General features: G+C 67.7%; 42 protein-coding genes and 2 tRNA genes (1 of these 44 running past the window's edge). 31 read left to right on the forward strand and 13 right to left on the reverse strand.

All coding sequences use genetic code 11. The features are described 5' to 3' along the window. Positions 1-424, reverse strand: partial view of a leucyl aminopeptidase gene (locus W5W_RS0109155; protein WP_008734276.1) — the 5' end (the start) only. The gene continues 1130 nt to the left of window position 1, outside the view; the window shows 424 of its 1554 coding nt (coding positions 1-424); its start codon is at positions 422-424; its stop codon lies beyond the left edge, outside the window. Between the two features lie 101 nt (positions 425-525). Between W5W_RS0109155 and W5W_RS0109160 the strand changes: the two genes are divergently transcribed. Further along, a complete protein-coding gene (locus tag W5W_RS0109160) occupies positions 526-1047 on the forward strand; it encodes a hypothetical protein (RefSeq protein ID WP_008734278.1) in 522 nt (173 codons plus the stop codon). A gap of 64 nt (positions 1048-1111) precedes the next feature. Here the strand turns inward: W5W_RS0109160 and W5W_RS0109165 are convergent, their stop codons facing one another. Continuing rightward, positions 1112-2617, reverse strand: a complete 1506-nt coding sequence (locus W5W_RS0109165; protein WP_008734271.1) for a chloride channel protein — start codon at positions 2615-2617, stop codon at positions 1112-1114. 111 nt (positions 2618-2728) lie between these two features. Beyond that, a complete protein-coding gene (locus tag W5W_RS0109170; RefSeq protein WP_008734274.1) occupies positions 2729-4723 on the reverse strand; it encodes an alpha/beta hydrolase family protein in 1995 nt (664 codons plus the stop codon). A 262-nt stretch (positions 4724-4985) separates the two neighbouring features. Between W5W_RS0109170 and dxs the strand changes: the two genes are divergently transcribed. The 4 genes from dxs to pflA all read left to right on the forward strand — a co-directional run bounded on the left by dxs (position 4986) and on the right by pflA (position 10626). Continuing rightward, a complete protein-coding gene (gene dxs, locus W5W_RS0109175; protein ID WP_232611901.1) occupies positions 4986-6962 on the forward strand; it encodes a 1-deoxy-D-xylulose-5-phosphate synthase in 1977 nt (658 codons plus the stop codon). A gap of 330 nt (positions 6963-7292) precedes the next feature. Continuing rightward, complete coding sequence (locus tag W5W_RS0109180; protein WP_008734275.1) at positions 7293-9419, forward strand: pyruvate formate lyase family protein; 2127 nt, start codon at positions 7293-7295, stop codon at positions 9417-9419. 61 nt (positions 9420-9480) lie between these two features. Beyond that, a complete protein-coding gene (gene grcA2 / locus W5W_RS0109185; protein ID WP_008734270.1) occupies positions 9481-9726 on the forward strand; it encodes an autonomous glycyl radical cofactor GrcA2 in 246 nt (81 codons plus the stop codon). Between the two features lie 21 nt (positions 9727-9747). Then, positions 9748-10626, forward strand: coding sequence for a pyruvate formate-lyase-activating protein (pflA, locus tag W5W_RS0109190; protein WP_017195196.1), 879 nt, complete (start codon positions 9748-9750; stop codon positions 10624-10626). Positions 10627-10787: 161 nt separating this feature from the next. Here pflA and W5W_RS0109195 read toward each other — a convergent pair whose 3' ends face one another. The 5 genes from W5W_RS0109195 to glgX form a co-directional block, all read right to left on the reverse strand. Continuing rightward, a complete protein-coding gene (locus W5W_RS0109195; protein ID WP_269771067.1) occupies positions 10788-12014 on the reverse strand; it encodes an HRDC domain-containing protein in 1227 nt (408 codons plus the stop codon). Positions 12015-12090: 76 nt separating this feature from the next. Next, complete coding sequence (locus W5W_RS0109200) at positions 12091-12693, reverse strand: DUF3000 domain-containing protein (protein ID WP_008729986.1); 603 nt, start codon at positions 12691-12693, stop codon at positions 12091-12093. Between the two features lie 193 nt (positions 12694-12886). Then, positions 12887-14746, reverse strand: coding sequence for a malto-oligosyltrehalose trehalohydrolase (gene treZ / locus W5W_RS0109205; protein ID WP_008730042.1), 1860 nt, complete (start codon positions 14744-14746; stop codon positions 12887-12889). Continuing rightward, positions 14743-17394 carry a malto-oligosyltrehalose synthase gene (gene treY / locus W5W_RS0109210; protein ID WP_008730034.1) on the reverse strand — a complete coding sequence of 884 codons (2652 nt, stop codon included), beginning with the start codon at positions 17392-17394 and terminating at the stop codon, positions 14743-14745. The genes treZ and treY overlap by 4 nt, the downstream gene beginning before the upstream one ends. An 18-nt stretch (positions 17395-17412) precedes the next feature. Then, positions 17413-19779 carry a glycogen debranching protein GlgX gene (glgX, locus tag W5W_RS0109215; protein ID WP_008730050.1) on the reverse strand — a complete coding sequence of 789 codons (2367 nt, stop codon included), beginning with the start codon at positions 19777-19779 and terminating at the stop codon, positions 17413-17415. 156 nt (positions 19780-19935) lie between these two features. Between glgX and W5W_RS0109220 the strand changes: the two genes are divergently transcribed. The 21 genes from W5W_RS0109220 (at position 19936) to W5W_RS0109320 (ending at position 41256) form a co-directional block, all read left to right on the forward strand. Continuing rightward, positions 19936-20008, forward strand: a tRNA-Gly gene (locus W5W_RS0109220). A gap of 1 nt (position 20009) precedes the next feature. Beyond that, a tRNA-Val gene (locus W5W_RS0109225) sits at positions 20010-20081 on the forward strand. A 238-nt stretch (positions 20082-20319) separates the two neighbouring features. Then, on the forward strand, positions 20320-21567 hold the full coding sequence (locus tag W5W_RS0109230; RefSeq protein ID WP_008730066.1) for a carboxylate--amine ligase: 1248 nt from the start codon (positions 20320-20322) through the stop codon (positions 21565-21567). 185 nt (positions 21568-21752) lie between these two features. Next, positions 21753-22799 (forward strand): lipid II:glycine glycyltransferase FemX, encoded by a 1047-nt coding sequence (locus tag W5W_RS0109235; RefSeq protein ID WP_017195197.1) that lies wholly within the window; start codon positions 21753-21755, stop codon positions 22797-22799. 85 nt (positions 22800-22884) lie between these two features. Next, positions 22885-24927 carry a threonine--tRNA ligase gene (thrS, locus tag W5W_RS0109240; protein ID WP_017195198.1) on the forward strand — a complete coding sequence of 681 codons (2043 nt, stop codon included), beginning with the start codon at positions 22885-22887 and terminating at the stop codon, positions 24925-24927. A 64-nt stretch (positions 24928-24991) separates the two neighbouring features. After that, positions 24992-25576, forward strand: a complete 585-nt coding sequence (locus W5W_RS0109245; RefSeq protein WP_193760088.1) for an HIT family protein — start codon at positions 24992-24994, stop codon at positions 25574-25576. A 7-nt stretch (positions 25577-25583) separates the two neighbouring features. Next, positions 25584-26249, forward strand: coding sequence for a phosphatidylinositol phosphate synthase (pgsA, locus tag W5W_RS0109250; protein WP_017195199.1), 666 nt, complete (start codon positions 25584-25586; stop codon positions 26247-26249). Then, entirely contained in the window at positions 26246-27241 is a 996-nt protein-coding gene (locus W5W_RS0109255; RefSeq protein WP_017195200.1) for a phosphatidylinositol mannoside acyltransferase, read from the forward strand. The genes pgsA and W5W_RS0109255 overlap by 4 nt, the downstream gene beginning before the upstream one ends. Then, positions 27238-28419: a glycosyltransferase family 4 protein gene (locus W5W_RS0109260; protein WP_017195201.1), complete on the forward strand. Its 1182-nt coding sequence runs from the start codon at positions 27238-27240 to the stop codon at positions 28417-28419. Before W5W_RS0109255 ends, W5W_RS0109260 begins: the two co-directional genes overlap by 4 nt. Before the next feature lie 3 nt (positions 28420-28422). Beyond that, positions 28423-29055: a hypothetical protein gene (locus tag W5W_RS0109265; protein WP_017195202.1), complete on the forward strand. Its 633-nt coding sequence runs from the start codon at positions 28423-28425 to the stop codon at positions 29053-29055. Between the two features lie 83 nt (positions 29056-29138). Then, entirely contained in the window at positions 29139-30299 is a 1161-nt protein-coding gene (locus W5W_RS0109270) for a PrsW family intramembrane metalloprotease (protein ID WP_017195203.1), read from the forward strand. A 34-nt stretch (positions 30300-30333) separates the two neighbouring features. Next, positions 30334-30975 carry an NUDIX hydrolase gene (locus W5W_RS0109275; RefSeq protein ID WP_017195204.1) on the forward strand — a complete coding sequence of 214 codons (642 nt, stop codon included), beginning with the start codon at positions 30334-30336 and terminating at the stop codon, positions 30973-30975. A 114-nt stretch (positions 30976-31089) separates the two neighbouring features. Continuing rightward, positions 31090-31848, forward strand: a complete 759-nt coding sequence (locus W5W_RS0109280) for a YebC/PmpR family DNA-binding transcriptional regulator (protein ID WP_008729993.1) — start codon at positions 31090-31092, stop codon at positions 31846-31848. Positions 31849-31924: 76 nt separating this feature from the next. After that, positions 31925-32536 carry a crossover junction endodeoxyribonuclease RuvC gene (gene ruvC, locus W5W_RS0109285; protein WP_029574219.1) on the forward strand — a complete coding sequence of 204 codons (612 nt, stop codon included), beginning with the start codon at positions 31925-31927 and terminating at the stop codon, positions 32534-32536. A gap of 109 nt (positions 32537-32645) precedes the next feature. Beyond that, positions 32646-33266: a Holliday junction branch migration protein RuvA gene (gene ruvA, locus W5W_RS0109290; RefSeq protein ID WP_017195206.1), complete on the forward strand. Its 621-nt coding sequence runs from the start codon at positions 32646-32648 to the stop codon at positions 33264-33266. Then, positions 33259-34308, forward strand: coding sequence for a Holliday junction branch migration DNA helicase RuvB (gene ruvB / locus W5W_RS0109295; protein WP_017195207.1), 1050 nt, complete (start codon positions 33259-33261; stop codon positions 34306-34308). The genes ruvA and ruvB overlap by 8 nt, the downstream gene beginning before the upstream one ends. A 218-nt stretch (positions 34309-34526) precedes the next feature. Further along, the gene (locus W5W_RS14885; RefSeq protein WP_017195208.1) at positions 34527-35012 is read left to right on the forward strand and encodes a preprotein translocase subunit YajC; all 486 of its coding nucleotides are present in this window, start codon (positions 34527-34529) and stop codon (positions 35010-35012) included. A gap of 58 nt (positions 35013-35070) precedes the next feature. After that, positions 35071-37125 carry a protein translocase subunit SecD gene (gene secD, locus W5W_RS0109305; protein ID WP_017195209.1) on the forward strand — a complete coding sequence of 685 codons (2055 nt, stop codon included), beginning with the start codon at positions 35071-35073 and terminating at the stop codon, positions 37123-37125. Then, positions 37122-38225 (forward strand): protein translocase subunit SecF, encoded by a 1104-nt coding sequence (secF, locus tag W5W_RS0109310; protein WP_008730024.1) that lies wholly within the window; start codon positions 37122-37124, stop codon positions 38223-38225. The genes secD and secF overlap by 4 nt, the downstream gene beginning before the upstream one ends. Then, positions 38222-38776, forward strand: coding sequence for an adenine phosphoribosyltransferase (locus W5W_RS0109315; RefSeq protein WP_008730059.1), 555 nt, complete (start codon positions 38222-38224; stop codon positions 38774-38776). Before secF ends, W5W_RS0109315 begins: the two co-directional genes overlap by 4 nt. A 146-nt stretch (positions 38777-38922) precedes the next feature. Continuing rightward, on the forward strand, positions 38923-41256 hold the full coding sequence (locus tag W5W_RS0109320) for a RelA/SpoT family protein (RefSeq protein WP_008729996.1): 2334 nt from the start codon (positions 38923-38925) through the stop codon (positions 41254-41256). Here W5W_RS0109320 and W5W_RS0109325 read toward each other — a convergent pair. Together W5W_RS0109325 and W5W_RS0109330 are read right to left on the reverse strand one after the other, a co-directional pair. After that, positions 41247-41876, reverse strand: a complete 630-nt coding sequence (locus W5W_RS0109325) for a hypothetical protein (RefSeq protein ID WP_154650315.1) — start codon at positions 41874-41876, stop codon at positions 41247-41249. The two genes, W5W_RS0109320 and W5W_RS0109325, sit on opposite strands and share 10 nt — an antisense overlap. Before the next feature lie 417 nt (positions 41877-42293). After that, positions 42294-43949, reverse strand: coding sequence for a DUF349 domain-containing protein (locus W5W_RS0109330; RefSeq protein WP_008730028.1), 1656 nt, complete (start codon positions 43947-43949; stop codon positions 42294-42296). 359 nt (positions 43950-44308) lie between these two features. On the opposite strand from W5W_RS0109330, the gene W5W_RS0109335 reads away from it, so the two are divergent. The 5 genes from W5W_RS0109335 to W5W_RS0109355 are packed head-to-tail and all read left to right on the forward strand — an operon-like array spanning position 44309 to position 51835. Continuing rightward, positions 44309-45991: an ATP-binding cassette domain-containing protein gene (locus tag W5W_RS0109335; RefSeq protein ID WP_008730000.1), complete on the forward strand. Its 1683-nt coding sequence runs from the start codon at positions 44309-44311 to the stop codon at positions 45989-45991. Positions 45992-46000: 9 nt separating this feature from the next. Continuing rightward, entirely contained in the window at positions 46001-46828 is an 828-nt protein-coding gene (locus tag W5W_RS0109340) for an MBL fold metallo-hydrolase (protein ID WP_008730045.1), read from the forward strand. 52 nt (positions 46829-46880) lie between these two features. Further along, positions 46881-48293: a histidine--tRNA ligase gene (gene hisS, locus W5W_RS0109345; protein ID WP_017195211.1), complete on the forward strand. Its 1413-nt coding sequence runs from the start codon at positions 46881-46883 to the stop codon at positions 48291-48293. 3 nt (positions 48294-48296) lie between these two features. Next, positions 48297-50102 carry a GTPase domain-containing protein gene (locus W5W_RS0109350; protein WP_008730016.1) on the forward strand — a complete coding sequence of 602 codons (1806 nt, stop codon included), beginning with the start codon at positions 48297-48299 and terminating at the stop codon, positions 50100-50102. After that, positions 50099-51835: a GTPase gene (locus tag W5W_RS0109355; protein WP_008730018.1), complete on the forward strand. Its 1737-nt coding sequence runs from the start codon at positions 50099-50101 to the stop codon at positions 51833-51835. The genes W5W_RS0109350 and W5W_RS0109355 overlap by 4 nt, the downstream gene beginning before the upstream one ends. A 104-nt stretch (positions 51836-51939) precedes the next feature. Here W5W_RS0109355 and W5W_RS0109360 read toward each other — a convergent pair whose 3' ends face one another. The 3 genes from W5W_RS0109360 to W5W_RS16140 form a co-directional block, all read right to left on the reverse strand. Beyond that, entirely contained in the window at positions 51940-53583 is a 1644-nt protein-coding gene (locus tag W5W_RS0109360) for a cation:proton antiporter family protein (protein ID WP_008730061.1), read from the reverse strand. Positions 53584-53862: 279 nt separating this feature from the next. Further along, complete coding sequence (locus W5W_RS0109365; protein ID WP_020477399.1) at positions 53863-56355, reverse strand: DEAD/DEAH box helicase; 2493 nt, start codon at positions 56353-56355, stop codon at positions 53863-53865. A gap of 791 nt (positions 56356-57146) precedes the next feature. After that, on the reverse strand, positions 57147-57311 hold the full coding sequence (locus W5W_RS16140) for a hypothetical protein (RefSeq protein ID WP_154650316.1): 165 nt from the start codon (positions 57309-57311) through the stop codon (positions 57147-57149). Between the last annotated feature and the right edge of the window lie 360 nt (positions 57312-57671).

Here is a 57671-nt window from a genome sequence, read left to right on the forward strand (position 1 = left end):
CCGCGCGAAGATCATCGAGATCGTCAGCCGGGAGGAGGAAAGCGGCCGAGTCCATTCCGGCCAGCTCGCGCGCAGCGCATCCGGCAGCCCTTCTGAGCACCCCCGCTCGATCGGCCCCCAGCGCGGTCTCGTCGCCCGATCCGGCAGCGAGGCCGGGGCCGGTACCCACGATGAGGAGACTGTCCGCCCTCACTGCCCTCACATCGGAGCCCAGAACGCTGGAGGGCACTCTGATGACCGCATCAAGTTCTCCGGTGAAGCCGGTGGTGGGCAGGGCCGTGGCGAGGGCCGTGAAGTCGAGCCCCTGATTCACGACGCCGTCAGTCAGCAGGACAGGGGTCTGGTCGATGTGCGCAGCCGCCAGAACGAGTACATCGACATTCAGCCGGGGATCACAGGAGGTCGTCAGTTCAAGGATGGTCACAGCCTCCGATGGTAGTGTGCCCGCAGCTGTCCAGGGTCATTGCGCTCGGACTGTGCCGTAAGAACCGTGTTTCCGTGTTGTTTCCATAAGGAGATTCCGCGATGTCTGCACCAGCGGACGACCGTCTCCAGGTCCGTGGCGTTGAGGACCGGCGTCGTCCCGCGCACGGGTGGGGGCGTCTTCTCGTGGTCGTCTTCGCGGTCTTCGGCCTGGTCATCCTGATCCCCGCTACGATCTCATTGGTGCGCGCACCGCATGTTGCCCCGGTCGTTGGATCCATCAACGTCGCCGCCGGCCTCCTGTTCGTCCTGCTGGCGATCTGCGTGGCGCATAACGGACGCCGTATGCGGCTCATCGGGTGGATGAGCCTGAGCGCGCTGCTGACCGGCGCGGTGCTCATCGGCGTGCTGACGTGGACGGATGCCGCGGAGGGCCTGGAGGCCAGCGTATGGGCGGATGGCGGTCGTCGTCACGGTTACCTGCCGCTCCTGCTCCCCATCCTGGCCACGGGCTGGATGTGGCTGAGCAATCCGCGCCGCATCGTCATCAATGCCGAGCGGATGGATGAGCTGGGGGCCACGCTGGCTGAGCGGACCAGGACGGCGCAGTCGGGTCGCGACTGACGATGGCTTTGGGCGACCTTCACCGAGGTCTCGAGCCGTCTTCAGTATTTTCAGTATTTCAATTTCAGTGTTTGTCAGCGCCGTCGGGATTGTCAGCGTTCGATGCCGATGATCGATCGGACGCGCTGCCCCGTGAAGTCGCATCGTCTTCCCGGTTCGAGGAACGGTGCGACTGTCGCCAATGCTCCTGGAAGCGGGCGCCGACGGAGGTCGGCGCCTGGGGATCCTCGATGCTCAGGCCGCGGCGCCGCAGCTCCTCGGTGTAGATGGTCGAGCGGGTCAGGAAGCGCCCCGTGACGGTGGACAGGGCAACGGCGAGCATGAGGGGAATCAGCAGGTTGTACTGCTCCGTCATCTCGATGATGAGGACAACGCTGGTAATCGGCGCACGGGCGGCGCCGGAGAACACGGCCCCCATCCCCACGACCCCGAAGACCGCGGCGGCCTCGGGGCGGTCAGGCGCCACGATCATGCCGAAGCATGCTCCCAGCATGCCGCCGATGAACAATGACGGGGCGAAGACGCCCCCGGGCATGCCCACAGCGAGGGTTACCGCCGTCGCGATGATCTTGGCCAGGAGCAGGCCGGCCAGGGCCAGTGCGGTGTAGCGCCCGTCCAAGGCGCGGCCGAGTATTGCCGAGGATTCGCCGTACGTCTCGGGCACCACCAGAAGGACGCCTCCGACAAGCAGTCCCCCCAGCGCCGGCCGGGCCCAATGAGGGAGCCGGAGTCGATCGGCCCCGGCGGTAGCGGCATCGGCGCTCAGGTACCGAGCGCGGGAGAAGCCCACGCCGATGAGGCCTCCCAGTATCCCCAGCAGAGCCACCCAGCCGAGCTGGGTATCGCCGGTGAGGTTCAGGGACGGCAGGGACAGCGACAGCGATACCCCCAGCAGATGGTGGGAGAGCACCGTCGAGGACACGCAGGCGAGCACCACGAAGGCGAAGGCGTCGACGGTGAAATCGATCAGCACCACTTCCATCGCGAAGAAGGCCCCTGCGAGCGGAGCGTTGAAGGCCGCCGCGATGCCGGCGGCGGTCCCGGCCGCCGCCAGCAGGCGCACCGCCCGCCGCGGAAGGCCGAGGCGCCTGCTGAACAGGCTCGTGGCGCTGGCTCCGAGTTCGGCGATCGGCCCCTCGGGTCCCACCGAGCCCCCGCCGCCTATGGTCAGCGCCGCCGAGACCACAGTCGCCGCAGCCGGGCCCGGGGCCATGGCGCCGTCGGAGAGTCGGGACGACCACAGGACCCCCGACACTCCATGCCCCGTCGGGGCGCGGCCCCAGCGCATCATGAGGGGGCCGATCATGATGCCCGACAGAACCGGCGCAACCACGAGGAACCACCTGCCCAACCCGGACAGCGCGCCGGTACTGGGCCCCAGGGACAATGTGTAGTCCTGCGCCCCGGTCAGGAACCTGGTCCAGGCGTCAATTCCCAGGCGGAACAGGACGGCGCCCGCTCCCGAGGCGAGGCCGACTGCGATTGCCAGCATGAACAGGCCGCTGCGGTGGTCGCGCAGCAGTCCCAGAAGAGCGCTGCGAAGGCGCGCGCAGGCGGGCCGTGTGGTCATGGATGTGGTTGGTGTGCTTGTGCGGTGGTCGGGAATTCTTGAAGACGCCTGTCGCAGCGGGGATCTACAGCGGCGGGGAGGGCGAGGGAGAAGCCGGACGGGAATGAGGGCTCACAGGTTCTCCACATGCATCGCGATCGAGTCCTCCTCCGGGAGCTCCAGGCCCCATACCTGGCTGTAGAAGTTCAGCTCGGCGCGCAGAGCACGGTGAATATTCGACGCCAGGCGCAGCCCGTGCCCCTCGCCGTGGAAGACCTCGAGCGCCACTGGCAGGCCCTTGGCCCTGACGGCGTTGTACATGGTCGTCGCCTGGTCGGCCGGCACGATCGGATCCTCGCTGCCCTGCAGGAGCAGCAGCGGGGCGTGGATGTCGTCGATGTGGTGCAGCGGTGAGCGCTCCGCGAGCACTGGCGCGTCGGCGCCCTCCGCGCCCACGAGCGTGCCGATGTAGCGGCGCTCGAACTTGTGCGTGGTACGAGTCAGCAGGGCCAGGTCCGCCACACCGTACAAGGAGGTGCCGGCGCTGAACACGGTGGAACGGGTGAGCGCCACCAGACCTGTGAAACCGCCGGCGGAGGCGCCGCGCACGGCGATGCGAGCAGGGTCGACCTCGCCGGAGGCGGCGAGGAACTCGGCGCCCGCGATGACGTCATCGGCGTCGTAGACGCCCCAGTGGCCGTCGAGCGCGTGCCGGTAGTGGGTGCCGTAGCCGGTCGAGCCCCGGTAGTTGACGTCCAGGTAGGCGAAACCGCGGCTCGTCCAGTACTGGATGTTCAGGTCGTAACCGGGACGGGCCGCCGCCGTCGGGCCGCCATGGACGTTGACGATCAGCGGGGGCAGCTCGTCGTCGGGGCCGGTGTGGGATGCCGACGATGGCGGGTAGAAGAAGCCGTGCGCGGTAGCGTCCGCGCTGGTCGGCCACTCCACGGGCGTGGGCAGAGAGATTCCAATGGCCTCCGCCGCGAACTCGCCAGAGTTTCGCAGCACGTCGATGCCGCCGTCGCGCACCTCGATGATCGCGGGCAGCTCCATCTCATTGTTGGCCAGCATGACGACCCGCCCCGCGGATGAGGCGACGTTGCCCAACGGCTGCCAGCCGATGTTCCACTCCTCCAGCTCGCCGTTCGAGAGCCTGATCGTGCCGAGGTGCCATATGCCGTTGCGCGCCCAGGAGGCGATGAGGTGCTCGCCGTCGAGGATGTCGTAGTGGTGGGGGCCCAGCTCCCAGGCGGGCGAGGTGAAGGTGGCCTCGACGGGGTGCAGCGGGCGCGTGCGCAGCCCGGTCGTCCAGCCCTCGCGAGTGGTGCCGCGGCGCGGGAAACCCTCAGTGCGGTACAGATTGGAGAAGCCCGAGGCGTTGGAGATATGCACCAATTCGCATTCCTCGGTCCAGCGGGGCTCGGAGACGGCACCGCTGTCGGCGATGACCGTCTGCTCGCCGATACGGCCGTCGGGCAGAAGATCCCCCACGTGCAGGGTCGTGCTCTCCCACGGCATGCTCGGGTGGTCCCAGGTGATCCAGGCCAGGTGCTCGCCGTCGGGGGACAGGGTCGGGGAGGTGACGAAGTCCGTCCCGGACATGATTGTGATCACCGGGGCGTCCTCGCGCGCTGCTGAGCCGTCGAGCGGGATGGCCACCAGCGAGTTCACGGCCTCGCCGTCACCGCGGTGGTCCTCGCGCACTGCGTAGACCAGGCCGCGCGCGGTGTCGATCTCGAGGTCGCCGTGGCGCACGTCGCCGTAGATCGTCAAGGGCACCAGGCCGCGCATGCGATGGGCGACGTCATAGCGGTACAGGCGCCCGTCACCGGCGTGGGACACGACGATGATTCCGGAGTCCACGGCGTAGGCCCGGCCGCCGTACTCGTGCACACGGGTGTGCACATCGACGAGCTCGTCGGAGGGGGTCAGGGGGAGGATCTCCCCGACTGAGCCGTCCCCGCCCCGGCGCAGCAGGACGTTGCGGCCGGCCTGCGAGGCGCGCTGCTCCACCCAGTAGGTGTCCGCACCGTCCACGCGCACCTGTGACAGGCGCACCGTCCGAGTGGTGATGGTGCCGGGCGTGATGGGGGACGGCCAGGTCCCGAACGGAGCCGTGGTGCTCATGGTTCCTCCTGAGTGCGGTACGGCGGGGCGCGGCGCGCAGCGCCACACCGCCCAACCCTACGTGCTTGCGATCGGCCACAGCGAGGCCTCCGCGAAGGCGTCCAGCGCCTATGCTGAAGTGCTGCGTCACATGCTGCCCGCGGCCTCGTGCAGGCTTGGGTCGAGAGGGCCGAGCAGGCCAAGTGGGCCGAGTAGGCCGAGTAGGCCGAGACAGGGGCGGGCATGAGCGCGCAGCAGGACCAGGATCGGGAGGAAAGCGCTGATGAGTAGAGAGACAGTGCCCGCGGGCGCCGGTGAGGCCGGCGTGGCGCTGCCCCACACGCCGTTGCTCAACTCGATTGCACGGCCCACTGACTTGGACCGGCTCACCAGTGAGGATCTGGTCACTCTGGCGGGAGAGATCCGCCGTTACCTCGTCGCCACGGTCGCCCGCACCGGGGGCCACCTCGGCCCCAATCTCGGTGTCGTCGAGCTGACCCTGGCGCTGCACCGCACCTTCCGCTCCCCGCGCGACACCATCGTCTTCGACACCGGTCACCAGGCCTATGTCCACAAACTGCTCACCGGAAGGCAGGATTTCACCCACCTGCGCGAGCGCGATGGCCTGTCCGGGTATCCGGCTCGCAGCGAGTCGGTGCACGACGTCGTGGAGAACTCCCACGCATCCACATCCTTGTCGTGGGCCGATGGCATCGCCCGCGCCAACCATCTTCAGGGGCACGAGGACTGCCATGTGGTGGCTGTGATCGGGGACGGTGCCCTGACCGGCGGGATGGCCTGGGAGGCCCTGGACAACATCGCCGATTCCTCCGACAAGCACCTGGTCGTTGTCGTCAACGACAACGGGCGCTCCTACGCCCCCACCATCGGAGGACTGGCCCACCACCTCGATGCACTGCGCACCAACCCCGGCTACGAGCGGATGCTGGCCGGGGTCAAGCGCACGCTGCTCACCCAGGGGGCGCCCGGGCGCGCCGCCTTCGATGCGCTGCACGGACTCAAGCGGGGGCTCAAGGACGTCCTGGTCCCCTCGGCCTTCTTCGAGGACCTCGGCATCAAGTACACCGGACCGGTTGACGGGCACGACGAGACGGCCCTGGAGTTCGCCCTCACGCGGGCGCGGGAGTATGCGGATCCGGTCATCGTCCATGTCATCACGGAGAAGGGGAGGGGCTACACCCCCGCTGAGGAGGACGTCGTCGATCGTTTCCACGCCGTCGGGCGCATCCACCCCGAGACGGGACTGCCGATCGTGCCCTCGCGCTTCGGGTGGACCTCTGTCTTCGCCGAGGAGATCCTGGAACTGGCTCGAGCGGATGAGCGCATCGTCGCAGTGACCGCCGCCATGCAGCAGCCGGTCGGCCTGCAGCCGATGGCGGATGCTCTGCCCGACAGGGTCATCGACGTCGGTATCGCCGAGCAGCACGCGCTGACCGCCAGTGCCGGCATGGCCTTCGCCGGCCTCCATCCCGTGGTGGCCCTGTACGCAACCTTCCTCAATCGGGCCTTCGACCAGGTTCTCATGGACGTCGGCCTGCACCACGCGGGAGTCACGATCGTGCTCGACCGAGCCGGGCTGACCGGGACCGATGGCGCCAGCCATAACGGCATGTGGGACATGGCGCTGCTGTCCCACGTGCCCGGGCTGCGTCTGGCCGCGCCGCGCGACGAGACGACCCTGCGCGAGGATCTGCGCACTGCTGCGGCCACCTCCGATGGGCCCACCGTGCTGCGCTATCCCAAAGGCGCACTGCCCGAGCGCGCCCCCGCTCTGCGGGTGATGGGGCCGCCGAATGACCCCTTCGAGGCGGTCGATGTGCTGATGGAGGCCGATGACGACGGGCCGGGGGAGCGGCGCCTGCTTCTGGTGGCCGTCGGCGCCATGACGCCTGCCGTTCTGGCGGCCGGACGCGATCTGGCCGACGAGGGGCGAGCGGTCGCGGTGGTGGCTCCGCGCTGGGTCGTGCCGATTCCGAGGGCCTTGGTGGAGACGGCGCGGTCCTTCGACGGAGTCGTCGTCGTGGAGGACGGACTGGTCGACGGCGGCATCGGCTCGCAGCTGCGAGATGCGCTCGAGGACAATGCGGCTGAGACCGGTCGGCGCTGCCCGGTCGTGGCGCGCGTGGGTGTGCCGCGCCGGTTCCTGGGCACCGCGAGCCGCAAGCAGCTTCTGGCCGATTTCGGCATGGATACCGAGGGAATCGCCGCCACTGCTCGGCGCCTTCTGAGCGCTGTCTGAGAGGGGTGCACCGTGGGACGCCTGTCCTATTGATGCGATAACCAGCAGTTCTGTGTGAGTGGGGAAATCTTGTGTGCGGGCCGGTAAGTCCCGTGTTCGATATGCGGGATCGCCCGACATTCAAGTAGGACCAAGGTCCTCATTGTTTGATGTGCGGCCTATGCGTGTGAGTGATCCCACCGGTCTTGTGAACGAGGGGCTCCCACTGCTGTCGAGGACCGCCTACTCTGGTCGGGACGGCGCAATGATGTACCGCCACGCCTCACAAGGGCGCTGAACAACCGGGTGGCTCCGGCCACCCACCTATAGGCCACCTACAGGAGGGCACGGATGACCACTGAGGTCACAGCATCCGCCACAGCGACAGCGGAGGACAGCACCAGCCGCGATGCGTGGGAGGGCTTCGTCACCGGGCCGTGGACCGAGGACATCGACGTCCGCGACTTCATCCAGCGCAACTACACCCCTTACGACGGAGACGCGTCGTTCCTCGCGGACGCGACGGACAAGACCCTGCGCCTGTGGGACGTCCTGGAGAAGGACTACCTCTCCGAGGAGCGCAAGGTCCGCATTCTCGACGTCGATACCCACACCCCTGCCGACATCGACGCCTTCCCCGCCGGATACATCAGCGAGGATGACGACGTCATCGTCGGCCTGCAGACCGACTCCCCGCTGCGTCGAGCCATGATGCCCAACGGTGGCTGGCGCATGGTGGAGACCGCGATCAAGGAAGCGGGCAAGGAGGTCGAACCCGAGGTCAAGAAGATCTTCACCCGCTACCGCAAGACTCACAACGATGCCGTCTTCGACATCTACACGCCGCGCATCCGCGCGGCGCGCTCCAGCCACATCATCACCGGTCTGCCCGACGCCTATGGCCGCGGCCGCATTATCGGCGATTACCGCCGCGTGGCCCTCTACGGCGTCGACCTCCTCATCGAGGAGAAGCAGCGGGCCAAGGACTCGGTGGCGGACAAGCCCTTCTCCGAGCACTGGGCGCGCTTCCGCGAGGAGCACTCCGAGCAGATCAAGGCCCTCAAGAAGCTCAAGGCCATGGCCGCCTCCTACGGCTACGACATCTCCGGCCCCGCCAGGAACGCCCACGAAGCCGTGCAGTGGACCTACTTCGCCTACCTGGCCTCGGTGAAGTCCCAGGACGGTGCCGCCATGAGCATCGGGCGCCTGTCCGGCTTCCTCGACATCTACTTCGAGCGCGATCTGCGAGACGGCGTCATCGACGAGACCCGTGCTCAGGAGCTCATCGACAACATCGTCATGAAGCTGCGCATCACGCGCTTCCTTCGCACGATCGACTACGACCAGATCTTCTCCGGAGACCCCTACTGGGCCACCTGGTCGGACGCCGGATTCGGCGAGGACGGCCGCGCTCTGGTCACCAAGACCTCCTTCCGCCTCCTGCAGACCCTGCGCAACCTCGGCCCCGCTCCGGAGCCGAACATCACGATCTTCTGGGACGAGAACCTGCCGCAGGGATACAAGGACTTCTGCGCCCTGATCTCGATCACGACCTCCTCCATCCAGTACGAGGCCGACGAGCAGATCCGTGAGCACTGGGGCGATGACGCGGCCATCGCCTGCTGCGTATCCCCGATGCGGGTGGGCAAGCAGATGCAGTTCTTCGGCGCCCGCGTCAACTCCGCCAAGGCCCTGCTCTACGCCATCAACGGCGGCCGCGACGAGATGAGCGGCAAGCAGGTCGTCACCGGCCTGCCCGGCATCGAGGGCGACGGGCCCCTGGACTTCGACGAGGTCTGGGACAAGTACGAGAAGATGCTCGACTGGGTGGTGGCCACCTACGTCGAGGCCCTCAACATCATCCACTACTGCCACGACCGCTATGCGTATGAGGCGATCGAGATGGCGCTGCACGACTCGGAGATCGTGCGCACCATGGGCTGCGGCATCGCCGGGCTGTCCATCGTGGCCGACTCCCTGAGCGCCATCAAGTACGCCAAGGTGACTCCCGTGCGCGACGAGACCGGCCTGGTGGTCGATTACATCACCGAGGGCGACTTCCCGATCTACGGCAACGACGACGACCGCGCCGACGACATCGCCGCCACCGTGGTTCACACGGTCATGTCGAAGATCAAGGAGCAGCCCTTCTACCGCGACGCGATCCCGACTCAGTCCGTTCTCACGATCACCTCCAACGTCGTCTACGGCAAGGCCACCGGCTCCTTCCCCTCCGGCCACCAGAAGGGCACGCCCTTCTCCCCGGGCGCCAACCCGGAGAACGGCATGGACACTCACGGCATGGTCGCCTCCATGCTCTCCGTCGGCAAGCTCGACTACAACGACGCCCTCGACGGCATCTCGCTGACCAACACGATCACCCCGCAGGGCCTGGGGCGCACGCTCGATGAGCGCGTGGCCAACCTCGTGGGCGTTCTCGACGCCGGCTTCGTGCCGGATGACTGCGCCGAGATCTGATCGACGGTCTCCCAACGACTCTCTGTCGAACACATCTCTCATCACTAGAAAGGGGCCGATCATGGCCACATACGAAGAGCGCCTCGCCTCGATGAAGGCGCAGCGTCAGGACAACGGGGGCGTCAAGGGCCTGTACCACGCCAACATCAACGTCCTGGACCGCAACACTCTTGAGGACGCGATGGAGCACCCGGAGAACTACCCGAACCTGACGGTTCGCGTCTCCGGCTACGCCGTCAACTTCGTCAAGCTCACGCGCGAGCAGCAGCTGGACGTCCTCAACCGCACCTTCCACGCCGGCGCCTGAGCCGATCGGTGCTGGACTCAGATGACTGAGACCATCACCCCCGTGGCGCTGGGCGGCCGGGACCAGGACTTCCTGGCCCCGGCCGCCCGCCTGCGCGGGGCCGGAATCGGTGGACTCGAGGAGCTGAACGACTTACAGCGCTCGGAGCGGCTCGCCCGGATGCGCGACGGGTCGCTCGGTTCCATCCACTCCTGGGAGCTGGTCACCGCGGTGGACGGACCGGGTACGAGGATGACGGTCTTCCTCAACGGCTGCCCACTGCGATGCCTCTACTGCCACAATCCCGACACCTTCCTCATGAGGGACGGGGAGCCGGTGGAGGCCTCCGAGCTCCTGCGCCGTATGAGGCGGTACCGGGGGGTGTTCCGCGCCTCCAAGGGCGGCATCACGCTCTCAGGCGGGGAAGTGCTCATGCAGCCCGCCTTCGCGGGCAGGCTCCTGGCCGGGGCGAAGAAGATGGGGATCCACACCTGCATCGACACCTCCGGCTACCTGGGCGCCAACTGCACCGATGACATGCTCGACAACATCGACTTGGTTCTTCTTGACGTCAAGAGCGGGAACGAAGAGACCTATAAGAAGGTGACGGGGCGCGAGCTCGCCCCCACGATCGCCTTCGGGGATCGACTGGCGGCCAGAGGCATCGAGATCTGGGTGCGTTTCGTTCTGGTCCCGGGACTGACCGACGACCCCGTTAACGTGGAGAACGTTGCCGGTATTATCGAGCAGTGGGGCAGCAGCGTCACCCGTGTGGAAGTCCTGCCCTTCCACCAGATGGGTGCCGACAAATGGACATCCCTGGGCCTGAACTACCGCTTGCGCGAGACCTCCCCTCCCGATCCCGAGCTCGTGGAATCGACTCGGGCCATTTTCCGGTCCCACGGCTTCACGGTTCATTAACAGGAGTAACCAGACGCGCAGAGGCGCGGGCTGCGGCATCCCTGCCATCCCTGTGCACTACTCCCGATGCACCAGTGGCGTATCAGTCCCGTATCAGGCCCATGGTGCGATCCGGTCGCACGCGGTGGGCGGCAGGCCGGGCGTTCCGGCTCGATGAGCAGTCAGGCCACGGCTTCTGCAAGAGCCCTGCTGAGAGCCGGCCCCACCTGATCGATCTGCCAGGGACGCGCCTCCAGGGCCGCGAGCCGTTCAGCCACAGTCTCGGTGGTGATCGCGATCTGATCATCGGACGCATGGGCTCGGCCGAGGTCCCAGGCCAGGCGGCGCTGCGAATCGGGGGCCAGAAGCAGTTCCTGCGGCAGGCGCAGCTCGTCGGCGCGTGAGCGGACTGTCGAGCGCACGACGTCGAGCATGCGCGCAGCCTCTCCATGGTGCCGCCCCCACGAGCGCGGCTGTGGAAGCTCGCCGTCCGGCAGGGGGGCGTGAACGGGCGGCAACTCGCTGTCCGGCAGGTTCATGGCGCGGTCGATAGCCTTCCACCACTGTTCCTGGTGCTGGCGGGCCTGGCGGGAGGAGAACTCCTTGAGGGCGGCGAGCTTGCGGCGCGACGTCGGGCGGGCTACCGCCGCCGCGATCAAAGCGTGGTGTGACAAGACCTTGGACGGCGTGCGATCCAGTTCGGCTGCCAGTTGCTCGCGCGCGGTCCACAGTTCGCGGAGCACGGCCAACGATCGTCTACTCCGCACGGCTCGTCCGGCGCGCGGCGTCTTCCGCCACGGATCGACTCTGGCCGGTCGCGGCGGACGAGTTCGCTCGAACTCGAATTCCTGCGCGGCCCATTCCGCTTTTCCGACTGCCGCGAGTTCCGCGCCGAGGGCTTGACGCAACTCGGCGAGCAGCTCAACATCGAGCGCCGCGTAAACCAACCAGGATTCCGGTAGCGGGCGGACGGACCAGTCGGCGGCGGCGTGATCTTTGGCGAGCCGCAGGCCCAGTGTCTCTTCTATGACCGCGCCGAGGCCGACGTGCGCTCGCCCGAGCAGCCGTGCGGCCAGCTCCGTGTCGAACAACGAGCGCGATGTCAGGCCGAGGCTGGTGAGGCACGGCAGGTCCTGATCTGCCGCGTGCAGAATCCACTCCGGTCCGTCGAGCACTCGGGCCAGTGAATCCAGAGGCCCCGTTGCGAGCGGGTCGATCAGCACAGTGCCACTGCCCGCACGCCGCAGTTGGATGAGATAAGCGTCCTGGCCGTAGCGGAATCCCGAAGCGCGCTCGGCATCGACGGCAATGGGGCCCGTGCCCGCGGCCAGAGCCTCCACGGCCCGCCGAAGCGCCTCGGGCGAATCGGTTACCGGAGGCAGACCATCGCGCGGGGACGTGTACGCCACGACATCTTGGGGGGAGATCGGAGAGTCGGTGGTCCCTGGCACAGGGGCCGGATCGGGGGCCAAAGGGCTCACTGGGTCACCGCACCACGCTCGTGAGCTCGATGGGCGTAGCGATCTCGGGCTCATGTCCGGCAGCGACGTGGATCAGCTCGTACCACGCCTCCAAGTGCGGTGTGAGGTCCGGGGTGGTGGGGCTCCAGGAGGCGCGGATCTCGGCGTGCGCGCACGCGTCGTTGAGCTCGAGTCCGCCGAAGGTCTCGGAGAGCACCCGGGTGACTGTCCCGACCAGCGCCCGGTATCCCGCGCCCGCCCCATCCAGGGCATCGGTCAGCCAGGACCATGCCGCGGATCCGAGGAGAGGGTCGGTGCCGACCTCCTCATCAAGGCGAGAGCGCGCCATGACGACCAATCGGAAATCGCCATCCCAGGCCTCCTGGCCGGCGGGATCGTGCAGCACCACGAATCTGCCGGAGGCTATCGGGGCGTCGGAGTGGGTTTCGACTGTCTCGGCCGAGAGCGCTGCTGCATAGGGCGCGAGCCTGCGTGGCGCAGGAACCTCGTCCAGCACGAGGCCTCTGGGTCTGGAGGCGTGGCGCATGGACAGCAGTGCCTCGGCGAAGCGGTCGGGAACGGCGGGCTTGGGGTCATGCGGGGAACCCGTGGGGGAAGAGTCGGTCACCTCGCCAGGCTACCGGTGCAGACCGGTGATACCCGCTGCCACGCCGAAAGTAAGATTATCCATGACGGCAGATCCGATCTGGACAGGATCGATCACTTCGTTACCGAGGGTTTACCGCTGCAGGGCTCCATGGACGCGCAGGGCGCGCAAGACCGCGCTAAGACAAGGAGAACGACGGCGGAACGGCGCCCTGTCAGGGACGACGCGTCAGAACTGCCGTGTCTCCCGCGCGCAGGACCGAACCTTCGAGAGACGATCCCAACCACGACAGGGCCAGGTCGAGCTCGTCCGCGTCCGGTACGAGTGCCTTGAGATCTGCACCGCCCGATCCGCCTGCCGGCATGAGGCTGGCCACGACGACCAGCTCGACGTCGGCACGACCAGTGCCCGCAGGAATAGTGAGGATGACTACATCACCGGTGTCCTGCAGGCTGGGCCATTGGCCGCGCTCGCCAAGACCGAGCCTGCGCCGCAGGGCGATGAGATCCTGGTACCAGGAGAGCATACGGGCGTGAATCGGCTGAAGCGGCTCGCTCCAGTCGAGCACCGAGGCCGTCACGGTGGAACTGTCCTGCGGATCGGGCACCTCATCGGCATCCCAGCCGAAGGAGGCGAACTCATCGCGGCGTCCCTGTGTCACCGCCTGCGCTAGTTCCGTCTCCGAATGATCGGTGAAGAACTGGAAGGGGCGTCGAGTACCCCACTCCTCGCCCATGAACAGCATGGGGGTGAAGGGCGACAGCAGGATCAGTGCGGCCTCTGCCGCCAGCAGGTCATCGCTCAGTGAGGCGGCCGGGCGGTCGCCAGTGGCGCGGTTGCCGACCTGGTCGTGGTCGGAATCGAAGACGACGAAGCGCCTCGGATCCGTTCCGGCCGGGACGGGCGCGCCCCAGTTGCGGCCGCGGAAGGAGGACCAGCTCCCGTCGTGGAGGAAAGCGTGCTCGTAGACGCGGCTGAGGGCCTGAGGAGCCGCGAAATCCGCGTAGTAGCCCTGGGACTCGCCGGTGATCCGCGCGTGCAGGGCATGATGAACGTCGTCCGTCCACTGGGCGGTCATGCCGAGGCTGGGCATGCGGAACGGCGGTTCGGCGTGCGTGGGTGTGATGACTCCAGCGTCATTGAGATCCGACTCGGCCACCAGCGACAGGGGGCGGCCGAGTCGCTCCGAGAGCTCTCCGACGGCATCGGACAGTTCGGCCAGCAGGTGCGGGTGCGGATCGACGGCGGTGGCGCGGTCGGCGTCGTCGCGGATTTCGTGGATGGCGTCCAGCCGCAGCGCGTCGATGTGGAAGTCTGTCAGCCAGCGCAGGGCGGAGTCGATGATGAACGCGCGCACCTGCTCGCAGCCGGGCTGGTCGTAGTTGATCGCCGAGCCCCACGGCGTCTCGTGCACCTCGGTGAAGTACGGGCCGAAGCGGCCCAGATAGTTGCCCGAGGGGCCCAGGTGGTTGTAGACGACGTCGAGGCACACGCCGATGCCGGCGTTGTGCGCGGCGTCAACGAAACGGGCCAGCGACTCGGGCCCGCCGTAGGCCTCGTGGACCGCCCATAGGTCGACGCCGTCGTAGCCCCAGCCCGCCCGGCCGGGGAAGCCCGCAACCGGCATGAGTTCGATGATGTCCACTCCGAGTGCTGCCAGGTGGTCGAGGCGCTGCGCGGCGGAGTCCAAGGTGCCCTCCGGGGTGAACGTCCCCGCATGGAGCTCGTAGATGACGGCGCCGAGAAGGTCGCGACCCCGCCAGTGGTTGTCCGTCCAGCGCACCTGGGAGGTGTCGAAGACTCTGGACGGCCCGTGGACGCCGTGCGGCTGCCAGGCGGTGCGCGGATCGGGCAGGTCATCGCCGTCATCCAAGCGGTAGGCGTAGTCGGTGCCGGTGGGCAGGGAGCGGGGGCTCACCCACCAGCCGCCCTCGCGCGCTTCCATCGGCACCACCTCGTCCGTGACGGGCAGGTGAAGACTGACGCGAGCCGCCTGGGGGGCCCATACCGGTACATCCGGGCCGACCGGAAGGGCCGGGGAGCGCCATGCGGAGGCCTTCTCTCGAGGGCTCATGCTGCGCCTCCTCCGGCTTCTCGCTCTGCTCGGTCTTCCCGGGTGTCTGCTCGCCCGGCTTGTCGGTCGCGGGCCAGCACAACGACGGGAAGGTCTCCGACCACGTCCGCCAGGCGCTGCGCTCCGCCGTCGATGGATTGCTCCGTGAGCACCTCGGTCCATTGACCATCGGGAAGGACCACGCTCTCCTCGCGCCAGCCCCCCAGTCGCCGAAGGCGGCGGCCCAGACGGCGCACGATGACCACGACATCGGGCTCCTCGTCGAGTAGACGGGCGTATGCGAAGGCGTGAGAGGTCGTCACCGGGACCGTGCGATAGCCCGAGCGCGGTCCGACGAACGTATCCGGGCGCTCGGCGCGCAGTTGGGCGAGGCGGTGAGTCAGCCGCAGCTTCTCCTGGTCGAGTGTGCGCGGCGAGCTGCCGGCGGAGTCCTGGGACAGCATGGCGCGCAGGCCGCCTTCGCCGTCGTAGTCCACTGCTCTGCGGTTATCCGGATCGACCAGGCTCGTGCGGGTCAGTTCGCTGCCCTGGTAGATATCCGCCACTCCGAGCCAGGTCAGTGTCATGGCCTTGTTCGCCAGAATGATGGAGGAGACATCTTTGGCGGTCAGCGCGGCGAATGCGTTCAGCTCATTCGCCGTGTCCGGATCGGTCAGCAGATGCGTCGCGTAATCGGTCAGGCCCTGTTCGCGGTCGATGTCGGGGGCGGACCATGTGGTCCAGCCCTTCTGCTCGCGCGAGGCCTTGATGAGGTAGGCGGTCAGTCGTTCGGCCGTCATGGGATCGTCGGAGTCCGGGGCCCATGTGCCCCATAGGGTCTGCCACAGGAGATTCTCGGTACGTCCGTCCAGATCTGTGGGGCGCGCGTCCTCAGTGGACGCGCGCAGCCGGCGGACCATATCGGTCCACTCTTCGGCGTAAGAGGCCAGTACGTCGAGACGGGCTCGCACGTCCTCCCCGCGCTTGGTGTCGTGTGTCGTGGAGGTCACCATGGTGCACGGCCATAGATCCTGGACCCGGTCCGCCCAGGCATGAGCCTCGTCTGCGCCGAGAGCGAAGCCGCTGGGGTCCCCGCCGACTTCGGTCAGGCTGGTCAGGTGAGTCCACCGGTAGAAGGCCGTGTCCTCCACGCCCTTGGCGGTCACCGCCCCGCAGACCTGCTGGAAGCGGATAACCGCCTCGGTGCGCAGCGGCGAGGCGGTCAGGCCCTCGGAACCGACCGGTTCGCCGAGCAGGAGCGCGACAACCATGTCGAGGGTCTCGCTCTGGTCCGCTTCCAGGCGAGAGCGGGCGCGTTCGGCGTCGGCGTGCAGCACCGCCGCCTGATCGGGGTCCGCGGCCTGCCCGGGGCGGACGTAGGCGCGATAGCGCTGCGCGGCGATGAGCAGCTCGACGACGCACGCGCGCAAGTCGTGCAGGGTGTGATCGCGCAGGCGCACATCCTGCACGGTGAGCTCGTCCAGCAGGCGCGCGAGGCGATTGACTTCTGCTGCCAGGGAGCCATTGATGACCTCCCGCTTGGCCTGCTCGACGACGCGCTCGTAGTCGATCGGCCCCTGTCCGGTCAGTTCATGCATGAGACCCCCGAGCCTGGTGGCGCCTCCCTGGTCGACCTGCAGCTGGTCGATGCGCCAGGAAGCGCCATAACCCGTGGTGCCGGCGACATGCCAGCCGACTGGCAGGGGCTCATCGGGGGCGAGAATCTTCTCCGCGACGATCCAGGCCCCGTCGGTGGCCTCCCACAGCTGGTTGAGATAACCGGTGGGATCCGCCAGACCGTCGGGGTGGTCCACGCGGAGGGCATCGACCGTTCCCGTGCGCAGCAGATCGAGGACGAGTTCGTGAGAGCCGGCGAAGACCTCGGGCTCCTCCACCCGGATCGCGGCGAGGGTGCCGACATCGAAGAATCGGCGGTAATTGGTCTCCGCGTCTCCGACCTTCCAGTAGGCGAGCCGATAGTGCTGGCGTCCCACCAGTACATGCATCGGCAAGGACTGGGTGCCCTCGGCGACGGGGAATACGTGGTCGAAGTACCGCAGTACCCACTGCTCGCCGCGTTCGGGCTCGGTGGGCACGATCATTCGCTCCAGGACGAGCTGCTCGTCGGCGAGCACCTTGCCGATGCGGGCGCCGAGCACCGGCATGAGGATGGGCGCCTCAATGGGCACGTCGAACCAGGAGGCGTAGGGGGAGTCCGGGCCGTCGCGCAGGACGGACCACAGCGGCAGGTTGTGCCATGCGGGAGTGGGCACCGCCATGTGGTTGGGCACGATGTCCAGGACCAGGCCCATTCCCGCCTTGTGGACATCGGCGGCGAGACGTTCGAGCCCGGCTCGTCCGCCCATGGCCTCGCTGATGCGGGTGTGGTCGACTACGTCGTAGCCGTGCGTCGACCCCGGAGCGGCGGCCAGCACGGGGGAGAGGTAGACATCGGTGACGCCGAGATCGCGCAGGTAGGGCACCAGGCGGCGGGCGTCGTCGAAAGTGAGCGTACTGCCCATCTGGAGTCGGTAGGTCGTCACCGGAGTGCGGCGTCCTTGAGCGGGCACGTGCCCTGACCAGGGTGCGTATCCCTCGGGCGCGGGTGCCGACTCGAGCGTTGTCGAGATCTCGCTGTCCTGCTGACTTGGCTCGGTCATCGTGTCCATCCCCTTCGCAGGTGTTGGTCAGGCAGTGCCCGTCTCCGGGGCCGACGTCAGGAACAACATGGAGCGGGCCTCAACGGTCACCTGCTCACCGGCGTCGAGCGAATCATGGGGTTCGCTGTCCACGGCGGGAGCGGTGTCGAGAGCCACTGTCCAGTGCTCGCTGTCGCCGAGACCCGGAAGCGTGAAAGCGATGTCCTCCTCGCTGGCGTTGATCAGTACGAGGAAGGAGTCGTCGGTGACGCGGTGCCCCTGCTCGTCGGGCTCGGCGATGGCTTCGCCGTTGAGGAAGACCGTCATGGCGCGGGCGTACCACGTGCCCCAGTCCTGATCGGTCATGCGCTCGCCGGATGGGCGCAGCCACTCGATCTCGCCCAGCTCGGACTCGCCGCCGTGCGAGGCGGCGCCCGAGAAGAAACGCCGCCGCCGCAGGACCGGATGGTCGCGGCGCAACCACACCATGGTCCGCGTGAAGTTCAGTAGATCGCGGTCCTCCTCATCAAGGTCCCAGTCGATCCAGGAGATCTCATTGTCCTGGCAGTAGGCGTTGTTGTTGCCGCCCTGGGTGCGTCCCAGCTCATCGCCGTGGCAGATCATCGGAACGCCCTGGCTGAACAGGATGGTGGCCAGGAAGTTGCGCGTTTGGCGCTTGCGCAAAGAGATGACCCCGGGGTCGTCCGTGGGCCCCTCGACGCCGCAGTTCCACGAGCGGTTGTCATTGGCGCCATCCCGGTTGTCCTCCAGGTTGGCCTCATTGTGCTTCTCGTTGTACGACACCAGGTCGGCCATGGTGAAGCCATCGTGGGCGGTGACGAAGTTGATGCTGGCCACCGGGGTGCGGCCGGAATGCTGGTACAGGTCGGAGGAGCCGGTGATGCGCGATGCGAACTCTCCCAGGGTGGAGGGCTCCCCGCGCCAGAAGTCGCGCACCGTGTCGCGGTAGGTCCCGTTCCATTCGCTCCACAGGGGAGGGAATCCGCCCACGTTGTAGCCGCCCTCGCCCACATCCCAGGGCTCGGCGATGAGCTTGGTCTGCGACAGGATCGGATCCTGGTGGATGATGTCGAAGAAGGCCGAGAGCTTGTCGACCTCGTGGAACTGGCGCGCCAGAGTCGATGCCAGGTCGAAGCGGAAGCCATCGACGTGCATCTCGGTGACCCAGTAGCGCAGGGAGTCCATGATGAGTTGGAGAACCGCCGGAGAACGCATGAGCAGCGAGTTGCCGGTGCCCGTGGTGTCGAAGTAGTGAGCCTGGTCGCCATCGACGAGCCGGTAGTAGGCGAGGTTGTCCAGCCCTCGGAAGGACAGGGTCGGCCCCATGTGGTTGCCCTCGGCGGTGTGGTTGTAGACGACGTCGAGGATCACCTCGATATCGGCCTCGTGGAAGGCCTTGACCATCCCCTTGAACTCCTGGACCTGCTGGCCGCCGGCGCTGTAGGCGGCGTATCCGTTGTGGGGCGCGAAGAAGCCGATCGTGTTGTATCCCCAGTAGTTCGACAGGCCCTTGTCCTGCAGGTAGGTGTCGTTGACGAACTGGTGCACGGGCATGAGCTCGATGGCGGTGATGCCGAGCTCCTTGAGGTGGTCGATGACCGCGGGCTGAGCCAGACCCGCGTAGGTGCCGCGCAACTCCTCGGGGACGAGCGGGTGAAGCTGGGTCATGCCCTTGACATGGGCCTCGTAGATGATCGTGTTGTGGTACTCGTGCGCCGGCGGGCGATCATGGCCCCAGTCGAAGTACGGGGAGATGACGACCGAGCGCATGGTGGCGTCGGCGGAATCCTCCTGATTGCGCACCGAGGCGTCGTTGAAGTCGTAGGAGTACAGGGACTGCGACGCCGTGACGTGCCCGGAGATCGCCTTGGCGTACGGGTCCAGCAGCAGCTTGGAGGAGTCGCAGCGCAGGCCACGGTCAGGGTCGTAGGGGCCGTGGACGCGGTATCCGTAGATCTGACCGGGCTGGACCGTGGGCAGATAGGTGTGCCATACATCCGCGTCCACCTCCGTCAACTCGATCCGGGTCTCGGCGCCGGCCTCGTCGAAGAGGCACAGCTGAACCCGCTCGGCGACGGAGGAGAACACCGCGAAGTTCGTGCCCGAGCCGTCGTAGGTCGCGCCCAGCGGATAGGGCTGCCCCGGCCAGGCTGTCAGCGTCTGCGCGGCGGGGGCGTCCGCGGCGTCGGGAGCGGTATCGGGGGTTCCAGGAACTGCGGCCTCCGAGGGGGCGGAGGCAGGGGCGGCAGCGGCCGCAGTGGTCTCGGCGTCAGTGCTGGTGACGCTGGCGCTGGTGGCGCTGCCGGCGTTCTGAGCGCTGGCTGTGGCGTCGGTGGCGTCGGTGGCCGTGGGCCCTGGGTTGTCGGGTGCTGTGGTCGGCATGTCAGACGGCATAGGGACACTTTGCCACGGGCGCACCCTCCCGCGCCGCAGCATGAAGCATGCTGAGCTCAGGTCACAGCACGGGGGATGGGATCGATTTGGTCTGCCGGCCGTGCTCTGCTACCTTTCCTCCCGCATCGATCACTGGCTGGGTGCCGGTGATGGCATGCGGATGTGGCTCAGTTGGTAGAGCATCACCTTGCCAAGGTGAGGGTCGCGGGTTCGAGTCCCGTCATCCGCTCGGGCGATTGGCGCAGCGGTAGCGCGCTTCCCTGACACGGAAGAGGTCACTGGTTCGATCCCAGTATCGCCCACTCGATCTGCCGGCCCGGGACATTGTGTTCCGGGCTTTCGTTACGGCTGCCCGTTGTGAGTCGCTGTGCTGTACGTTGGCCATACGTTGCTGCACGTCGGCCGTGTCGGATGCCGATTACTCACCAATCGATTTCTTCCGCCTCCTTCGATCGCCTCAACTGCCATCTCGACCACCTCGAACATGCTGCCCATGCTGCCGCGGCCCGTGCCCGGGCTCGGCCGGACTTAGGAGAACACGTGGCCCTCTCAGCGCGCACGCCCTCGCGCCCCGACCTGCTTCCCGTGGTGATCGGCGGGGACATCGGAGGCTATGCGCTGGCCCGACAGCTCCACGATGCCACCGGGCAGCGTGTGACGCTCCTGTCGCCCAGCCCGATCGAGGCGATCGCCCTGTCGAGCTACATCGACGTCATTCATCAGGACTCGCGTGATGAGCCCGGGATGGTCGCGCGCCTGCGCGAACTGGTCGCCGGTCGGGCGGAGCGCAGTGCCGTGGTCATCGGCAATCGCGATTCGACGGCCCAGTTCCTCATCGCGCACCGGAATGAGCTCGAGCCGGAGTACGTCGTGCCCTTCCCGAGCGCCGAGGCCATGAACGCCCTGAGCGACAAGGTCGCCTTCGCCGAGGCCTGTGCGGAGCAGGGCCTGCGCACCCCGCGACAGGTCGTCGTGGACTGCTCCGAGCTCGCAGACGGCGACCCTCAGATCGATATTCCCTTCCCATTGGTGGGCAAGGCCGCCGTCGGCGCGGACTGGGACGCCGTCGAGTTCCCCGGTCAGCGCAAGATCTACTTCATCGACACCCCCGAAGAGCTCGCCTCGCTGTGGTCGGACCTGCGCAGCGCCGGCTATCAGTCCACCTTCCTCATTCAGGAGCGGATCCCCGGCGAGGATGACGCCATGCGTTCGGTGACCGCGTACATGGCCTCCAACGGTGAGATGACGATGATCGGTTCGGCGCGCGTCCTCCTGGAGGATCACACGCCCACCCTCATCGGCAACCCCGTGGCCATGATCACCGAGCCCTTCCCCGAGCTCTGGGAGGGTGCGGAGAAGCTGCTTACATCCGTGGGCTACCGCGGTTTCGCGAACTTCGACGTCAAGATCGATCCGCGGGGCGGCGACCCGGTCTACTTCGAGCTCAACCCCCGCATCGGGCGAAACTCCTTCTATATGAGTGCTGCGGGCGTCAATCCCATGGTCGTCATGATCCGCGACCTGATCGACGGGCGTCCCGGGCCGCGTCGAGAAGCGGAGAAAGAAGTCCTCTACAGCCTCCTTCCGCGTCATCTCGTGCTCCACCAGGTCGATGATCCTGCGCTGCGGCGACGTGTCCTACGGCTCGCGGCGCGTGCGGTCGACCCGTTGCTCGATCCCGCGGAGCGATCCTTGCGCCGTCGTCTGCTCGTCAGCGCCCAGAAACTCAACCATGACCGGAAGTTCCACCGGTACCACCCGCGACCGCTGCGCCTGCGGCTGCGCTGAGCATCCGCGCCTGCCCGGTCGCGCCCGGCAGCGGGAGTTTCACCGCCTCATTCACTCTCCTCACCCCTTTTGCAGCCGGATGGCGGCCTTATAGCCTTAAATAGCCTTAAATTGCCGTAACGGCCTTACAGCCCCGGCCCGGCTTGACATCCCAGTTTCGACACCTCACTTGACCTGGAGGCTCCATGACTCACGCGTCCCGTACGAACTCGCGCTCCGAGAGCCTCCGTCCCATCTCAGCGCGGGATATGCGTCTGGCCATCGGCTGCACCCCCGCGCCCATCGAGCAGCTGGAGCCCTGGGAGGCCTATGAGGCCAGTCAGGGCCACCCCTTGTTCGGGCGCTATGTGTACGAGGCCGAGGGCAAGCCCGTCGCCGTCGTCGCCCTTTACCGCTATGAGATCGCGGGACGGCGCTTCCTGTGGGCCAAGCACGGGCCGGTCTGGCTCAAGGAGCAGAGCCCCGACCGCGAGGCGCATCTGCGCGCCCTCCTGATGCGGGAGGTCAAGATGAAGGATTCCCGTGTCGTCTTCGTGCGGATGCATGCCCGGTATCAGGCGCCGGACACCCATGAGCTGCTCTCGACCATCACCTACGACCGGACCTTCGTCATCGACCTGCGGCCGCGCAAGCCCGAGGCCATCGCCGCGGCCATGCCCAAGGACGGTCGTCGCGGTGTCAAGCGCGCCGCCCGGGTCGCCGCCGAGGCCGACTGCGTCATGGCCGAGGAGACCGGCTTGAGCCGCCAGGCCTTCGACGAGGTTTACGCCGTGATGGTCACCACGGCCGAGCGTGATGGTTTCCGTCCCCACCCCTCCCAGGTCTACTGGGACATGCTGCGCACCCTGGGGCCGGAGCACGCCAGGCTCTTCGTCCTGCGTCGTGACGGTGTGCCGCACTGCTGGGACCTCGTCACCGTCTCCGGAAAGGCGACCGTCGCCTACTACGGGGCCTCATCTGATGAATCGCGAGGATTCCGCGGCGCTGAGGCGCTCGACTGGTTCGTGGCCTGCACTTTGGCCGCTGAGGGCAAGGAGTCCTTCGATCTCATGGGGGCGGACTCCGCCCGAGTGCCCGAGCTCTACGGGGTCGGTCGGTACAAGAAGCGCTTCGCGCATCACGCCACCGAGGTCGATGGCGCCTGGGACATTCCCATCCATAAGACCGTCTATGCCGCTCTGGTTCGAGCGCGCCGCGCGCGCAACCTGTTGCGAGACCGTCTGGGCGTCTGAAGTGCCGGCCGCCGCCGGGTAGACTCCCCGCAGTTAGCGGGTGCACCAGTACAGCGCCCGGCCGCAACACGTCAGGAGCAGACCCGTGCCATCCCAGCCCACCATCGACATCACTCTCGACGGCGCCGCGCGCAGTATCGAGGCGGGCACCACAGGATCTTCGCTCTTCAGTCAGGATCGCGACGTCGTCGCCATGAAGGTGGACGGTGCGCCGTGGGACCTGGACCGGGTCATTCCTGCGGGGGCGAGTATTGAACCCATCACACTCGCTTCCGAGGACGGGCTGAACATCCTGCGCCACAGCGCCACCCACGTCATGGCCCAGGCGGTCCAGGATCTGTTCCCCGACGTCAATCTCGGCATCGGCCCCTTCATCTCCGACGGCTTCTACTACGACTTCGGCGGCATCGACGCTGTCACGCCCGAGCTGCTGCGCGATATCGAGAAGCGCATGAAGCGCATCGTCAAGGAGGGCCAGCGCTTCGTGCGCCGGGACATCACCGAGGACGAGGGCCGGGTCGAGCTGGCCGACCAGCCCTACAAGCTCGAGCTCATCACCACCAAGGGCGCCGGGGCCGAAGGCGCCTCGGTGGAGGTGGGCCAGGGCGGCCTCACCATGTACGACAACGTCCGCCGGGACGGGACCGTGGCCTGGAGCGACCTGTGCCGCGGCCCCCACCTGCCCTCCACCCGCCTCATCGGGCAGGGCTTCGCCCTGACCAAGTCCTCCTCGGCCTACTGGAAGGGCGACCAGTCCGGCGACTCCCTCCAGCGCATCTACGGCACCGCCTGGGCCTCCAAGGAGGACCTCAAGGCCTACCAGACCCGCCTGGCCGAAGCCGCCAAGCGCGATCACCGCAAGCTCGGCGCCGACCTCGACCTGTACTCCTTCCCCGAGGAGATCGGCCCGGGCCTCGTGGTCTTCCACCCCAAGGGCGCCATGCTGCGCCACGAGATCGAGAGCCATGTGACCAGGCGCCACATGGAGTACGGCTTCGACTTCGTGCACACCCCCGAGATCTCCAAGGGCGGCCTGTTCCACACCTCGGGCCACCTGCCCTACTACGCCGACACCATGTTCCCGCCCATGCTCGCCGATGAGGAGCGCGACGCCGAGGGCAACATCACCAAGGCGGGCCAGGAGTACTACCTCAAGGCCATGAACTGCCCGATGCACAACCTCATCTTCCGGTCCCGGGGCCGGTCCTACCGCGAACTGCCGCTGAGGTTCTTCGAGATGGGGCACGACTACCGCTACGAGAAGTCCGGCGTGGTGCACGGCCTGACCCGCATGCGCGGATTCACCCAGGACGACTCCCACACCTACTGCACGCCCGAGCAGGCGGGCCAGGAGATCCGCGCCCAGATCGACTTCTTCCTGTCCATCCTCTCCGACTTCGGATTGGACGACTTCTACCTGGAGCTGTCTACCAGGGACGAGGACGGTGCCAAGAAGGACAAGTTCATCGGCTCGGACGCCGACTGGGCCGCCGCCACCAAGGCCCTCCAGGACGCCTGCGACGCCTCTGGGCTGGAGGTGGTCCCGGATCCGGGCGGCGCCGCCTTCTACGGCCCCAAGGTCTCCGTCCAGGTCAAGGACGCCATCGGCCGCACCTGGCAGATGTCCACCATCCAGTACGACTTCAACCAGCCCGAGCGCTTCGACCTGGAGTACACCGCCCCCGACGGCACCCATCAGCGCCCCATCATGATTCACTCCGCCAAGCTGGGCAGCGTGGAGCGCTTCATCGGCGTGCTCACCGAGCACTACGCGGGGGCCTTCCCCGCCTGGCTGGCACCCGTCCAGGTCAGGCTCGTGCCCGTGGCCGAGGCCTTCGACGACTACGTCGACGGCGTCGCCGCCCGGCTGCGCGCCGAGGGTGTGCGGGTCGAGGTGGACCACTCCGATGACCGCTTCGGCAAGAAGATCCGCAACGCCTCCAAGGACAAGGTCCCCTTCACCCTGATCGCCGGGGGAGAGGACGTTGAGGCCGGCGCCGTCTCCTTCCGCTTCCGCGACGGGGAGCAGACCAACGGCGTCCCGGTTGAGGAGGCCGTGGCCCACATCGCCGCCGTGATCGCGGACCGGGTCAACGACCCGGCGGGGGAGAGGCTCCACCGTGACTGAGCGCCTCGACCCCGATTCTGCTGCGGATGCGACGGCCGGACCGAACCCGCTCCCGGATCATCCGGTGGAGCCGGAGGGCGCCGTGGTGGACGGTGTGCGCATTGAGGCTCCCTTCCAGCATGCCGACACCCCCGATCCTTTCGGACGGCTGTGGACTCCTCACCGCATGGTCTACATCGAGGGCCAGGACAAGCCCGAGGACTCCTCGAGCAGCCAATGCCCCTTCTGCACGGCTCCCGACCGGCAGGACCGGCAGGCCCTGATCGTCTATCGGGGCGAGAGCGCCTATGTGCTCATGAACCTCTACCCGTACAACACGGGACATCTCCTCGTGTGCCCTTATCGCCATATCTCGGACTGGACCGAGGCCACCGATGCCGAGCGCATTGAGATCGGAAGACTGACGGCCCGGGCCATGGAGGTCGTTCGCTCGGTCTGCCATCCCCACGGCTTCAATCTGGGGATGAACCAGGGCGAGATCGCTGGAGCCGGTATCGCTGCGCATCTCCATCAGCACATCGTCCCGCGCTGGACTGGCGACGCCAACTTCATGCCCATAATCGGTAAGACGAAACCCGTTCCCCAGCTCCTGGGCGATCAGCGCGACCAGCTCGCCTCGGCCTGGGAGACCGCTCCGACGACTTTGTAAGGACTCCATGCTCGGACAGCACGGCCGAGGCTTGACAAAGGCACTGCTCACCCGTCCCGCGCTCGCCATGGCCCGGGTCGGGATCACTCCCAACATGCTCACCGTGGTCGGCACGGTCCTGTCGGTGGGCGTGGCGGTGGCGACCCTTCCTCAGGGGCGTTTCATCATGGGTCCGCCCCTGCTCGGGGTTGTTCTCATAGGAGACTCCTTCGATGGCATCCTCGCCCGTGCCATAGGGCGCAGCTCGGTTTTCGGCGCGTTCCTGGATTCCACGCTCGATCGCCTCGCCGATGGCGCCATCTTCGCCTCCCTGGCCGCCTGGGCGGCGCTGTCCATGAAGACGGACAGCGCCTTCCTGCACGTCGCAACCGTCTGCCTCGCCCTGGCATGCGTCGTGCTGGCCGCCGTCGTCCCCTATGCCCGCGCCCGCGCCGAATCCATCGGTGCGACCGCCTCGGTCGGGATCGCCGAGCGCACCGACCGTCTGGTGGTCGCCCTGGTGGCGACCTTCGTGGTCGGGCTCGGAGCGCCCCAGTGGGTGCTCTCCGCGGCTCTCGGCTATGTAGCGCTGGCGTCCTTCATCACCGTCGTCCAGCGCATTGTCGTGGTTAGCCGTCAGATGGCCGGCCGGGCGATCGCCGCGGACGGCGTCGAGCAGGAGACGAGCGTATGAGGGGCATGCGTATCGCCGTCAACGATGTGTACCGCTTCGCCTGGCGGCACATGCGCGCGCTGCCGGCGCCGTTGGGCTACGGACTGTTCCGCGTCGGGGCCGACGCCGCATGGGGGCTGCACCGGCTGGGCGGCGGACTTGTCGGAGTCGGACAGCTCGAGAAGAACCTGGCGCGTGTTCTGCCCGCCTCCACGACTCCGGGACGGGTGCGCATGGCCTCCCGGAAGGCCATGCGCTCCTATATGCGCTACTTCTACGAGGCCTTCGCTCTGTCCGGCATGAGCGAGGAGCAGATCCTCGCGCGCGTGCGAACCGATATGTCTCCACAGGTGCGTGCCGATCTCGAGCGGGGCTCGATCGTGCTGGCCATGAGTCACATGGGCAATTGGGATCTCGCGGGCGCCTGGGCGTGCCGACGGCTGGCTCCCGTGCTGACCGTGGCCGAGCGACTCGAGCCGGTGGATCTGTTCGAGCAGTTCGTCAGCTTTCGCGAGGGGCTCGGCATGACGATCATCGGCCAGGGGCGTGGTGAGAGGGTGTTCGACCGGCTTGTGGACGCCGCTCAGGAGGGCGGGCCCTACGTCATACCGCTGCTGGCCGACCGTGATCTGTCCGCCTCCGGTGTGGAGGTGGATCTGTGCGGTCATGTTGCGCGTTTCGCCGCTGGACCCGCCGCCCTGGCACAGCGGCTGGGCCTCCCCCTGTACGCCGGGACCATTCATTACGAGATTCTCTCGGGTGACAGACGCCGAGCGGCCGGGTCGCGGTGGGGCCTAGTGCTGACTCTGCGAGAGGTTCCGTGTCCTCAAGGCCCTCAAGGATCGAGCATTCGTGAACGCGTGGTGGCGCATACACGCGCCTGGGCGGCCGTCATGGGACCGCTGCTGGCGAAGCACGCCATCGACTGGCACATGCTCCAGCCCGTCTTCGACGCCGATCTCGACCATGAGCGCCTGGCGCGCAGCCATGCGCTGCAGGAGGCAGGCGCATGAAGATTGGCATCGTCTGCCCGTACTCGCTGGACGCGCACGGAGGAGTGCAGGCCCATGTCATGGATCTGGCCGCCGAGCTGCGCGGCCGGCGTCATGACGTGCGGGTGCTGGCGCCTGCCGCGGCCGACACCGAGCTTCCTGATTGGGTCACCTCCGCGGGCGATTCGATCCCCATCCCGTACAACGGCTCGATCGCCCGCCTCAACTTCGGTGCGGTCGTGGCCCGCCGGGCCCGTCGCTGGCTTGAGGGCCACGACTTCGATCTGCTTCACATCCACGAGCCGATCGCTCCCAACGTCGGCATGCTTGCCCTGCAGGCCGCGACCTGCCCGGTGGTGGGGACTTTTCACGCCGCCCTGGCCCGTTCCCTGGCCCGTGAGCTGCTCTCCACGGCCACAGCGCCTCTCATGGAGCGGATCACTGCTCGCATCGCCGTGTCCCAGGAGGCGCGCCGCACGCTCATTCAGTACCACGGCGGTGACGCCGTGGTGATCCCCAACGGCGTCTATGTCGCTCCGTTCGCCTCCGCCGCCAAGGACGACCCTCGCTTCCTCGGCACGGCCGAGGCACCCACGATCGCTTTCCTGGGGCGTCTGGATGAACCCCGAAAAGGACTGCAGGTGCTGGCCGCGGCCATTCCGACCGTTCTGGAGAGAGTTCCCGCAGCCCGCTTCCTCATCGCCGGTCGTGGTGAGGCCGAGGCCCAGCGCGCCGCCCTGTCCCGATACGGTGATGCCGTGACCTTCCTCGGTGGCGTTTCGGATGCGGATAAGGCGACCCTGCTCGCTTCGGCATCGTGCTATGTGGCGCCTCAAACCGGCGGTGAGTCCTTCGGGATCGTGCTCGTGGAGGCTATGGCCGCAGGCACCCGGGTCGTCGCCTCGGATCTGGAAGCGTTCTCCGATGTTCTCGACGGAGGCGCTTACGGGGCGTTGTTCCGCAACGGCGATGGAGCGGACCTGGCCCGCGCCATTGTGGACACGCTCACCGATACCCATGCTGCAGATGCGCGGCGTGACGCGGCGTCCGCTGTGGTGGACAGGTACGACTGGTCGACCGTCACCGATTCCGTGCTCGATGTCTACGACATGGCGCTGTCCACCGCCCACACCCGAGTGACCATGGCGCCGGGATCGCGCACCATGGTGGGGCGCCTGCGCGACGCCCTGGAGGACTGAGCCGTGTCCACCATCGTGCTGCTCGTTCTCGCCGTGACCCTCCTCCTGCTGGCTCTGGGATGGGTCCTCTATGCCGTGGCTCTGCGGGTGGATCGACTTCACAGACAGGTCCTGGGGTCGCGAGCGACCCTGGAGGCGCAGTTGGTGCATCGTGGTCAGGCGGCCATCGATTTCGCGGCCACCGGCGCCCTTGACCCGGCTTCCGCCGTCCTGCTGTCTCGCGCGGCGCACGATGCCCTCGACTGCGATGGGCCGGTCGTCGAGGACGGCTTGGATCCGGACGCCGCGGATTCTTCTGGCCAGCGGAGCCGGGCCCTGGTCGAGTCCGATCTGTCACGGGTCCTGCGTGCGGTGCTGAATGTCCAGGCCCGCGCGGCTCTGACCGCCCGGCCTCTGGCGGCCGATGCTCTGGCGCGTCTCGACAAGGCCTGCTACCGGCTCGTTCTGGCCAGGCGCTTCCACAACACCCATGTGGCCGCGGCTCGGCGTCTGCGCTCCTCCGTCCTGGTGCGCTGCCTCCACCTGGCCGGTCATGCCCCCATGCCCCAGACCTTCGACATCGATGATGATGCCGCGCCGGTGGCGGAGCCCGTCACCGGCACGGCAGAGGATCCCACGAACGGAGGCTCCGCGTGAGCACGTCCATGCCCCCTGCCAACGGCTGGTCTCCGCGTCCTGGCTACCGGCGTTCGGCCTATCGGACTGGCGCCGCGTATCCCGTGACAGCGGCGAGCGCGCCGCTGCCGTTCGAGTGGACTCCGCAGGTCTCCTCGGAGCGTCGCCGAGGTCGCATCGCCACCATCGTGCTCACGGTGGTCGGTGGCCTGGGACTGCTGACCATGCTGGTCGTCATCTACTTCTCGGCCGCGCAGTCCTCCGGGTTCACCGGCATGATGGGGTGGATGGCGCTGGCGCTGGCACTCGTGCCTCTGTGCATGGTCGTGGCGGCGGTCTGGTGGATCGACAGGTGGGAGCCGGAGCCTCCGGGGATCCTGAGTGCCGCCTTCCTGTGGGGTGCCGGCGTGGCCACGGTGATCTCGCTGGTGATCAACACCTCGGCGTCTTTCCTCGTAGCGTCCTCCACCGGCAGCAAATCCGGGACGGAGCTCTTCTCCCGGGTTGTGTCGGCGCCCATCGTCGAAGAATCCACCAAGGCCCTGGGCGTGCTCATCATCTTCCTGATATGGCGCCGCCTCTTCAACGGACCCGTGGACGGCATCGTCTACGCCTGCGTCGTGGCCGGAGGCTTCGCCTTCGCGGAGAACATCCTGTACTTCATCAGGTCTGCCGACTCTGTCGAGTTGGTCTTCACGTTCATTATGCGCGGTATCGTGTCGCCTTTCGCGCATGTGACCTTCACCGCGTGCACCGGGCTCGCCATCGGCGTGAGCGCACGCATGCGCTCCTCGGTCGCTTGGGTCTGGATGACGCCGCTGGGACTGGCGGCGGCGATCGTGCTGCACGCCTTCTGGAACGGAGTCGTCTGGAGCGGGGGCTTCGGCCAGGGGATCATCATCTACTTCCTCATTGAGGTGCCGCTCTTCGTAGCCTGGGTCGGGGTGGTCATCTGGCTGCGGTGGAGCGAGCGCATGACGATACGTGCGCGCTTGTACGACTACCATCGGGCCGGCTGGCTCGCACCCGCCGAGATCACCATGCTCACCACTAATTCGGGGCGTTCGGCCGCCAGACGGTGGGCCAGGAGCCGGGGGCCGCGGGCGCTGAGTGCCATGCGCACCTTTCTGAAGACGTCGTCGGAACTGGCGCAGTTGCGTCAGCAGGCGCTCGACGGTCATGCCGCGGCCGATTTCGCCGCCCAGGAGACCTCCCTGCTGGAGACGATGTCCTCATCACGCCGCATCTTCACCGGGCAGGCATGACGGCCTCCCTGGAAGACCCTGGAAGGGGGGCGCGGTGCCGCATGTGACCGATGACGGCCGGGATCCCCGCCGCGTGCCGGATAACTGGCGAGAGATCCTCGATCCGAGCGAGTGGGCCTTGAATCATGAGGGCCTGCCCTCGCGCCGCGCGGCCAGGGTCATCGTGCTGCGCCAGATGCCCGACCCGGCTGTGCTGCTCGTGGTCGGGCACGACTTCGCCGATGCCGGGCGCACCTGGGCCTTCACGCCCGGAGGCGGCATGCTGCCGGGCGAGGACCCGAAGCAGGGGGCGCTGCGCGAACTCGCCGAGGAGACTGGTGTGCGCCTGACCGTTGCCGATCTGGAGGGGCCCGTCATCGAGCGAAGCGCGCATTTCGCCTTCAACCTCGTCACCTGCCGCCAGGAGGAGCTGTTCTACCTCGCCCGACTCGATGCTCAGGCGGCGGCCCGGGCAGATGCCGTACGCGGAGAGGACGGCCAGATGGATCGCAGCGGGTGGACTGCTGTAGAGCGGGACGTGCTCGACTCGCTGCGCTGGTGGTCCTTGGACGAGCTCGATGCCGCCGCCGGTTCGGGGATGACCGTGTACCCCAGGATCCTGCCGGGGCTCGTCCGACGACTGCTGCACGGATGGGACGGAGCCCTGCTCACGATCCGTGAGGAGAGCGATGAGTGAGCGCGGGCGGTCGCGCTAGGATGTTCGAGGTTCTCCGTGGGTCGCGTCGGCCCACGGCTGCAGCGTGGCGTCCCTGCTCGGGGCGCGTACCCGGATCAACACCCAGGAGAACACATGTCGGGACACTCCAAGTGGGCCACCACCAAGCACAAGAAGGCTGCGATTGACGCTAAGCGCGGCAAGCTCTTCGCCCGTTTGATCAAGAACATCGAGGTTGCGGCGCGCACCGGCGGCGCCGATCCCGCTGGCAATCCGACGCTTTTCGACGCCATCCAGAAGGCGAAGAAGAACTCCGTGCCGGCCGACAACATCACCCGCGCCGTCAAGCGCGGCAGCGGCGAGGAGGCCGGCGGCGCCGACTGGCAGACCATCATGTACGAGGGTTACGGGCCCGCGGGCGTGGCCTTCCTCGTCGAGTGCCTGACCGACAACCGCAATCGGGCGGCCTCCGACGTCCGCGTTGCCTTCACCCGTACGGGGGGCAGCCTGGCCGACCCCGGTTCGGTGGCCTACAACTTCTCGCGCAAGGGCGTGGTGGAGATCGCCAAGGCGGACGGCATTGATGAGGACACGATCCTCATGGCGGTGCTCGACGCCGGGGCCGAGGAGGTTCTCGAGGGGCCGGAGTCCTTCGAGGTCATCAGTGATTCCTCGGACCTCATCGCCGTACGCAATGCCGTCACCGAGGCGGGCATGGAGTACGACTCCGCCGAGTCCCAGTTCCTGGCCGGTACCAAGGTGGAGGTCGATCTCGATGGTGCTCGCAAGGTGATGCGGCTGATCGATGCTCTTGAGGATCTCGACGACGTCCAGAACGTTTTCACGTCGGTGGACATCTCCCCAGAGGTCGCCGCCCAGCTTGACGACGAGTGAGCCCGTCCTGAACTCCCCAGGCCATACCGCCTATACCGCTACCGCCTCCGCCCGCATTGCCGTCGCGCAGCAGCGTGTGCTCGGGGTGGATCCCGGTCTGACCCGCTGCGGACTCGGCTGCGTCGACATCGATCCGCGCCGTCGGGCCAGACTCGTAGAGGCGGGGGTGGTGCGCACGCCGCCATCGCAGAGCCCTGAGCTGCGCCTGCTCGCGATCGCGGAGGCGATCGAGGACTGGATCGCTCGTCTGGGGCCGACAGCCGTGTCCGTTGAGCGCGTTTTCGCCCAGGACAACCTGCGGTCGGTCATCGGCGTGGCCCAGGTGATGGGCGTGGTCATGGTCGCCGGCGCCCGAGCCGATCTCGAGGTCGCCCAGCACACCCCCAGTGAGGCGAAGGCGGCGGTGACCGGTTCGGGCACCGCGTCCAAGTCTCAGGTCCAGACCATGGTGCAGCGGATCCTGGGGCTTGCCGAAGCGCCCAGGCCCGCCGATGCCGCCGACGCCGTCGCCCAGGCGATCTGCCATGGATGGCGCGGGGGAGGGACGGGCGTGGACGGCTCCACTGAGATGGTCTCGGCAGGCGGCTCGGTCAGGGCATCGGCGCGTACTCCTGCCCAACAACGGTGGGCGGCCGCCCAGGCCGCCGCCCGGCGCACGGGAGCCGTCGATCCTCGGTATCGGCGATGACGGCTTGTGATGCTGCGCGCGTTGGCGCGTGCGCTACCGCTGCCCCTGCCGCCTGCTGCTAACCTGTGAACAGGTGTTCGATTCGCCTCTATCCAAGGAGCTCGTCCGCATGATCGCGTCACTGCGCGGAACCGTCCTCGAGGTCTCACTGACCGGGGCGATCATCGAGGTCGGGGGTGTCGGCATGGCCTTCCAGGCGACGCCCGCCACTCTGGCCGGGCTGCGCGTCGGCGAGGAGGGCCATGTGCACACCGAGCTCCTTGTGCGCGAGGACTCCATGACTCTGTTCGGCTTTGCCGACGCTGATGAGCGCCATTGCTTCCGCGTGCTGCTGGGCGCCAAGGGAGTGGGCGCCAAGCTGGCGCTGGCCGTACTCGCGGTTCACACTCCCGATGCCCTGCGCCGGGCGATCGCCGCTCAGGATGTCGCCGCCCTCAAGCGCGTGCCGGGATTGGGCCCCAAGGGCGCGCAGCGGGTCATCATCGACATTGGCGATAAGCTCGGTGCGCCCACGGGTGACAGTTCCGAGCCTGCTGCCCCGGTGACGGGGGCCGATCAGCCGCACCCGGATGTCGTCGCCGCCCTGGTCCAGCTCGGCTGGAATGAGGCCGTCGCCGCCCGGGCCGTGGCCGCTGTCGAGTCGGAGCAGGCGGCGGAGAATGCCGAGCCGAGCGTGCCCGAGCTGCTGCGCGCCTCACTGCGCAGGCTGGGAGGCGCCAGTCGTGGATAAGGAATTCACCTCCGCGCAGGGGGCGGACAACCGGCTGGTGACGGGCGGTGCCGATGACGTCGAGCGCGCCGCCGAGGCGGCCCTGAGGCCCAAGCGCCTGGAGGACTTCGTGGGGCAGCAGGTCGTGCGCGGCCAGCTCTCGGTGGTGCTGCGCGCCGCCCTGGCGCGTGGCGCCACTCCCGACCACGTCCTGCTCTCGGGCCCGCCCGGTCTGGGGAAGACGACCCTGGCCATGATCATCGCCGCCGAGGTCGAGGGCTCTTTGCGGCTGACCTCCGGCCCCGCCATCCAGCACGCCGGCGATCTGGCCGCCATCCTGTCCTCCCTGGAGGAGGGCGACGTTCTGTTCATCGATGAGATCCACCGCCTGGCCCGCACCGCCGAGGAGATGCTCTACCTGGCCATGGAGGACTACCGGGTCGATATCGTCGTGGGCAAGGGCCCCGGTGCGACCTCGATCCCGCTGACACTGCCCGTCTTCACGGTGGTGGGTGCCACGACCCGCGCAGGGCTGCTGCCGGCACCGCTGCGCGACCGATTCGGTTTCACCGGTCACCTGGAGTACTACGACCCGGCCGATCTGGTTCGCATCATCTCCCGCTCCGCCGGGCTGCTCGGTGTGGCCATCGACGCCGAGGCGGCCCGGGAGCTGGCGAGTCGCTCACGCGGGACTCCCCGCATCGCCAATCGCCTGCTGCGCCGCGTCCAGGACTGGGCGGAGGTGCACGGCACGCCGGGGCGTCTGGACCTGGAGGCCGCCCGCGGCGCCCTGGAGGTTTTCGAGGTGGATGCCCTGGGCCTGGACCGCCTCGATCGCTCGGTCCTGGAGGCTCTGTGCTCCCGCTTCTCCGGAAGCCCGGTGGGGCTGACGACGCTGGCGGTCAGCGTGGGGGAGGAGCCCGAGACCATTGAGACCGTGGCTGAGCCGTTCCTCTTCCGCGAGGGACTGATCGTGCGCACGCCCCGAGGCCGCATGGCGACGCCGGCGGCCTACGAGCACATGGGGATGAGACCGCCCGCCGAAGGGGTTCTGTTCACCTGAGCGCAGTGAATCAGAGTGATGAGAGTGATCTCAGAGTGACGCGGCAGACCGATCCTCACCTCCTCACCGCCGTTCCCGTATGGTGAGGCTGTCCCGTGATCGTAGCGGTCATGTCTCACACGCGACCGCGCAGCCCGGTGGCCTAGACTCTGCACGGTCGTTCCTCTTGACAAGAGGATCTCTCGAACAAACGAAAGTCGCCGTTCATGGATAGTCGGATGCTCGTCATATTCGCCATCATGCTGCTCGTCTTCTGGGGCCTGTCTCGTTTCTCGCGTGCGCAGCAGAAGAAGATGCTCGCCGAGCAGGAGCGTCGTACCAACGAGGCGCTCGTTCCGGGGAACTGGGTGCGTACGCGCGCAGGCTTCTACGGCACGGTGGTCGAGGTCAGCGGTGACGTCGTGACCCTCGCCACCCCGCTCGGGGATGAGTCGCTGTGGGCCAAGTCCGCCATCATCGAGGCGGAGGAGCCGCCCTTCGCCGCCGAGTCCGATGACTCCGAGGATGCCGAAGCGGCCGACCACGAGGTCGATGACGCCGAAACTGGCGAGGTCACGGACAAGGCTGACGATGTTGACTCGACTGCTGATCCGACTGCTGACCCGACTGACGCTTCCGATGAGGCCGGGGCTGCCGAAGAAACCGAAGAGGCTGAAAAGGCCGACAAGGCTGAAGAAGCCGACGACAAGGCTTCGCGGGCCTGAACGCACCAGACATATTCTGAGCGGCATGAGCCGCACCACCTCCTGAGGAAGGGACCGCGTGTCCACCAAGCAGACGAAGCATCCGGGGCGCCGCCTTCTGATGCTGCTTCTCATCATTGTGATCGGTTTCGGCGGGCTCTACGCCGGCGCCTATACCGGCCGCACGTCAATGACCCCGGGCCTGGCGCTGGATCTCGAGGGCGGCACGCAGATCATCCTGACGCCCACGACGTCCGACGGCTCCGAGATCACCGATGAGGATGTCAACCAGGCCATCGAGATCATTCGACAGCGTGTCGACGCCTCCGGCGTCGCCGAGGCGCAGATTTCCCGCCAGGGCGGGCAGAACATCGTGGTCTCGCTGCCGGGATCCCCCAGTCAGGACACGCTCGAGCTCGTGCGAACCTCTGCTGTGCTCTACTTCCGGCCGGTCATCCGGATCATTCAGGGAAGTGCGAGTTCACTCGCGGACAACTACAACCAGCGCATCGCCCAGGCCACCGCATCGCCCACTGCGGATGATGCGGCGAGTGAGGCTCCCGCCGCGGTCGAACCGAGTGGGGCACCGGCCGAGGGCGAGGCGGAGCAGACCGAGCAGACCGACGCTCCCGCTGATCCGACTGAGGCGCCCGCTGATCCTGCCGCCGAGGCCACCGATGCTCCGAGCGCCGAGCCGACTCCCGTCACTGCCGAGGAGGTCGCCACGCAGGTCTCGGACGCCAATGGCGACGGGACTATCAGCGAGGATCCCTTGCCGGCGACATCGGAGGACAATTCCTCGGACTCGTGGATCAGCGAGAAGATGATCTACGACGCCTACATGATGGATTGCACGGCGTCGGACAACCTCACCGGCGAAACGCAGGATCCTGCCAAGGCCGTGATCTCCTGCGACAAGGACGGCACGGGACAGGCCTACATCCTCGGTCCCGCTGACATCGCGGGCACGGATATCGCCAACGCCGCCTCCGGTCTGGAGACCACCAGCCAGGGAACGACCACTAACAAGTGGGTCGTCTCCCTGGAGTTCAACGCCGAGGGCACCGAGGAATTCTCAGAGGTTTCGGAGCGTCTCATCGCCTATCGCGATAAGGCGGCGGCCGCCTCCAGCGGTCAGCCCAACGGGCAATCCCCGGATTCGCAGAAGGCCCAGTTCGCCATCGTTCTGGACGGGCTGACCATCATGTCCTCGGGGTTCAATCCGGATGTCACCAGTGCCATCACCGACGGCCGCGTCCAGATCACCGGCAACTTCACTCAGGCCCAGGCCAACACATTGGCCAATCAGCTGTCCTTTGGATCTCTGCCGCTGAGCTTCACCGTTCAGTCCGAGCAGCAGGTCTCGGCCACTCTGGGCACCGAGCAATTGCGAAACGGTCTGATCGCCGGGCTCATCGGCTTCGCCCTCATCATCGTCTACTTGGCGTGGCAGTACCGCGGACTGAGCGTGGTCGCCGTGGCCTCCCTCATCGTCGCGGCCGCCGGCACCTATCTGGCGATCGCACTCCTGAGCTGGTCGATGGGATACCGGTTGTCCCTGGCCGGTGTGGCGGGGCTCATCATCTCCATCGGCATCACGATGGACTCCTTCATCATCTACTTCGAGCGCGTGCGCGATGAGGTCCGTAACGGACGCACCCTGGTGGCCGCCGTGGACGAGGGCTGGAAGCACGCCCGGCAGACGATCATCGTCTCCGACACCGTCAACCTGGTGGCCGCCGTCGTGCTGTACTTCCTGGCTGTGGGCGGTGTGCAGGGATTCGCCTTCACCCTGGGCGTCACCACGGTGGTCGACCTGGCGGTCATCATCCTGTTCACCCACCCGATGATGGTTTGGATCCTGCGCTTCGCGTTCTTCGGTGAAGGGCATCGCCTATCGGGCCTGGATCCTGAGCATCTCGGGGCGCGTTCCCTGGCCGCCTACGGAAAGGGCCGCGAGGCCGTCATCGATTCCGCCGTGGGCTCTCTGGCCCGGCGCAAGGCCGAGGCGCGCAGGAGGACGGCTGCCGAGGAGGAGGGAGTCTCCGCCGACGGTGCTCAGACGGATGCGCCGGACGAGGGCATTGCCGTGGATGTCGACTCCACCACCGGAAAGGACGGTGAGACGAAGTGATCTCCCTCGCCGCGCTGGGCAATGATCTCTACTCGGGCAAGACCTCTCTGCCCTTCATCGCCAAACGGCGCATCTGGTACACCATCGCCATCGTCGTCATCGCCCTCTCCGCTGTTCTCGTCGTCAAGCCCGGACTCAACCCGGGCATCGACTTCAAGGGCGGCTCGGAGGTCACCGTCACCGGGGTGGCCGATCCCTCGGAGGGGCCGGGCAACGATGTACTGGCCGATAAAGACCTGTCCTCGGGTTCGAGCGTCACCACGATGGGGGCCTCATCCGTACGGATTCAGACCAATGAGCTGGACAAGGCCCAGCTCGACGAACTGGCCTCCTCTCTAGCCACCGCATACGACGTGGATTCGGGCAGCGTCTCGGCCACCACCATCGGTCCGACCTGGTCCGCAGATGTGACCAGCAAGGCTGCGCGAGGTCTGGTGATCTTCTTCCTGCTCGTCGGGGCTCTCATCTGGATCTACTTCCGCACATGGAAGATGGCGGCGGCCGCCCTGCTCGCCTTGAGCCACGACATCATCGTGACCATCGGCATCTACGCCGCCTCAGGGTTCGAGGTCACTCCCGCCACCATTATCGGCGTGCTGACCATCCTGGGGTACTCCTTGTACGACACGGTGGTCGTTTTCGACAAGATCCGTGAGAACACCTCGCACTACGAGGCGCAGACGCGCTCGACGTACGCCGAGCTGGCCAACCTCGCGGTCAACCAGACCTTCATCCGCTCGATCAACACCTCGGTGGTGGGCGTGCTGCCCGTCGCCTCGCTGCTGGTGGTCGGCGCCTTCATCCTGGGTGCGGGCACCCTGCGGGACATTGCGCTGACCTTGTTCATCGGCATGATTGCGGGAACGCTGTCCTCGATCTTCCTGGCCACGCCGTTGCTCGTCGATCTGCGCAGCCGCGAGAAGAGCATTGTCGAGCAGGCCAAGCGCGTCGAGGCCGCTCGTGCCCAGCGCGTCACCCAGGCGGGTGACGACGACGAGGCCCTGGCCGCGATTGTTGCCGCACCGGCGGCCTCGCCCCTCGTCCCAGGGCATCACCTGGGTGTCTCCGCGCAGCCGAAGAGGAAGAACAGGCGCTCATGACGAATCGCCCCACCTTGCCGCCCGAGCTGACCCAGCTCGTCATGGATCACCTCCGCGAGGTGCCGGACTTCCCCCAACCCGGGGTCCTGTTCAGGGACATTACTCCGCTGCTGGCCGATGGGCGGGCTTTCGGCGCCTTCATCGAGGGCCTGGCGGCTCATTACGCCGGCCGGGTCGATGCAGTGGCCGGTCTGGAGTCGCGCGGCTTCATTCTCGCCGCCCCCTTGGCCGTGCGTCTGGGCATCGGCATGATCACCGTCCGCAAGGGAGGCAAGCTGCCCGGACCGGTCATCGGCGTCGACTACACATTGGAGTACGGGACCGCCCGGATGGAGGTCCGTCCGGACACGGTTGTGCCCGGCCAGCGCGTGCTGGTCATCGACGACGTCCTGGCCACTGGCGGAACGGCTTCCGCTTCGATCGAACTGCTCGAACAGGCCGGTGCCTCGATCGAGGCGATCTGCATGCTTCTGGAACTCACTGGACTCGGCGGTCGGGAGAAGCTTCCGGGACGTCCGATCGATTCCGTGGTCACCTTCGATGCCGCGTGAGAACGCTTTGACGACCCGGTAGTCGGGCGTCGGAGGAAGTCGGCAGCCAAGTCCAGCTGTGTCGGCTCCCCTGTTCATGGGGCGCGCGGCGACTCGCAAGGCTGAGGCGTTCAGAACGCAGCCCGCCTGGTGGCTATGATCCGGTCATGACCGAGACCAAGAGCAGCGACGGTGGCGGGCAGACCGTAGTCCCGGGGTCGCGCGTCCGCAGTCGTCTGGCGTGGTTCGGCTCACGGGGGCACGCGACACCCGCGGCCATCGAGCCGCTTATGCGAGCACTGAGGGCCAACCACCCCAAGGCCGACACCAGTCTCATCGTGCGGGCCTATGAGGTGGCCGAGAAGGCTCATGCCGGTCAGAAGCGGAAGTCCGGGGAGCCGTACATCACCCATCCGGTGGCGGTGGCGACCATCCTGGCGGAGCTCGGCATGACACCGCAGACCCTGGCCGCCGCCTTGTTGCACGACACCGTGGAGGACACCGACTACTCCCTGGAGAGGCTGCGCGGCGACTTCGGCGACGAGATCGCTCTCCTGGTCGATGGCGTCACCAAGCTCGACAAACTCCAGTACGGGGATGCGGCTCAGGCCGAGACGGTCCGCAAGATGATCGTCGCCATGTCCAAAGACATTCGCGTGCTTGTGATCAAACTCGGCGATCGCCTCCACAACGCCCGCACCTGGAAGTACGTCTCGGCGAACAACGCCGCTCGTAAGGCCAAGGAGACCCTGGAGATCTACGCTCCATTGGCTCACCGGCTGGGTATGAATGCCATCAAGTGGGAGTTGGAGGATCGTTCCTTCAAAGCGCTGTACCCGGGCGTCTACGACGAGATCGAGCACATGGTCGCCGAGCGGGCTCCCGCCCGTGAGGAGTACCTGCGGCAGGTCCGCCTTCAGATCGAGGAGGACCTGCGCATCAGCAAGATCAAAGGCACCGTCACCGGGCGCCCGAAGCACTACTACTCGATCTACCAGAAGATGATCGTGCGGGGAAAGGAGTTCGACGACATCTACGATCTGGTGGCGGTGCGCGTCATCGTGGACTCTGTTCAGGACTGCTATGCCGTTCTCGGCTCTCTGCATTCCAGATGGACCCCGATGAGCGGGCGGTTCAAGGACTATATCGCGGTTCCCAAGTTCAACCTCTACCAGTCCTTGCACACCACCGTTGTCGGTCCAGGCGGCAAACCGGTGGAGATCCAGATCCGTACAGCGGAGATGCACCGCATGGCGGAGTACGGGGTGGCCGCTCACTGGAAGTACAAGGAAGACCCGAATGCCACCGGGCCCAGTTCGTTGGGCGGCGCTCCCGGAGACTCCGACGCCGGGGATATGGGATGGCTCCGTCAGCTCGTCGACTGGCAGAAGGAGACACAGGACCCCGCAGAGTTCCTGGATTCATTGCGCTACGAGATGGCCGGTACCCAGGTCTACGTCTTCACCCCCAAGGGCGATGTTCTGGCGCTGCCGAGCGCCTCCACCCCGGTTGACTTCGCCTATGCCGTGCACACCGAGGTCGGGCACCGCACTGTGGGCGCGCGCGTCAACGGCCGCCTCGTGCCGCTGGACACCAGACTCGAGAATGGCGACACTGTCGAAGTCTTCACATCCAAGGCTCAGGGCGCCGGCCCCAGCCGGGACTGGTTGACGTTCGTGGGCTCGACGCGGGCTCGCAACAAGATCCGATCCTGGTTCTCCAAGGAGCGCCGGGAGGAGGCGATCGAGGCGGGCAAGAGCGCGATCGCCCGCGCCATGCGCAAGAAGGACCTGCCGATCCAGCGGATCATGAGTCACGACTCGCTCATGGACGTGGCTCAGACCCTGGATAAGGGCGACATCGATGGCCTGTATGCGGCCGTCGGCCAGGGGCACGTCTCCGCTCAGCATGTTGTCGACACTCTTGTGAACGCCATGGGCGGCGAGGCGGGCGCAGAGGAGACCCTCGCGGAGGGGATTCTGCCGACCAAGGCGACCAGGTCGCGTCATCGTCCCAGGACGGCTGACGCCGGTGTCATCGTGGAAGGCATGGACGCTGGTGATGTGTACGTCAAGCTGGCCCGGTGCTGCACTCCCATGCCCGGAGACCCCATCATCGGTTTCATCACCCGCGGCTCGGGCATATCGGTGCACCGAAGCGACTGCCATAACGTCGATCAGCTCAAGCACGAGCCCGAGCGCCTGCTATCGGTGCGCTGGGCCGAGCACGCCCAGAGCGCCTACCTCGTCCAGGTCGAACTCGAGGCTCTGGATCGCGGGGGGCTGCTGGCGGACATCACCAGGGTCCTGGCGGACAATCATGTCGATCTCATGAGCGCCACCATCGGCACGTCGCGCGACCGCGTGGTCACGGCGCGCTTCGTCGTCGAGCTGGCCGAGGCCGGCCACCTCGACTACACGTTGTCCTCCCTGCGGCGTATCGACGGAGTCTTCGAGGCGCGGCGCACCACCTCCACGACTGCGCGACGTCATCAGACCTGAGGCCCGGTGCCGCGGAGCGGCTCTCGACGCACGCGGTGCTGAGGCGGTATGTCGATTCTGTCGAGGGCGTCGATAATGTGCCGGACGCGGGGGCCGCCTCGACGCGATGCGCCTTGGCAGGTCAGGAGCGCGACTCTCAGACGGTTGCTGCTCAGGCCGGCATTGCGGGCCTGAAGAACGGACTCGACCGCACGCACGGGCGGAGCGGTTCTGGCCACATCGACGACCGCGCGTGCGAGTGTGGCGCAGGGCATGCTGCCGACGAGTTCGACCTCCTCCGGTGGTATCACCATGCGGGAGTAGTCGATCGCCCGAGTGCGGCCGCGATGATCAGGGTGCGCCACTTGGATCGTGCGGGGCGGCTCTCCTCCCAGATGCACCCATATGGCTGATTCCCCGGAGATGACGCCGCCATCGGGTACGACGCAGGCCAGGGCCCGGGCACGCGCACCGGCGGTCCGCAGCAGATCGCGAGGCATCGTGATCATGCCCGTGCGCGCCAAGAGCAGCTCATCGAGCCCATGGCATTGCAGCACTGTCAGCTCTCGGGAGTGCAGAGGTCCCAGAGCGGGTTCGAAGGCGCGGGGCCGCAGACGGGAGAGTATCGTGCGTGCGCTCACGTCTCGCGAAGAACTTGGCGGACGATGCGAGCGGCCCGCTGCGGAGGCGGCGGAGGGGACAGGCGGTCCAGGATGCAGAGGCGGGGCCATGGCGTCATAGTGAATCTGTCCGCTCACCCCGTGCTACCCGGGAGCGGGTCTGTGGACAAGTTCGCTGCTGTCACCGATGCGGCCAGGGGCGGTCGGGGATGGAGCCTGAGCGTGCGCACACGTACGCAAACATAAGTAAAAGGCGCGGGTGAGCCCTCTTCATCAGTCGCAAAGAGCCGCGGGCGTTGCGACGACGCCCTGAGACCGCGCCGGCCGCCGCCGGTGGCACAGTCTCAGGGCGTCGTCTCATAGGGCTGCTTCTTCGCAGTCTCGTCGGGAAGGACCCGGCGGAGAAACTGAGAAGTCGAGAAGCCGAGCGGCTCAGCCTCAGGCGCGGGCGGAGCGCCGTACCTGCTCGAGCCAAGCGCGCCGTGCGGTGAGCGCCGCCTCGGCCTCGGCGATCTTCTTGGCATCGTCCGCGGCCGTGGCGGCCGCTAGATCCTTCTCCAGCGCGGCGATCGAGTCCTCGAGCTGACCGGCCAGACCCTCGGCGCGCGCCTTGGTCTCCGGGTCGGTGCGACGCCATTCGGCGTTCTCCGCCTCACGGATCGCATCTTCGACGGCGCGCATGCGGCCCTCGATCCGGCGCAGGGCCGAGCGCGGGACGCGGCCCGCCTCCTCCCACGCGTCCTGGATCGGGCGCAGGGCCTTCTTGGCGGCCTTGACGTTCTTGACCGGCAGGAGCGCCTCGGCCTTGACGATGAGCGCCTCCTTGACCTTGAGGTTCTCGGCGTACTCGGCGTCAGTGGCCGCGTCCTTGGCCCGGCGGGCATCGAAGAAGACCTGCTGAGCGGCGCGGAAACGAGCCCACAGGGCGTCGTCCTCCTTGCGGGAGGCGCGGCCCGCCTTCTTCCATTCGTCCATCAGGCCTCGGTACTTCGCCGACGTCCCCGCCCAGTCGGTGGAGCCGGAGAGCTCTTCGGCACGCTTGATGAGAGCCTCCTTGGCGACCTTGACCTGGGCCTGCTTGGCATCGAGCTCGCTGAAGAACTGGCGGCGGTGGCGATCGAAGGCGGTGCGCGCATGGCTGAAGCGCTTCCACAACCCGTCTTCGACCGGGCGGTCCAGACGTGGTCCGCGACGCTGGGCCTCCTTCCACTTCTCCAACAGCTCGCGCAGTTCGGCGCCCGAGCTCTTCCACTGGGTGCGGGCGGGGTCCTGGGCGCTGATGGCTTCGGCGCGCTCGACGATCACTGTGCGATCCTTCAAGGCCTGCTCCTTGGCGGCGGCGCGCTCGGCGGCGACCGCCTCCCGGCGCTCGGCGGCGACGGACTTGAGCGCGGAGAAGCGAGCACGTAGACCATCCAGGTCGCCGACGGCGGCGGGCTCCGTCAGGGACTGCTCGATCGACTTCAAGGTCGAGTCGATCTCCCGGACGCTCAGCTGCGGCAGTCGAGTGGCGAATAGATCGACCGTGGCCTTCAGGTCCAGGAAGCGCCGTACGTAGAAGGCCATGGCCTCGGCGACGGGCGCATCGGGGAACTGACCGACCTCGCGTTCAGCGCCGTTGTCCTGGACGTAGACCCTCCCCTCGCCGTCGACACGGCCCCACTTGGCGGCGTCCATCGCCTCCTGGGGGTCGACCTCCGGTTCGGCCGGCGCGGTGGCCGGCGTCGGACCCTTCGCAGGCGCAGCCTGCTCGTGGTTGTGGGGCGAGCCGGAGTCGGCTTGCGGCTCGGAGGGCCGCGCAGCGGGCTTCGCCGTTTCAGCGTGGGATTGGGCGGGCTCTGCGGGCTCAGCAGGTTCGGCAGACGCAGCAGCCTCAGTAGCCGACTGGTCCGCCGCTTCGTCAGCGGGCTCGATTGTGGTCTTGTCATCGACGGATGAGACGGCCGAGGCGGGATTGGTCTCGGCGGTCTGCTCGGCGTCATGTTCGCGGTGCGGCTCGGCCTCGGTGGCGGCCGCGGCAATGGCGGAGGAAGTCTCCTTCGCTGACGTAGCGGTGGAATCCAGGGCGGTGTCGGGCTGCGTGTTCTCAGTCACGTGTGCTCCTTCATGAATTGACGGGGTGGATCCGGAGGAGCCTCCGGCCATTTCCGTTCGCGCCCGGCGTTGCCGGGAGTGTTCTGCTGCGGGATGACAGCAATGACCACCACTCTACGTGCTCGGCGCGGTGCGTGGGACCGCCCGGTGAGGCTCCGCACCCGGGACCGCCTCCTCTTCCGGATCAGGGGCCTGAGAGGATCACGATCCCGCAGCCCGGTCCAGGCCGCGCCCACCCCGATGACCTTCTGCCGGAGCACGGCCCGCGCCGAGGCGGTCGCGTCATATAAACTTCGGTGCCATGGCCGCGTGAGCATCCTGACCAGACCGTCCCAGCTGCACACACCCAAGGATGCTCCGTGCCCGCTATCCGACTGACGTCCGTGTCGTTCTCCTTCACCTCCGAGCCGCTTCTCGACGGCGTCACCCTCACCGTCGCCGAAGGCGAGCGCGCCTGCCTCGTCGGCCCCAACGGCTGCGGCAAGACGACCCTCCTGCGCCTGGTCGCGGGCGGCCTCGTCCCTGACTCCGGCACGGTTCAAGCCCCGCTGCTCGCACCCGTCCCCGATGCCGCCGTAACGGCTGGGAGCGTGGGCGACTACCTCGACGCCGCTACTGCATCAGTGCGCTCCCTGACAGCACGTTTCGAGACGGTCGCCGAGCGTATGGCCGCCGCTCCCGAGGACGACGCCCTCGCGCGCAGTTACGACGAACTGCTCGCCGCCATGACAGCAGTGGACGCGTGGGGCCTGCAGGCCCGTATCGAGGAGACGCTCGTGAGCCTCGGGCTCGGGACTCTGAGCGGTCCTGATGCCCGTACCCGTCGGCTGGCCACGCTCTCACCCGGCCAGCGCGGCCGTCTCACACTCGCCGCCACCCTGCTCACCCGCCCCGCCGCGCTGGTCCTGGACGAGCCGACCAACCACCTCGACGACGAAGCCGTGGCATACCTGGCAGCCGCGCTGCGCGGTTGGGAGGGCCCTGTCCTGCTGGCCAGTCACGACCGCGCCTTCATCGATGATGTCGCCACCTGCGTCCTCGACCTGGATACCGCCCCCTGGCAGGCTCTCCTGACCGCCACCGGGGGCGGCCGCGTCCCGGGAGTCCAGCGCTGCGCCGGCGCCTACAGCGACTACCTGGAGAACAAGGCCCGCGCCCGCGCCTCCCACGACCGCATCCACGCCTCGCAGCAGGAGGACAAGCGCGCCCTCGCCCGCCACCGCCGCGAGTCCGAGACCATCGGGCACTACGGCACCGCGCACCACCACGGAGCCCGCACTGAGGGCGGAATGGCCAAGAAGTTCTATGCGGACCGCACCTCGCAGGCATCAATGCGCCGTCGCCGGGACGACGACCGGCGTCTGGAGGCGCTGGGCGCCGTCGAGGTCCGCCGCCCCCGCTCCTACCGCCTCAGCCTGGATCTGCCTCGGGTCGTCGCCCGCAGCGGCAGCGGCCTGGCGGTCGCAGTCCGCGAGGCCCACGTCCCAGGGCGCCTGGCTCCAGTGACCTTCGACCTGAGCGCCGGAGAGCACCTGCTGGTCACCGGCCCCAACGGCTGCGGCAAGACGACCCTCCTGCGCTGGGTCGCCACCGGCTCTCCGCCCACCGCCGAGTCCACCGGCGCGCTGACCGTCTCCGGAGGCGTCGCCGTCATCCCCCAGCGGCTGCCGCGCCCCGGCGACCCCGGCCTGGGGGAGGAGACGTGGGCCTCGGGCATTGGCGAGGCTGGTGCCGGCATCCTGCATCCCGCCTACTGGTCCCGGTGCGTGGGCGAGCTGTCTGCGGGCAACCAGCGCCGCGCCCAGTTCGCCGCGGCGGTCGCGGCCGCCCCCGAGGTGCTCATCGTCGATGAGCCCACCAACTACCTCGATCTGGACACCATGGAGGCGCTGGAGGCGGCGCTGACCGCCTGGGGCGGCACCCTGCTCGTGGCCAGTCACGACCGCTGGCTCATCGACCACTGGGATGGACCTCGGCTGCGCCTGATGGGAGAGGAGAGCGGCCCGCGGCGGGCCGGGACGTCGCGAGGGCAGTCCCGGTAGGGTGGGTCCATGATCCTCGAGCGCACGATCGCCCCTGTCTTCGCCGCGAACTGCTATGTCCTGGCGCCCGGACCGGACCGGCCCGCCCTGGTCGTGGACCCTGGGGCCGGTGCGGTGCGCGGCGCGCTCGCCCTGCTGCGCTCGAACCGCCTCACCCTGGGCGCGGTGCTCCTGACCCACGGGCACGCCGATCACGTGTGGGACACCGCCGCTCTCATCGAGGCCGCTCACGCGGAGGGCCTGCTGGCCGTTGAAGATCCTGCTGACGCCGCCGTGTCCGTGCCGGTCTACATCCCCGAGCCCGATCGCTACCGTCTCGAGGACCCGGACGCGGCTACGGGCATCAGTGCGAACGGCATGACCTTCGCCGACCTGGCCGAAACCCCCTGGCGGAAACCGGGCGACATCCGTGACATCCCCGGCGAGGCGTTCAGCCGGGCCGTCGAGCTCGTGCCGGGTGTCGCTGTGCGCGCCATCCCCGCGCCGGGGCATTCGGAGGGCTCGACACTGTTCTTCCTCAACGCCCCCTTGGCGGACAACGCACTGCTGTACGAGGCCGAGGCCGTTGAGGACGACCCGTCCGTGGCCGAGGAGGAGCACGACTACCTCGTCGCTCTGGACGGCGACGTCATCTTCAAGGGCTCAGTGGGCCGTACCGACTTGCCCGGGGGCGACCAGGTCCAGATGTGGGCCACACTCCGCTTCCTCGCCTCGGCCGTCAGTCCCGAAACGGTTCTCCTCCCCGGGCACGGCGCAGCGACCACCATGGCCCATGAGCACCACGCCAATCCCTATCTGGCCGAGGCCAAGGTGCGCGGGGGAGACCGGCACGCGTGAGTCTGACGGCCGGAGGACCGCAGGATTCGGTCGTCATGAGAGGATGACGCCCATGGCGCACTCCGCACAGGCACGACAGGCACTCTCCTCGCTCTCCGGCTTCCCCGAGTGGCTCCCTGCGGGCCGCGTGGTCGAACAGCAGTTCATCGACATCCTGCGCCGTACCTTCGAGCTTCACGGCTTCAGCGGCATCCAGACCCGCGCCGTCGAGCCGCTGACCGAACTGACCAGGAAGGGCGAGAGCTCCAAGGAGGTCTATCTCCTGTCCCGCCTGCAGGGCGGTCCCGGGGAAGCCGGCGAGGCGGATCCCGCCAAGCAGCTCGGTCTCCACTTCGATCTCACCGTCCCCTTCGCGCGTTATGTCATCGATAACGCCGGTATCCTTCACTTCCCCTTCAAGCGCTACCAGATCCAGAAGGTCTGGCGCGGGGAGCGCCCCCAGGAGGGCCGCTTCCGCGAGTTCTACCAGGTGGACATCGATGTCGTCGGCGACGGGAGCCTGCCCCTGCACTACGACGTCGAAGTCCCCCTGATCATGCACGAGGCCCTGTCCGCCCTCCCGATCCCGGCCATCACCATCCACGTGTCCAACCGCAAGGTCGCCCAGGGCTTCTACCAGTCCGTGGGTATCGAGGACGACCGGCTCGTCGAGGTGCTGCGCGTGGTGGACAAGCTCGACAAGATCGGAACCGACGCCGTCGCCGTTGAACTCGTCGAGACCGTCGGCATCACGCGCGCCCAGGCAGAGGCCGCCCTGGGCCTGGCCACCATGACCGGTACCGACCCCGATCAGCTGCGCGCCCGCGTCCTGTCCGCCCTGGATGGAGCCGAGCCCAGTGCGCTCCTGCTGGCGGGCCTGGACGAGTTGGAGTCGCTGCTGCGAGTCGCCGCCCGTCGTCGTCCGGGAGCCATCGTGGCCGACCTGAAGATCGCTCGCGGTTTGGACTACTACACCGGCACCGTCTACGAGTCGTTCATGGCCGGGCACGAGGACCTCGGCTCGGTGTGCTCCGGCGGCCGCTATGACTCCCTCGCCTCCAACGGCAAGCGGACCTTCCCGGGCGTGGGCATCTCCATCGGCCTGTCGCGTCTGCTGTCCCGCGTCATGGGGGCCGGGCTGATCGAGGTGACTCGGGCGGTCCCCACAGCCGTGCTCGTGGCCGTGACCGACGAGGAGCACCGAGCCGTCTCCGATGCCGTGGCCGACGCCCTGCGGGAGCGCGGCATCGCCGCCGACGTCGCCCCCACGGCCGCCAAGTTCGGCAAGCAGATCAGGTTCGCCGACAAGCGCGGCATCCCCTTCGTCTGGTTCCCCGGGGCCGGTACCGAGTCCGACTCCGTCAAGGACATACGCTCCGGCGAGCAGATCGATGCCGACCCCGCGACGTGGAGTCCCGCGAGCGAGGCGGACCTCGCTCCCCAGATTCTGCTCGCCGCCGACCCCTCCAGCGCCGCGGGCGCCTGAACCGTGAGCGCAGCCGGGCCCGGGGCTCCCACAGCCGGCGGTGCGCTGCTGAGCCTGCAGCATGCGCTCGACGGACTCGTTCTGCCTTGCGCTCTGCCGAGTACCGCCCATGCGCGAGACCGCGCCCGGCTGATCCGCGATCAGCTCGGCGACTACGTCCTGCCGCGCCTGACCAGCATTGACGCACCGCTTTTGGCGGTGGTCGGCGGCTCCACCGGTGCCGGCAAGTCCACTCTCGTGTGCTCCCTGGTGCGCAGGCACGTCGCTGCCGCCTCCGCTATCCGTCCCACCACGCGTCGCCCGCTGCTGCTGCACGCCCCGGGCGACGAGCCGTGGTTCGACGGCGATCGCGTCCTGGGCTCGCTCGCCCGGGTGCGCGTGGCGGAGGACGCCGGCGTCAGTCCGGCCGGCGCCCATACCCCGCGCGAGGTCGAGATCCGCTCCTGCGCCGCCCTTCCCGCGGGATTGGCGCTCTTGGACGCTCCCGATATCGACTCCGTCGTGGAGGAGAACCGCTCGCTGGCCGCCACCCTGCTGGCCGGCGCCGATCTGTGGATCTTCGTGACCACCGCGTCTCGCTACGCCGACGCCGTCCCCTGGGAGCACTTGCGCGCTGCCGCTGAGCGCGATGTGGTGACCGCAGTCGTCCTGGACCGCGTGCCCGACGGCGCGGGACCCGATGTCGAGGCCGACCTGCGCCGTCGCTTGACGGACGCGCGCCTCGCAGATGCGCCGATCTTCACCATCCCCGAGGTCGGTCTGGATACTGACGGCTTCCTGCCCGAAGCCGTCGTCGCACCACTGCGCAGCTGGCTCGGCGGTTTGGCCGCTGATCAGGAGGCCCGCAAGGAAGTGGCTCGGCGAACCCTGTCGGGCGCGCTGAATGCGGCTTTGGCGCAGACGGACCTGCTGGCGGCCGAACTCGACGCCCAGACCGCCGAATGCGCCGAGCTGGCCGACCTGGCTCACACGGCGGGCCACGAGGCGCTGGAACGCTTGGAGGCGGCTGTAGCTGACGGCCAGATGCTGCGCGGCGAGGTATTGGCGCGCTGGCAGGAACTGGTTGGTACCGGTGAGCTTCTGCGCAGCCTGGAGGTTCAGATCGGACGACTGCGCGACCGGTTGACCGCCGCCCTGAGAGGCAGGCCTGCTCCCGCGGCACGTGTGGAGGAGGCCATCGAATCCTCCCTGGTGGCTCTCCTGATCGCCGAGGCGCAGCGCATGACCCTGGAGACCGAACGGGCGTGGCGTCGTGCCGCCACGGCGCCCGACCAGCTGGCCACGGCCCTGAGCGACCTGCCTACTGACGCTAGGCTGATGGCTGATGCGGCCGCCCTGGTGCACGACTGGCAAGGCGACGTTCTGTCGCTCATCCGTGCCGAGGGCGCGGACAAGCGTCTGACCGCCCGACTGCTGTCGCTCGGCGTCAACGGTGCCGGCGTGGCTCTCATGATCCTCGTCTTCGCCCATACCGGCGGACTGACCGGTGGCGAGATCGGGGTGGCCGGTGGAACCGCGCTCCTGGCCCAGCGCCTTCTGGAAGCCGTTTTCGGCGACCAGGCCATGCGCACGATGACGGTGCGCGCCCGCGACGCCCTGACCGCGCGTATGGAGGCCTTCCTGAATTCACTCGTTGAGGTCTTCATCTCTGCTCTGTCTGAACCGGTGCCGACCGGAGACGAGTTGCGTACCGGCATTGAGCGCGTTCGGGAAGCCGTGACTCGCGATGTTCGCGTCTCAGCAAACGGCTCGTCCCTTGTTAATAGGAGCAGTGACCTGTTCCCAGGCGTGTCAGGACACGACCGATGAGCCGCGCACGGCCGAGCCACCGAGGGACGGCGCCGACAGCCAGCTTCGAGACGACCACCGCGCGGCGGGCGCGTGTTGCGGCCGGTCACGACCTGGATGCACGGCTGGCCGACCTGGAGCGGGCCGTCGAGCTCGGGGAGGGCCTCGTAAGCCCTGAGGCGATGGCTCCGGCGCGTGCGGTCCTGGAAAGCGCGGACCAGCGACGCCGACTGGCGCCGGGCGTGGTCGTCGTGGCACTGCTGGGCGCCACCGGATCGGGCAAGTCGAGCCTGCTCAACGCCCTGGCCGGTACCCGGATTGCGCGCACTGCGGTCACCCGACCCACCACGACCCGCCCCCTGGCGGCGCTCCCCGCCGGTATCGGGCCGTCAGCGGCGGGCAGGACCAGTGCGCTGCTGGACTGGCTGGATGTGGACGAGCGCGTCCAGCTGACCGCCGATGCCGGGATCGGCGCCGCAACCGTGCTGCTGGATCTGCCCGATATCGATTCAGATGAGGACTCTCACAGGCGCATTGCTACCCGCCTGGTGGAGCGCGTCGATGTTCTTGTGTGGGTTCTGGATCCCGAAAAGTACGCCGATGCCGCGATCCACGACGATTTCATCGCCCCGATGGCCGCCCACGCCGGTGTCACCGTGGTGGCCCTCAACCAGGTGGACCGCCTCGACGACGCTTCACGCGCTGCCGTGATGGGGGATCTGGGCCGCTTGCTCGCGGCCGAGGGGCTGATAGGCGTCTCGCCGGTGGCGGTCAGCGCCCGCACCGGCGAGGGCATCCAGGAGCTGCGTGAGCGCATTGGTCGAATCGCCGCGACGGCGCGCGCTGCTGAGGACCGACTCACTGCGGATGTGCGCAGCGCCGCCGAATCCGCCTGGCGCAATCTCGACCTCGACCACGCGAGTGGAGCGCGCCTTGTGGCCGGTGCTCACGAACAGGCGCTGAGTGAGGCAGCCGCGCTCGCGGTAGGTGCAGACGTAGTGGCCGAGGCGGTGGCCGAGTCCATGAGGCTGCGCGCGACCGCGAAGGTGGGCTGGGTGCCTGTGCGCTGGTTGGCCCGGTTCCGCCGTGATCCGTTGCGTGCCCTGCACTTGGGGGCCGATATCCTGCCCACGGCCCGCCGGCGTCCCGATTCAGGCGAGCCGCAGTCAGCGGGGAGACCAGTGGCGCGCACCTCATTGCCTCAGGCCGGCCCGGCAGCCGATGGCGCGCTCAGGACGGCCGCTCACACCACCGCTGCGAGGCTTGCCTCCGGCCTTCCCGGGGAGGCCGGAGCGGATGTCGTGGCGCGATCGGATGGCCGCGCCAGCGCCTTGGCTCCTGCTCTGGACCGGGCGGTCGCGCATGTCGACCTGGAGCAGATGCGCTCTCCCACGTGGTGGAATGCGGCGGCCTGGGTGCAGTGGCTGCTCATGCTGACGGCCGTTGTGGGCGGAGCGTGGTTGGCGGTGCTGCACGTGGTGCGGCAGTACCTGCTCATCATGGTGGAGCCGCCGCGGTGGGGGCTCGTACCCTGGCCCACTGTGGCGCTCGTCGGCGGTTTGGCGCTGGGCGCCCTGTGCGCTGCCGCGGGAACGGCAATGGCTCGTGTGGGCGCTCGGCGATGCCGACAGCGAGTGGAGGACCGGCTGCGTCGGGCTGCGGACGCTGTCGTGGAGCACGAGGTGCTGGGACCGTTGCGAGCCGATCTAGAGCGCTGGGACGAGCTCGTCGCCCTGCTGAGCGGCCTGCGCTGAGAATATGCGCCGCCATCCGGCTCGTTGAGTTCTCGAGGAACGCCTAGAACGTCTGGAACGTCGAGGGAGTCGGGAGTCTCCCCACCAGTGAGCGGGAGCGCATCTCAGTCGGCGAGAGCCGACGACTGAGAGTGAGAGGGCGCGACAATGTCCTCGCAGGCGGGAGCAACGGGCGGGACGGCACTGGCGGGCAGTGCTTCCACGGCCTGGGCGAGGGCATCCCCGAGCCCGTCGTACATGTTGATGACGGCATCCACTCCGGCGCGACGCATGGTGTCGGCCTCATCATCGAAGGTGGCGATGGCGATCACCCGGCCCTCGAAACTGGATCGGTTGAGCCATTCCAGGACGTGCACGTTGGCACCCGGCTCTGGCATGGCCAGCACTGCCTTGGTGGCGTGGACGGCGTCGAGGCGATCCCAGAACTCCTGGTCGGTGGCATCGGCCTCGAGAATGTTGAAGCCCTGCTTGGCGAGGGTCTCAACCTTCGAGGCGTCATTGTCGATCCCGAGTACGCCGGTCTCGCCGTCGGCATACAACCGGGTGTAGGTGGCGCGGCCCACTCTCCCCATGCCGAAGACAACGGTGCGCACGCCCAGCAGATTGACCGGGCGCTCTTCGGGGTGCAGCCGGCGGGAGGGCCGGTGCGGAATGAGGTCGGTCATCCAGCGCACCAGTCTGGCGGGCTTGCGATTGGCTATGGAGGACACGATGAAGGACATCGCCAGGGCGAGCGAGACGGCTGCGGTCCAGCCCTCACCGAGCAAGTCGTGCTTCACGGCCACGCTCACCACGATGAGGGCGAACTCGCTGTAGGCCGTCATGGCCAGGCCCGTCATGACTGAGGTTCGCCGGCGCATGCGCATGAGGCGTACGACGATCGTGTAGACCAGCGCCCGGGCTGGTAGCAGCAGGAGAAGCGCACCGGCCAGAATGAAGGCTCCGACGCCGGGTATCCCGTCCATGCCGATCGACAGGAAGAATCCCACCAGAAGGAGTTCCTTGATGGTGAATAAGGCGCTGGAGAGCTCCTTGGCCGCGGGGTGCGAGGCGAATAGGGCTCCCATGATCAGTGCGCCGAGGTCGCCGTCGAGACCGAGGAGATCGAACAAGAGATAACCGGGCAGGAGGGCCATGGACATGCCGAACAGGGTGCGCATCTCCCGGTGATCGATGCGGTCCAGCACCTTGCCGAGGAGCTTGGAGACGGGCCACAGGGCGATCAGAGCAAGGGACCACGGGCTGGGCGGTTCGTCGGAGCTGAAGGCCATGTAGGCGACGGCGGCGATATCCTGTGCGACCAGGACGCCGATTGCGATTCTCCCGTAGAGGGAGGCGGCGTCATCGCGGTCCTCCAGTAGTTTGACGACCACCACGGTGGAGGAGAAGGACAGGGCGAAGCACAGGGCTACTGCGCCGGCCGGGGTCACAGTGTCGACGTCCAGACCGAGGATCAGCAGAATGCTGATGAGGGCTGCGCTCAACGACGTCAGCAGGAGCATGGTGATGGCGGCCGTGCCGGCCACCTCACGGCGGGCGAGGATCCTGGGGTTGAGTTTGAGACCGATGGTGAACAGCAGGACGGCGACACCGAGGTCGCCGAGGGTATCGACGAATTCGAGATTGGGCAGGCTGGATGCTCCCAGGGCGAATCCGGCTGCCAGGAAGCCGACGAGCGGTGGAAGGCGCAGCAGCGTGGCTGCGAATCCGAAGATGACGATGGCGAATAGGTAGATGGCTGGGATCACAGGTACCTTCCGTTCCGGCAGCGGCTTCATGCCGTGTCGGTTGTCTCTACAGGCGACAACCTGCGAGCGCACAGGAATATTCTGGGTTGGAAAATTTTCCTGGTGCGGCATGCGCGGCGCTGGAAGGGCTGGTCAGGCGGATGCCGGCAGAAGGATCTTGATCGGGCACGGTCCGGCCCAGTCAGGGACAGCCGGTGGACAGCTGTGCACCGGCCGGTGGCTGGCACCACGATCATGGGGCCAGCCACCAGCCGTTTCGATGGGATCAGCGCAGGCTCGTCACCACCGGTCCGTGCGGCGCGTGGGCCGGTCGTTGTTGCGTCGGAAGCCTCCGCGCTGGCCGTTGCCGCGGTCCTCCCAGCGGTCATTACCGCCCCGATTGCCTCGGCGATTTCCGCGGTCGCGGTCCTCCCAACGACCGCCACGGCGTTCGCTGCGCTCGCCGCGCTGACCGCTGTTGCCGCGGTCCTCCCAGCGGCCGCCGTGGCGGTTGCCTCCGCGTCCGCGGTCCTCCCAGCGGTCGTTACCGCCCCGGCGGTCATCGCGCCGGTCGCTGCGCCAGTTCTCGCGCCGACCGGAACGGCGCGATGCGGCGTCGGGCTGATTGTCGTCTCGGTCCCATCCGTGGCCCGGGCCCTGGTCGGGGCGGATTCGCAGTTCACGGCCACTGAATGTCGCCCGGCCCATAGTGGCCAGTTGCTCCTCATTCAGCGGGGTGTGGATCTCCACCAGGGAGAAGGACTGAAGAATGTCGATCTTACCGATGTCGGAGCCCGAGATTCCGCCCTCGTTGGCGAGGGCGCCCACGATTGCACCGGGCAGGACACGATCGCGGTGACCGACTTCGATGCGGTAGACGGTACCGGTGCCGTCCTCATGGCGGCGCCCGCCGCGTCCGGCTCCCGACTTGCCCTCCGTGCGATTGCCCCTGCTGCTCCTGCTGCCGGCGCGATCCTCGCGGTCGCGCCCGCCCTCGAAGGAAGCCGACACGAACGTGCCCTCGGCATCAAGGCGCTCCTCGCGGCGTTTGCGCTGGCGCGGACGCTCGTCGTCCTCTCGACGGCGCGGGCCGTCATCGCCAACGGCCAGAGCGAGCAGGGTCGAGGCGAGCTCGGCGGCGTCGATGCCCAGCTCCTCGGCTCCGGCCTCCACCAGCTCCCGGTACATGGACAGGCGCCCGCGGCCATGTCGCAAAGCGGCCTTATCCAGAAGTTTGCGGGCCCGATGAGAGGAGACGTCGGCGGGGGAGGGCAGGGTGATCTCCTCCAGCTTCGTGCCCGTCAGGCGCTCGATCTGGCGGAGTTTGCGCTTCTCCTTGGGGGTCAGGAACGTCACGGCCTCACCGTGTCGGCCTGCACGGCCGGTGCGGCCGATGCGGTGCACATAGGCTTCGGCCTCGCGGGGCACGTCGAAGTTGACCACGAGTCCGATGCGGTCCACGTCCAGACCGCGGGCGGCGACGTCGGTGGCCACGAGCACGTCCAGAGTGCCCATGCGCAGGCGCTCGACCAGGCGCTCGCGCTCCCGCTGGGGCACGTCGCCGGAGATGGCGGCCGCCTGGATCCCGCGGCCCGCCAGTTCGATGGCGACATCCTCCGCGGTGGACTTGGTGCGCACGAACACGATGGCGGCTTGCGCCTCGGTGACCGCCAGGACGCGGGAGACGGCGCCGATCTTATGGCGGAAGGGCACGACTGCGTAGGTCTGATGGACCGTGTCGACGGTGGAGGCCTGAGGGGAGACCTCGATCCGGATGGGGTCGACCAGGTGCTGGCGGGCCACGGCCTGAATGGCCGGCGGCATGGTTGCGGAGAACAGAGAGGTGCGTCGTTGTTCGGGCAGAGAGGCGGCGATCGTCTCGACGTCCTCGGCGAATCCCATGCGGAGCATCTCGTCGGCCTCGTCGAGGACGAAGTACCTCACGTCGTCCAGGACCAGGGCGCCCTTGTCGATGAGGTCGATGATGCGTCCCGGGGTTCCGACAACCACCTGGGCGCCGTCCTTGAGAGCGCCGATCTGCGGGCCGTAGGGAGCGCCGCCGTATACGGCGACGACGTCCAGTCCGCGCGAGCGCCGCGCCATATCAATAATGGCGTCTGCGCTCTGAAGAGCCAGCTCTCGAGTGGGGGCCAGGACCAGGGCCTGAACGACGGGCTCACGTGCCTCAACGGCGTCCAGCAGGGGCAGGCCGAAGGCGGCGGTCTTGCCCGTGCCGGTCTGGGCCACGCCGACGACGTCGCGGCCGGACAGCAGTACCGGAATGGCCTCGCGCTGGATGTCGGTGGGGTTCTGGTAGCCCATATCCGTCACGGCTTTGAGCAGGTTGGCCGGCAAGCCCAGGTCGGCGAAGGTGATCTCCTCCGGCGCTTTGGCGACCGGCTGGTCGCCATCCTCCTCGTCGTCCTCGTCGACGTCGATGAAGGGGGCGTGACCATCGACCTCGTCCTCATCGGTGTCCTGATCGCCGTCGTCGGAGTCGTCGTCCCCATCGTCCTCGGGGTCGGTCTCGGGCAGGGCCAGGTCGATGTCGTCGTCCTCGTTGTCGTGCTCGACGTCCTCGGGATCCTCCGGGGAGTCGGAGGAGGCGGGGGTCGCGAAGGAGTCAGGGGAGGAGGGCGACGGCGCTTCGGTTGCGTGGGCTGCATGAGCCGTATGAGGCGCAGCGATCTTCTCGGATGAGGCTGTGAGCTCGGCGCTGAAAAGATCGTCGAGGCCGAGCGGACCGTCCGCCCCGTCGAAGGACGCAGAAGGGCCAGTGTTGGTGTCAGTCATGAAGTTCTTCCCATGTATCCGGCCTGCGTGAGGCCTGTTGCGGAGTGTGGGGGAGGGCGGCTCGCTCTCCGCTCTTGCCGCATCGCACCCACCACACTCGCCCGAGCCACGGCCTGTTCCAGTGGAAGTTCCAGCAGAAGATGGCAATGGCTGATGGGCTTGACGCACAGACTCACGGGTCGAACACCGACCGAGCCCGCATGCGCGGACGTCCTGATCGGCCCCGAACGGGGTTCACAATGCGGATCGCTCCTGGTTCAAGCCTAGGGCCGGTCTTGGTCGAACGGGAGCATCTACTCGCGTGACGCCGTACATCACACATGAGCCCGGTCTCGTTTCGGAACATGATTGTCTGAGCATCGCTACTGATCGGAACTCGCGTGAGTCCGCAGCCGGAGCCACGGTCAGAGCCTTGCCATGCCCTCGCCACACAGTTGTTATCGAGATGAGACCTTGGCGGATTCCGGCTCGGAGACGATCCTGCAGCTTCATGAGAGAAGGGAGAAAACGTTGCAATGACTGGATTCTGAGCCAGAGCTGAGGCGCTGTGCGACGCACTGCGCGCCCCGATGCGAGGCCTTGGGCCGGGTGATCGCTCCGCCCGCGGCTTCTGCCGGCTTCAACGTCGCCTTTGGTGACGATACGATCTCCCTCGCCGGTTACTGGTCGGTCACGATGCTCGTGTCCGGCAGCGCCGGAATTCCCACCGCCGCAGCGGCCCCTGAGCTCTCGCGACACGACTTGTATATGGAGCCTACCGACGAGAGTCACCGCATGACACGCTCACAGCGCTACACCACGTTGCGCCGCAGAGTCAGGTCCTCTGCGCGTACCGCATTCGTCCTGCCCGTGGTGGTGGGGGCAGCACTGACGACGAGCCCCGGCATGGGAGGGGCCGCAACGGTCGAGGGCGCCGGCGGCGGTGCATCCTTCGAGAGCTTGCATACGACTCTCACGGCTGCAGGCGACAGCGGTTCTCGCGGCCTCTCGGGCGGTATGGCCGGGGACGTCGCCGTGCCCGTGGCGGAGTCTTCCGCTCTCCCGGCACCGAACGCCGGGACAGGTGCATGCGAGGAGGGCGGCGCGCGCATTGCGGCCGGAGACGGAACGGAGAGCGGGGGCGAGAGAGCCTACGACCCGGCCGCGTCAGTCCGTCTCACCGGCAGCGCCTGGTGTCTCGATGGCCAACTCGTTCAAGGAGAGCAGACTCTCCGTGTGCGTCTTGTGGCTGTAGGTGGTTACGCCTCCCGCGAGGAGATTCTGGTTCCCGCCACATTCGTCGATGGCGTGTTCGACGTGTCAGTCAAACTCGCTGA

Origin of the sequence: Actinomyces massiliensis 4401292, assembly GCF_000269805.1 — a bacterium.
GTDB classification, from domain to species: Bacteria; Actinomycetota; Actinomycetes; order Actinomycetales; family Actinomycetaceae; genus Actinomyces; species Actinomyces massiliensis.

Coding starts and splice junctions, on each gene's coding strand:
- W5W_RS0109160 (WP_008734278.1), top strand. CDS start 526: ATGTCTGCACCAGCGGACGACCGTCTCCAGGTCCGTGGCGTTGAGGAC.
- W5W_RS0109165 (WP_008734271.1), bottom strand. CDS start 2,617: ATGACCACACGGCCCGCCTGCGCGCGCCTTCGCAGCGCTCTTCTGGGA.
- W5W_RS0109170 (WP_008734274.1), bottom strand. CDS start 4,723: ATGAGCACCACGGCTCCGTTCGGGACCTGGCCGTCCCCCATCACGCCC.
- dxs (WP_232611901.1), top strand. CDS start 4,986: ATGAGTAGAGAGACAGTGCCCGCGGGCGCCGGTGAGGCCGGCGTGGCG.
- W5W_RS0109180 (WP_008734275.1), top strand. CDS start 7,293: ATGACCACTGAGGTCACAGCATCCGCCACAGCGACAGCGGAGGACAGC.
- grcA2 (WP_008734270.1), top strand. CDS start 9,481: ATGGCCACATACGAAGAGCGCCTCGCCTCGATGAAGGCGCAGCGTCAG.
- pflA (WP_017195196.1), top strand. CDS start 9,748: ATGACTGAGACCATCACCCCCGTGGCGCTGGGCGGCCGGGACCAGGAC.
- treZ (WP_008730042.1), bottom strand. CDS start 14,746: ATGAGCCCTCGAGAGAAGGCCTCCGCATGGCGCTCCCCGGCCCTTCCG.
- treY (WP_008730034.1), bottom strand. CDS start 17,394: ATGGACACGATGACCGAGCCAAGTCAGCAGGACAGCGAGATCTCGACA.
- glgX (WP_008730050.1), bottom strand. CDS start 19,779: ATGCCGTCTGACATGCCGACCACAGCACCCGACAACCCAGGGCCCACG.
- W5W_RS0109235 (WP_017195197.1), top strand. CDS start 21,753: ATGACTCACGCGTCCCGTACGAACTCGCGCTCCGAGAGCCTCCGTCCC.
- pgsA (WP_017195199.1), top strand. CDS start 25,584: ATGCTCGGACAGCACGGCCGAGGCTTGACAAAGGCACTGCTCACCCGT.
- W5W_RS0109255 (WP_017195200.1), top strand. CDS start 26,246: ATGAGGGGCATGCGTATCGCCGTCAACGATGTGTACCGCTTCGCCTGG.
- W5W_RS0109260 (WP_017195201.1), top strand. CDS start 27,238: ATGAAGATTGGCATCGTCTGCCCGTACTCGCTGGACGCGCACGGAGGA.
- W5W_RS0109280 (WP_008729993.1), top strand. CDS start 31,090: ATGTCGGGACACTCCAAGTGGGCCACCACCAAGCACAAGAAGGCTGCG.
- ruvA (WP_017195206.1), top strand. CDS start 32,646: ATGATCGCGTCACTGCGCGGAACCGTCCTCGAGGTCTCACTGACCGGG.
- W5W_RS14885 (WP_017195208.1), top strand. CDS start 34,527: ATGCTCGTCATATTCGCCATCATGCTGCTCGTCTTCTGGGGCCTGTCT.
- W5W_RS0109315 (WP_008730059.1), top strand. CDS start 38,222: ATGACGAATCGCCCCACCTTGCCGCCCGAGCTGACCCAGCTCGTCATG.
- W5W_RS0109320 (WP_008729996.1), top strand. CDS start 38,923: ATGACCGAGACCAAGAGCAGCGACGGTGGCGGGCAGACCGTAGTCCCG.
- W5W_RS0109340 (WP_008730045.1), top strand. CDS start 46,001: ATGATCCTCGAGCGCACGATCGCCCCTGTCTTCGCCGCGAACTGCTAT.
- hisS (WP_017195211.1), top strand. CDS start 46,881: ATGGCGCACTCCGCACAGGCACGACAGGCACTCTCCTCGCTCTCCGGC.
- W5W_RS0109355 (WP_008730018.1), top strand. CDS start 50,099: ATGAGCCGCGCACGGCCGAGCCACCGAGGGACGGCGCCGACAGCCAGC.
- W5W_RS0109365 (WP_020477399.1), bottom strand. CDS start 56,355: ATGACTGACACCAACACTGGCCCTTCTGCGTCCTTCGACGGGGCGGAC.